The organism is Psychrobacter sp. BI730 (assembly GCF_013414195.1).
Lineage (GTDB): Bacteria > Pseudomonadota > Gammaproteobacteria > Pseudomonadales > Moraxellaceae > Psychrobacter.
Genome location: NZ_JAATTV010000003.1, coordinates 230,687 through 277,816, shown reverse-complemented (window position 1 = coordinate 277,816; position 47,130 = coordinate 230,687). Strand labels below are relative to the sequence as shown.

Annotated in this window: 37 protein-coding genes (1 of these 37 running past the window's edge); 18 read left to right on the top strand and 19 right to left on the bottom strand. The window is 42.0% G+C overall.

Annotated elements, in window-relative coordinates; translation table 11 throughout:
* Positions 1–426: 426 nt before the first annotated feature.
* The 3 genes from glyA to HCZ91_RS03540 all read right to left on the bottom strand — a co-directional run bounded on the left by glyA (position 427) and on the right by HCZ91_RS03540 (position 4,143).
* Positions 427–1,683 (bottom strand): serine hydroxymethyltransferase, encoded by a 1,257-nt coding sequence (gene glyA, locus HCZ91_RS03550; RefSeq protein ID WP_057758295.1) that lies wholly within the window; start codon positions 1,681–1,683, stop codon positions 427–429.
* A 447-nt stretch (positions 1,684–2,130) separates the two neighbouring features.
* The gene (locus HCZ91_RS03545) at positions 2,131–2,631 is read right to left on the bottom strand and encodes a chorismate lyase (protein WP_179798200.1); all 501 of its coding nucleotides are present in this window, start codon (positions 2,629–2,631) and stop codon (positions 2,131–2,133) included.
* 99 nt (positions 2,632–2,730) lie between these two features.
* Entirely contained in the window at positions 2,731–4,143 is a 1,413-nt protein-coding gene (locus HCZ91_RS03540; protein ID WP_179798198.1) for a peptidogalycan biosysnthesis protein, read from the bottom strand.
* Positions 4,144–4,750: 607 nt separating this feature from the next.
* Between HCZ91_RS03540 and HCZ91_RS03535 the strand changes: the two genes are divergently transcribed.
* Positions 4,751–6,970, top strand: a complete 2,220-nt coding sequence (locus tag HCZ91_RS03535) for an NADP-dependent isocitrate dehydrogenase (protein WP_179798196.1) — start codon at positions 4,751–4,753, stop codon at positions 6,968–6,970.
* A 234-nt stretch (positions 6,971–7,204) separates the two neighbouring features.
* Here the strand turns inward: HCZ91_RS03535 and icd are convergent, their stop codons facing one another.
* Positions 7,205–8,464, bottom strand: coding sequence for an NADP-dependent isocitrate dehydrogenase (gene icd, locus HCZ91_RS03530; protein ID WP_179798194.1), 1,260 nt, complete (start codon positions 8,462–8,464; stop codon positions 7,205–7,207).
* 459 nt (positions 8,465–8,923) lie between these two features.
* On the opposite strand from icd, the gene HCZ91_RS03525 reads away from it, so the two are divergent.
* Positions 8,924–9,538 carry a pseudouridine synthase gene (locus HCZ91_RS03525; protein ID WP_179798192.1) on the top strand — a complete coding sequence of 205 codons (615 nt, stop codon included), beginning with the start codon at positions 8,924–8,926 and terminating at the stop codon, positions 9,536–9,538.
* Positions 9,539–9,751: 213 nt separating this feature from the next.
* Positions 9,752–10,615, top strand: coding sequence for a DUF305 domain-containing protein (locus HCZ91_RS03520; RefSeq protein WP_179798190.1), 864 nt, complete (start codon positions 9,752–9,754; stop codon positions 10,613–10,615).
* A gap of 168 nt (positions 10,616–10,783) precedes the next feature.
* On the opposite strand, the gene HCZ91_RS03515 is transcribed toward HCZ91_RS03520, so the two are convergent.
* Entirely contained in the window at positions 10,784–12,736 is a 1,953-nt protein-coding gene (locus tag HCZ91_RS03515; RefSeq protein ID WP_179798236.1) for a PDZ domain-containing protein, read from the bottom strand.
* 402 nt (positions 12,737–13,138) lie between these two features.
* On the opposite strand from HCZ91_RS03515, the gene HCZ91_RS03510 reads away from it, so the two are divergent.
* Positions 13,139–13,624 (top strand): peptidylprolyl isomerase, encoded by a 486-nt coding sequence (locus tag HCZ91_RS03510; RefSeq protein ID WP_057758283.1) that lies wholly within the window; start codon positions 13,139–13,141, stop codon positions 13,622–13,624.
* A 505-nt stretch (positions 13,625–14,129) separates the two neighbouring features.
* Here HCZ91_RS03510 and HCZ91_RS03505 read toward each other — a convergent pair.
* Entirely contained in the window at positions 14,130–16,340 is a 2,211-nt protein-coding gene (locus tag HCZ91_RS03505; RefSeq protein ID WP_102078101.1) for a carboxy terminal-processing peptidase, read from the bottom strand.
* A gap of 464 nt (positions 16,341–16,804) precedes the next feature.
* On the opposite strand from HCZ91_RS03505, the gene nagZ reads away from it, so the two are divergent.
* Positions 16,805–17,881, top strand: a complete 1,077-nt coding sequence (gene nagZ / locus HCZ91_RS03500) for a beta-N-acetylhexosaminidase (RefSeq protein ID WP_179798188.1) — start codon at positions 16,805–16,807, stop codon at positions 17,879–17,881.
* Positions 17,882–17,993: 112 nt separating this feature from the next.
* On the opposite strand, the gene HCZ91_RS03495 is transcribed toward nagZ, so the two are convergent.
* Together HCZ91_RS03495 and HCZ91_RS03490 are read right to left on the bottom strand one after the other, a co-directional pair.
* Positions 17,994–19,592, bottom strand: coding sequence for an OmpA family protein (locus HCZ91_RS03495; protein ID WP_179798186.1), 1,599 nt, complete (start codon positions 19,590–19,592; stop codon positions 17,994–17,996).
* Positions 19,593–19,886: 294 nt separating this feature from the next.
* Entirely contained in the window at positions 19,887–21,524 is a 1,638-nt protein-coding gene (locus HCZ91_RS03490; RefSeq protein WP_179798184.1) for a hypothetical protein, read from the bottom strand.
* A gap of 421 nt (positions 21,525–21,945) precedes the next feature.
* Between HCZ91_RS03490 and HCZ91_RS03485 the strand changes: the two genes are divergently transcribed.
* From HCZ91_RS03485 to HCZ91_RS03460, 6 genes are all read left to right on the top strand, one after another.
* Positions 21,946–22,554 (top strand): rhomboid family intramembrane serine protease, encoded by a 609-nt coding sequence (locus tag HCZ91_RS03485; RefSeq protein ID WP_165598370.1) that lies wholly within the window; start codon positions 21,946–21,948, stop codon positions 22,552–22,554.
* Between the two features lie 103 nt (positions 22,555–22,657).
* Positions 22,658–23,614 (top strand): metallophosphoesterase, encoded by a 957-nt coding sequence (locus HCZ91_RS03480; RefSeq protein WP_179798182.1) that lies wholly within the window; start codon positions 22,658–22,660, stop codon positions 23,612–23,614.
* A gap of 107 nt (positions 23,615–23,721) precedes the next feature.
* On the top strand, positions 23,722–24,273 hold the full coding sequence (gene purE, locus HCZ91_RS03475) for a 5-(carboxyamino)imidazole ribonucleotide mutase (RefSeq protein ID WP_165598368.1): 552 nt from the start codon (positions 23,722–23,724) through the stop codon (positions 24,271–24,273).
* A 197-nt stretch (positions 24,274–24,470) separates the two neighbouring features.
* Positions 24,471–25,847, top strand: a complete 1,377-nt coding sequence (locus HCZ91_RS03470; protein ID WP_179798180.1) for a 5-(carboxyamino)imidazole ribonucleotide synthase — start codon at positions 24,471–24,473, stop codon at positions 25,845–25,847.
* Positions 25,847–26,296: a DUF188 domain-containing protein gene (locus tag HCZ91_RS03465; RefSeq protein ID WP_102093310.1), complete on the top strand. Its 450-nt coding sequence runs from the start codon at positions 25,847–25,849 to the stop codon at positions 26,294–26,296. Before HCZ91_RS03470 ends, HCZ91_RS03465 begins: the two co-directional genes overlap by 1 nt.
* Positions 26,297–26,531: 235 nt before the next feature.
* Positions 26,532–27,173: an NAD(P)H-binding protein gene (locus HCZ91_RS03460; RefSeq protein WP_179798178.1), complete on the top strand. Its 642-nt coding sequence runs from the start codon at positions 26,532–26,534 to the stop codon at positions 27,171–27,173.
* Between the two features lie 158 nt (positions 27,174–27,331).
* Here the strand turns inward: HCZ91_RS03460 and epmA are convergent, their stop codons facing one another.
* The 3 genes from epmA to HCZ91_RS03445 all read right to left on the bottom strand — a co-directional run bounded on the left by epmA (position 27,332) and on the right by HCZ91_RS03445 (position 30,756).
* Positions 27,332–28,360, bottom strand: a complete 1,029-nt coding sequence (gene epmA / locus HCZ91_RS03455) for an EF-P lysine aminoacylase EpmA (RefSeq protein WP_179798176.1) — start codon at positions 28,358–28,360, stop codon at positions 27,332–27,334.
* Positions 28,361–28,410: 50 nt separating this feature from the next.
* The gene (locus tag HCZ91_RS03450; RefSeq protein ID WP_179798234.1) at positions 28,411–29,520 is read right to left on the bottom strand and encodes a 4-phosphoerythronate dehydrogenase; all 1,110 of its coding nucleotides are present in this window, start codon (positions 29,518–29,520) and stop codon (positions 28,411–28,413) included.
* 108 nt (positions 29,521–29,628) lie between these two features.
* Positions 29,629–30,756 (bottom strand): AI-2E family transporter, encoded by a 1,128-nt coding sequence (locus HCZ91_RS03445; protein ID WP_179798174.1) that lies wholly within the window; start codon positions 30,754–30,756, stop codon positions 29,629–29,631.
* A gap of 875 nt (positions 30,757–31,631) precedes the next feature.
* Here HCZ91_RS03445 and HCZ91_RS03440 point away from each other — a divergent pair.
* Positions 31,632–33,323, top strand: coding sequence for an NAD+ synthase (locus HCZ91_RS03440; protein WP_102078089.1), 1,692 nt, complete (start codon positions 31,632–31,634; stop codon positions 33,321–33,323).
* 212 nt (positions 33,324–33,535) lie between these two features.
* Positions 33,536–34,810 (top strand): hemolysin family protein, encoded by a 1,275-nt coding sequence (locus HCZ91_RS03435; protein WP_179798172.1) that lies wholly within the window; start codon positions 33,536–33,538, stop codon positions 34,808–34,810.
* A gap of 46 nt (positions 34,811–34,856) precedes the next feature.
* On the opposite strand, the gene HCZ91_RS03430 is transcribed toward HCZ91_RS03435, so the two are convergent.
* Positions 34,857–35,573, bottom strand: a complete 717-nt coding sequence (locus HCZ91_RS03430) for a YggS family pyridoxal phosphate-dependent enzyme (protein WP_179798232.1) — start codon at positions 35,571–35,573, stop codon at positions 34,857–34,859.
* Between the two features lie 376 nt (positions 35,574–35,949).
* Between HCZ91_RS03430 and HCZ91_RS03425 the strand changes: the two genes are divergently transcribed.
* Together HCZ91_RS03425 and HCZ91_RS03420 are read left to right on the top strand one after the other, a co-directional pair.
* Entirely contained in the window at positions 35,950–37,005 is a 1,056-nt protein-coding gene (locus HCZ91_RS03425) for a type IV pilus twitching motility protein PilT (RefSeq protein WP_179798169.1), read from the top strand.
* Positions 37,006–37,137: 132 nt separating this feature from the next.
* Positions 37,138–38,259, top strand: a complete 1,122-nt coding sequence (locus tag HCZ91_RS03420; RefSeq protein ID WP_179798167.1) for a PilT/PilU family type 4a pilus ATPase — start codon at positions 37,138–37,140, stop codon at positions 38,257–38,259.
* A 131-nt stretch (positions 38,260–38,390) separates the two neighbouring features.
* On the opposite strand, the gene fur is transcribed toward HCZ91_RS03420, so the two are convergent.
* Positions 38,391–38,825, bottom strand: coding sequence for a ferric iron uptake transcriptional regulator (gene fur / locus HCZ91_RS03415; RefSeq protein ID WP_179798166.1), 435 nt, complete (start codon positions 38,823–38,825; stop codon positions 38,391–38,393).
* Positions 38,826–39,142: 317 nt separating this feature from the next.
* Between fur and bamE the strand changes: the two genes are divergently transcribed.
* A complete protein-coding gene (bamE, locus tag HCZ91_RS03410; protein WP_102094721.1) occupies positions 39,143–39,562 on the top strand; it encodes an outer membrane protein assembly factor BamE in 420 nt (139 codons plus the stop codon).
* Positions 39,563–39,595: 33 nt separating this feature from the next.
* Here the strand turns inward: bamE and HCZ91_RS03405 are convergent, their stop codons facing one another.
* The 4 genes from HCZ91_RS03405 to HCZ91_RS03390 form a co-directional block, all read right to left on the bottom strand.
* Positions 39,596–39,967, bottom strand: coding sequence for an RnfH family protein (locus tag HCZ91_RS03405; protein ID WP_346342174.1), 372 nt, complete (start codon positions 39,965–39,967; stop codon positions 39,596–39,598).
* On the bottom strand, positions 39,955–41,088 hold the full coding sequence (locus tag HCZ91_RS03400) for a hypothetical protein (RefSeq protein ID WP_179798165.1): 1,134 nt from the start codon (positions 41,086–41,088) through the stop codon (positions 39,955–39,957). The genes HCZ91_RS03405 and HCZ91_RS03400 overlap by 13 nt, the downstream gene beginning before the upstream one ends.
* A gap of 354 nt (positions 41,089–41,442) precedes the next feature.
* Positions 41,443–42,111, bottom strand: a complete 669-nt coding sequence (locus HCZ91_RS03395) for a c-type cytochrome (RefSeq protein ID WP_179798164.1) — start codon at positions 42,109–42,111, stop codon at positions 41,443–41,445.
* A gap of 318 nt (positions 42,112–42,429) precedes the next feature.
* The gene (locus HCZ91_RS03390) at positions 42,430–42,765 is read right to left on the bottom strand and encodes a c-type cytochrome (protein WP_057758239.1); all 336 of its coding nucleotides are present in this window, start codon (positions 42,763–42,765) and stop codon (positions 42,430–42,432) included.
* Positions 42,766–43,169: 404 nt separating this feature from the next.
* Here HCZ91_RS03390 and yihA point away from each other — a divergent pair, with 404 nt between their 5' ends.
* Entirely contained in the window at positions 43,170–43,940 is a 771-nt protein-coding gene (gene yihA / locus HCZ91_RS03385) for a ribosome biogenesis GTP-binding protein YihA/YsxC (RefSeq protein ID WP_179798163.1), read from the top strand.
* A 123-nt stretch (positions 43,941–44,063) separates the two neighbouring features.
* Here yihA and HCZ91_RS03380 read toward each other — a convergent pair whose 3' ends face one another.
* Positions 44,064–44,771, bottom strand: coding sequence for an HAD-IA family hydrolase (locus HCZ91_RS03380; RefSeq protein WP_179798162.1), 708 nt, complete (start codon positions 44,769–44,771; stop codon positions 44,064–44,066).
* Between the two features lie 134 nt (positions 44,772–44,905).
* Positions 44,906–45,916 (bottom strand): RluA family pseudouridine synthase, encoded by a 1,011-nt coding sequence (locus HCZ91_RS03375; protein ID WP_179798161.1) that lies wholly within the window; start codon positions 45,914–45,916, stop codon positions 44,906–44,908.
* A gap of 1,189 nt (positions 45,917–47,105) precedes the next feature.
* Here HCZ91_RS03375 and HCZ91_RS03370 point away from each other — a divergent pair.
* A protein-coding gene (locus HCZ91_RS03370; protein ID WP_179798160.1) for an Rne/Rng family ribonuclease crosses the window boundary here: on the top strand, positions 47,106–47,130 show its 5' end (the start). It continues 4,139 nt past the right edge of the window; only the first 25 of its 4,164 coding nucleotides appear in the window; it begins with the start codon at positions 47,106–47,108; the stop codon falls past the right edge of the window.

Genomic DNA, 47,130 nt, shown 5'->3' with positions numbered 1-47,130 from the left:
AAGCAGAGTTATGAAAATACGGTCGCTCTTGCTTGTGCTTATATCTGGCTCAAATTATGAATGTTCAACACGCCCTAATACAAAGTGTAACTATTTATTATAATTTGTATTAGTATTATTACTAAATGTTCAATACTGACTATATACTAATAGTTTTGTATGAACAAAGAGATTTACATATTTTTCTTAATTAAACGTCAACTTAGCTCTTTAAAACTAATAGCGGAACTCAATCAAGCTCACTACACTTATCGAAAAATGTCGGTAGTAATTTTCAGGTTAAATAACGGACTTAAATATAATTAAAAGAGCTAAATAGCAATATCAACATAGGTTTGCGTTACATGACATAATATTCATAGAGAGCAATAACAAAAAAACCGCTAAGCAAAAGCTTAACGGTTTTTTTTATTACCTTTCTAAAGTTTACTGATTTTTAGCATAGACTGGTAATTCTGCACAAATCGCTTCTACTTTAGCGCGTACTTCAGTAGCAACCGCTTCATCACCGCGACTGTCTAGTACGTCACAGATCCAACCTGCCAACTCACCCGCTTGTGCTTCGTTAAAACCGCGAGTAGTAATCGCTGGCGTACCGATACGGATACCAGAAGTCACGAATGGTGATTTTGGATCGTTTGGTACAGCATTTTTGTTGACAGTGATGTGTGCTTCACCAAGCCATTTGTCCGCTTCTTTACCCGTCATTTCTTGCTTAACGAGACTGATCAGCATTAGATGGTTTTCAGTACCGCCAGAGATGACTTCATAGCCGCGCTCTTGAACTACTTTTGCCATTGCTTGCGCGTTTTTCACTACTTGCTGCTGATACGTTTTGAAGTTATCTTCTAACGCTTCTTTAAAGCAAACCGCTTTTGCCGCGATGACATGCATTAACGGGCCACCTTGGTTGCCTGGGAATACAGCTGAGTTTAGCTTTTTAGCCAATACTTCATCACGTGCCAAAATCATACCTGAGCGTGGGCCACGTAGAGTTTTGTGCGTCGTCGTTGTAACCACATCAGCGAAAGGTACTGGGTTTGGATAAACACCGCCAGCAACTAGACCAGCAACGTGAGCCATATCGACCAATAGATATGCACCTACTTCGTCCGCGATGTCACGGAAACGCTGCCAATCAACTACTTGTGAGTATGCTGAGAAACCCGCGATGATCATTTTTGGCTTATGCTCACGCGCCAAGCTCTCTACTTGATCATAATCAATAAGGCCAGTGCCATCTACCAATCCGTACTGTACGGCATTGTAGTTCAGACCTGAAAAGTTGATGTGTGCGCCATGGGTCAAGTGACCACCCGCATCTAGGCTCATGCCTAGTACAGTGTCATTTGCCTCTAACAATGCTAAAAATACGGCTGAGTTTGCTTGGCTACCAGAATGTGGCTGAACGTTCACATACTCTGCACCGAACAACTCTTTAGCACGGTCAATAGCCAATTGCTCAACTACGTCCACATGCTCACAACCACCATAGTAACGCTTGCCAGGATAGCCTTCTGCGTATTTGTTGGTAAGGTCAGTACCTTGTGCTTCCATCACTGCTTGTGAGCAGTAATTTTCAGAGGCGATAAGCTCGATATGGTTTTCTTGACGAACGCTTTCTGCGGCCATCGCTTCAGCAAGTACTGGATCAAAATCTTTGATAGAAATATCTTTAAACATAGTGATGTCCTAAGTAGTGACTGTCATTAAAAAACGTCATTGAAAAGAAGCTTATAGCCTGCCCACAATAAAACAACTACTGCGTCAACGTCGCTGAAGTACTATTAATACCCCTGCACGCTGTTTTTCTGCAGTCTGTTTTATGGTATGACCATTATTGTGAATGGAGTCTATTAGCAAAGATTGAAATAAGAATAAATACAGGCGACTCACCTGTTATTAACTTGACTGATTCGTCAATAAAATCGATGTACATTTGCATCGATATCATCGCGAAAGATTAAGTGTAACATGAAAATTTGTGCTGTGAGCGCAAAAAAACCTCACCTTAAGATGAGCGAATTAAATGACTATATAACACAGATAAATAGCCAATAAAATAAAGGATTTACCCGCTGAGAATTTTCACTTAACCGCTTTTTTGTATTAATAAAGGCATAAAAAAATTTACAGCTCGTTAGATGAAAATGCAGGTAAGAACGTTTCGCTAATCATGAGCGTGCGACCATGCCAGTCATAACGCGTTTGTCGTTGCCAACCGTCACTGGTATGACTGATAAAACGCTCATTTGGCAAGGTACGGCGACGCTTAAATAAAACGTAGCCGATAGGTGTGTTTTTCAGATGCTGAAGACGACGAGACTGACCTTTTAAACTGTTTAAAGGAAAGATGCTCTGTGCTTGCACCCATGGCATGTCATCATTGCCATATAGCTGCACTTCCCGTACCCATGCGAGTACTGGACGATTTAGCATCATGCCTCGTATACCCAGCTGCTTTTTTTGACCTAAAGTCAGCGAACGATAGCCTTCAAAGCTGCGTTTTACGCGCAGCGGCTGCCCTGCCTTCTCTTCTAATATCGCAGTGAGAGAACCTTCAGCAGTTAGCCAAGGTAAGAGTTCAGTAGGAGGTAGGTCATTGGTAGAACTAAAAGAATTGCTGGTCATAGTTTATGGCTAGTATTTTTTAAAGAGTGTTTAACATTTAAAAGGTACATACGAATAAAAGCAGAGTGAGTCACAGCTGATTACCGTTATGAACCAATGCTATGAGTCACTATCATCAAATTCAGGCATATTGTCAGCATTAAAAGGCAGAGCTTCAAAAGCCTGCTGACGATACTGCGCCATATGCTCACGATCTCTAGCACAAAAATCGCCAATCGCCGGTACAAAACGCGGATCATAGATACGGTGGATAGAATGTGTCGTCGTTGGGATAAAACCACGTACTAGCTTATGCTCGCCTTGCGTACCAGGATCAAAAGATATCAATCCTTGCTCAATAGCAAACTCAATACCTTGGTAGTAGCACAGCTCAAAATGCAAGCTGTCATATTCACCGAGCGCACCCCAGTAACGACCATATAAGGTGGCATTATTATCGCCACCAACATTGTCACCACCAACATTGTCACCACCAACATTGTCACCATCAGCCTTGTCGCTATCAGGTCTGTCATATAAGAACAAACTACTCGCGATAATCTCACCACTGGCGTCGAGTGCTTGTGCAAGCATTATATGCTCAGGCATGCTCACTGCCAATGCCATAAAAAAATCTATCGTCAAATAAGGCTGCTGTCCGCGTACTGCATAGGTCATCACATAACAATGATAAAAAGCCTTCCAGTCTGCGTCGCTAATAGCATCGCTGCACTTGCGCTGGCAACTAATGCCCTGCTCGGCAACTTTACGGCGCTCAGCCCGAATGGTTTTACGCTTTTTAGCTTTTAAGGTCATCAAAAACGCATCAAAATCTGCAAATGGCTTACTGTCATTAAGTAAGTCTTTATTTTGCCATAAGAACTGGCAGCCTTGACGCTCAAATATCGGTAGCTCAATAGCAGCTGATTCTACGCCGCTTTCTTGAGCCGCTATCGCATGCTCTACATCAATTTCAGTTGGCATAGATGTGGTGGCGATAGAGGCAAGCTCAGGTGTCACAAACAGTCCATGCCAGCTTGAGGCGCCCACTTGTTGAGCGATATCATCGATACCTGCGATGGCTGTTTTGAGGATATCTTCATTTAATACTTCACTTTTTGCCAACCAAATCCTTTGACCAGTAATCGGTGTATATGGTGCGCTAGTGACCAATCGCGGATAGTAATCAACGCCATAGCGCGCATAAGCTTCTGCCCATGCATGATCAAATACAAACTCACCACGATGATGACCTTTTATAAATACTGGCATGACAGCCACAGGTTGCAATGTATTTTTTGCTGTGCTATCTACTAAGGTATCGGTGCTCTCTTGACTATTGGCACTATTAATAGCGCCTGTGACACGATGTACCAAAATAAATATTGGTAGCCATCCCGCCTGCTCACCAATTGCTCCGGTGTCAGTCAACGCTTGCCAAAAAGCAAATGACATAAAAGGGGTATCTGGCGTCTGCCACTCTGTTTGGCTCTGCCAGCTGGTATCATTAATCAGCGCATACTCTAAACTCATATTCACCGTCACTATTATAATCGCGATATATTTATCGATAACCAATCTATTGATGACCTAGACTAGCAAATTTTTACGTCATTGCTGTCACAATTTGCAAAAACTTATCCGCACCCAATAGAAAACCACCAACGATAACGCGGGTGGTTTGTAAGAATGCGCTCATGGGCAGTAAGATCAATATAAAACGTCATGAAAAAACAGTAGTTGTATGGAAAAGATGATATCGAAGCCGATGACTGGTAGAATAAGGTTGTTATTAGCTTAGTATAATTCGAAACCATAGGATACGAGCTAAAACAGTATACTTAGTTCATGGTATACGATTGACATCCTATCGGATTTATAGTGGATTGATTATAATGTAGCGTCAGTGATTCACTTTTAGGCAGTTTTGCACCGACCGTTAACGTGTTGCCTTTAAATGCTTTTTTCATGAATATTATTAAAAGAAAATGTCTGACCTGTCTTAAAAATTTCTAAGAAGCTACATATGAAGTACTTGTTCTAACCATATCATGGATTATTGCATAGTATCATTGACGCATATTCAACACTATATTTGAGCTTTATTATTAACTACAGCCTAAAGGAAGATCTAACTAAAATGTCAAAAATTATTTATACAAAAACTGACGAAGCCCCAGCGCTGGCGACTCTGTCGTTCTTACCTATTGTCGAAGCATTCACTAAAACGGCAGGCGTTGAAGTTGAAACCAGCGACATCTCTGTTGCAGCGCGTATATTGGCCGAATTCCCTGAATACTTGACCGAAGAGCAACGTGTTCCTGACAACTTAGCTGAGCTAGGTCGTCTGACTCAAGATCCAAACACCAATATCATCAAACTGCCAAACATCAGTGCTTCTGTACAGCAGTTAAAAGCCGCTATCAAAGAGCTACAGAGCAAAGGCTATGCTATCCCTAACTTCCCAGAAGATCCACAAACTGACGAAGAAAAAGAGCTACGCAAGCGCTATGGCAAAAGCTTAGGCAGTTCAGTGAACCCAGTACTGCGTGAAGGTAACTCAGATCGCCGCGCTCCTAAAGCCGTCAAAAACTATGCACGCAAGCATCCACACTCTATGGGTGAGTGGAAGCAATGGTCAAGCACGCACGTATCACACATGCATGGCGGCGACTTCTACGATGGCGAGCAATCTATGACATTAGATAAAGCTCGTACAGTACGTATGGAGTTGTTACTTGATGACGGTACTCAAAAAGTATTAAAGCCTAAAATTGCTTTGCTTGATAAAGAAGTCATCGACCTGATGGTCATGAGCAAAAAAGCACTATTAGAGTTTTATGAGCGTGAAATGGAAGATTGCCGCGAAGCTGGTATCTTGTTCTCATTACACGTAAAAGCAACCATGATGAAGGTCTCGCATCCTATCGTCTTTGGTCATGCGGTTAGAATCTACTATAAAGAAGCCTTTGAAAAACATGGCGCTTTCTTTGATGAGCTAGGTATCAACGTCAACAACGGTATGGCAGATTTATACGACAAGATCTCAACGCTACCAGCTTCAAAGCGTGAAGAGATTGAGCGTGATTTACATGCGTGTCAAGAGCATCGCCCACGTCTGGCCATGGTTGACTCTTCAAAAGGTATCACCAACTTCCATTCTCCAAGTGATGTAATCGTTGATGCTTCTATGCCAGCGATGATTCGTTCAGGTGGTAAAATGTGGGGTGCTGATGGCAAAATGTATGACTGTAAAGCCGTCATGCCAGAGTCTACCTTTGCTCGTATTTACCAAGAAATGATCAACTTCTGCAAATGGCATGGTAACTTTGATCCAAAGACCATGGGTACCGTTCCTAACGTTGGCCTAATGGCTCAAAAAGCTGAAGAATATGGCTCGCACGACAAGACTTTTGAGTCTAGCGATGCTGGTATTGCACGTATCGTCGATATTGATACTGATGAAGTATTACTCGAAAAACGTGTTGAGAAAGGTGATATCTGGCGCATGTGTCAGGTTAAAGATGAGCCTATCCAAGACTGGGTAAAACTTGCCGTACGCCGTGCTCGTGAATCAAATACGCCTGTTATCTTCTGGTTAGACCCATACCGTCCACATGAGAACGAGCTAATCAAAAAAGTTAGAACGTATCTAAAAGATCACGATACTACTGGCTTACATATCGAGATTATGTCTCAGGTTCGTGCGATGCGTTATACCCTAGAGCGCGTTACTCGTGGTCTAGATACTATCTCTGCGACCGGTAACATCCTACGCGATTACCTAACTGACTTGTTCCCTATCCTAGAGCTAGGTACCAGTGCCAAGATGCTATCAGTTGTACCATTAATGAAAGGCGGCGGTTTGTTTGAAACTGGTGCTGGTGGTTCTGCACCGAAGCACGTTGAGCAGCTGACAGAAGAAAACCATCTACGTTGGGATTCACTTGGTGAGTTCTTGGCCTTGACGGTATCGTTGGAGCATCTAGCAAACAACGATAACAATGCTAAAGCTCAAATCTTGGCAGACACGCTAGATACAGCAACAGAAAAACTGCTACTAAACGATAAGTCGCCATCACGTAAAACTGGCGAGCTCGACAACCGTGGTAGCCATTTCTATCTAGCAATGTACTGGGCAGAAGAGCTTGCAGCGCAAGATAAAGATAGCGAGCTAAAAGCGCAATTTACACCATTCGCGCAAAAGCTAAAAGAGAACGAAGAAGCTATCGTTAAAGAACTTAACCAAGCTCAAGGCAAGCCAGTAGATATCAAAGGCTACTACTATGCTGATGAAGAATTGGCTAAGAAAGCAATGCGTCCAAGCGCTTTGTTTAACGAGACATTGGCATCGCTATAATTTTAAGCAACTGCTCTTAAACCATTAAGCCTAATCGCTTTTGGTTTTTATACCTAGCAGCGATTAAGCAAGTTTAAGTCTTAGTAAAAAACACCTCAACCGTCTTAGAACGTTGGGGTGTTTTTTTGTGTTTTCTAAAAGTTTTATAAAGAGTGAAATAAAAAAAGCCGCCTATATAAATAGGTGGCTTTTAATACATAGTAATAAAATAGAATGCTTAGAGTTTAAATAGTCTTAGGCTTCCATATGCTTAATAATCGCCTTACCAAACTCAGAAGTACTCAGTAAGGTAGCATCTGGCATCAGACGCTCAAAATCATATGTGACTGTTTTATTGGCAATCGCACCTTGGATACCGCTAATGACAAGATCAGCTGCTTCCGTCCAACCCATATCACGAAGCATCATCTCAGCAGACAATATCAATGAGCCTGGATTTACTTTATTCTGACCAGCGTACTTGGGCGCAGTACCGTGCGTCGCTTCATAAACAGCGATCGCGCCGCCTTTGTTTGCACCAGGCGCGATACCAATACCGCCTACTTCAGCCGCCAATGCATCAGAGATATAGTCACCATTCAGATTAAGCGTTGCTACTACAGAATAGTCTGCGGGACGCATCAAAATCTGCTGCAAAAACGCATCAGCGATGACGTCTTTAATAATAATATCATTACCTGTTTTTGGATTTTTCATAGTCATCCATGGACCGCCATCTAATAACTCTGCACCAAAACGCTCTGCCGCTAGCTCATAGCCCCAATCCTTGAATGCGCCTTCAGTAAACTTCATGATATTGCCTTTATGCACTAGAGTCACGTTTGGCAAATCATTATCGATGGCATGCTGAATCGCTTTGCGTACCAGACGTTGTGAGCCCTCTTTTGAGACAGGCTTGATACCGATGCCGCAGTCTTCAGGGAAGCGAATACTGGTCACACCCATCTCATCTCTTAAGAAATTGATAACTTTTTTGGCATCATCGCTGCCCGCTTTCCACTCGATACCTGTGTAGATATCTTCTGTGTTTTCACGGAAGATAACCATATTCGTCAGTTCTGGATGCTGTACTGGACTTGGTACGCCCTCAAACCAACGTACGGGGCGTTGACATACGTATAGGTCGAGGTTTTGGCGCACTGCGACGTTTAACGAACTAAAGCCACCACCCACTGGCGTGGTCAATGGACCCTTGATACTAATGACGTAGTCTTTTAGAATCTCTAGCGTCTCGCTTGGCAAATAATCGCCGTCATATACTTTCGCTGCCTTTTCACCAAGATACGTCTCCATCCAAATGATAGACTTCTTGCCGTGATACGCTTTATCAACCGCAGCATTGACTACTTTTATCATGACAGGCGTGATATCTACACCGATTCCATCACCTTCCACAAACGGAATGATCGGATGGTTGGGAACATTTAATGTTAAATCTGCGTTTACGGTCACTTTTTCGCCGTCTCTTGGCACGATAACCTTATCATATGACATCGATGATACTCCTTGGTTGTATGTTGGACGTCGCAAGCGAACTAGACACTTTGTTATGCTAACCGTTTTATTATAGTTGTAACGCTCTGGGCGCTTATCGGTTAAGCAAAGCTTTGATGAGTACGACACTTGCGGCATTGATTTAAACAATGTTAAAAATAGCTCGAAGCTAAAAAAATTAAAATAGAGACCCAAACAATGATTGCCGCTTGCAGATAGTAGATAGTAGATAGTAGATAGTAGATTTTTCTATATCAGAAATATAAATACCACTATTAGAATACGGATTTAGGATAACAGCAAATCTATACAAGCGCTGTCCTACTTTTGTAGCAGGTCATGTAGCATACAGCACATTAAATATATCGCCTTTAGTCTTGTCGCTTAATACTAGCTCTGCATCACAAAACATACGTTACAATGATTCATTGTCCATCAAAAACCAGGAAACACCTTTTTATGTCTACGTCTAGTCTCATTCTATTCAACAAGCCTTATGGCGTGCAAAGTCAGTTTAGAGATGACAGTAATAACGACCACGCCACCCTATCGCAATACTTTACCGATAAGGATTTGCGAGTTGCTGGTAGGCTAGATGCCACTTCAGAGGGCTTGCTGATTTTGACCGATAATGGTCGCGTTAATAAAGCAATTACTCATCCGCCAAAAGCCAATGCAGGGCGCAAACAAGGTAAAACTTACTTAGTGCAAGTAGAAGGAACGCCTACTGCTGAGCAAATCAATAAGCTTAAACGTGGCGTGGTTTTAAAAGATGGTAAAACGCTACCTTCCGAGGTCAAACACGTCAGTGAAAATGAGCTACCGATGGTACTCTGGCAACGTAATCCGCCAATACGTGAGCGTAAAAGCGTGCCGGACTCATGGCTAATGCTGACAATATATGAAGGTAAAAATCGCCAAGTCAGACGTATGACAGCGCATGTCGGTCTGCCTTGTCTGCGTTTGATACGTTGGTCAGTGGCAGGGTTTGAGCTAGGTGATTTAGCTGTTGGGGAGTTTGTACGCGTTCATCTAACTAGCGAACACTTTCGTCAGCTAGGCATTTCTAGTTAGTTTAGATGGTTTTAAGCTTAGATACTGTTGATTAATTCACACTGTTTGGCTATTTAGCCACGAATATAAAGCTCTGACACTAATATATTACGACCTGTTAAACATAGTGTCTCGAACGGGTAAGGTTTATCTGCTAACATTCAGCACCTAATTGATTATGTATAATAGGTATTATCCATTTATCGTTTGGTTTTTTCACAATAGGGATATGTCATGATTGCTTCTCGTCGTTTTCTTTCGTTGGTCACTAGCATTTCTGCAGCGCTTGTATTGAGTGCCTGTCAGCCAGCAGCAGAGAACAATCAATCAATGCCTGTAGAAGAAAGCACTCCTCCAGTGAATGATATGCCACATGCTGAGCATGACGATATGGCAGACGATACTCTAACAAATGACAGCGATAACAGTGTCAGTGATGAGTCTCAGATGACAGATATGCTAAGAGACTATACGAGATCGATGACTAGAATGCATGACGAGATGATGATTGGGATAGGGTATAACGATCCTGATACCGCTTTTGCTAAAGGCATGTTGGGACATCATCGCGGCGCGGTAGAGATGGCAAAAATAGAACTCAAGTATGGCACTGACGAAGCGATGCGCCAGCTTGCTCAAGACGTCATCACGGCACAGCAAGCTGAAATCGATGTCTTAAACAAGTGGCTGGCTAGCCATCCTGATGCTGCCAAACCTAAGCCAAATACTGTGGCGATGCAGCAAGCATATGCTAAAAGCATGGAAAATATGCATGGCGAAATGACTTTGGGTGTGGCTGATCCCGTGCCTGATATGGCGTTTGCACGCGGCATGCTACCGCATCATATTGCCGCTGTTGATATGGCAAAAGTTCAGCTCGAATATGGGACAGATGAAGAGATGCGTCAGTTAGCTCAAGACGTCATTGATAACCAGCAAACTGAAATTGATGTGATGAAAAACTGGATTGCTGCGCTTGAGGCTGCAAGTAGCAACGAAGACGATAGCTCTGTAGATGAAAATATTGAGCATGAAACTACCGATAATAAGAATCCAGATAACTCAGATAATCTAGATAACAGAGCTAAAGAGCAGTAAACGTATATCTCTCCAACCTCTGACCTATCGAGCATTTAAGTTGCTTGGATATATCTACAATATTAAAAGTAATTTAAAAAAACCCTCTTCTAAGCAGTATTACTCGGAAGAGGGTTTTTTATATGGAAGGGTTTTTCGTATGGAAAGGTATTTGATATAGCATCAAAGCTACCGCTTCATAACATTAAGCCATGTCTCCCAACCTGCCTCACTTTTTAATTGCTCATTATCATTCTCTAGAGTCTTATCTTCTTTTGCTAAGCGTAGGCTTACTTTATGAGGAGGTACTGCTCCAGTCATGCCAGTTGTCTCATCTCGTAGCTTAACTTTGGTTGTCGTTTCGGGTTGAACCTGAACACACATCAGCTCATCGCGACGGAATAAATAACATTCAACAGGATGCGCTGTATTAACCAAAGTGGTAAGTTGTTTCGTATCCGCTTTGATGCCGTCAATCGCGATAATAACGTCATGTGCTGAAATACCAGCTTTAGCCGCAATACTATCTCGCATCACACGATTGACTTTGAGCCCAGCTGGCGTTTCGTTACATCGCATACCCCAAGGCACATGCTTGTCTGCCGTTTCTTTAGTATTCGCCTGTATTTTGACACCATTTGCAATGAGCAACGCTTCAATTGGCAGCTCTTCTACCCCGTTGACATAACGGCGCTCAAAATCTTCCCATTCTGCTAGCGGCATAAACTGCTCAATGACGGAGCCCATGTCAGCACTACTGATGCCAATTCGCTTACTGTCGTTCTGCTTGGCCTGAGTATAAAAAGCTTTGACCACATCAAACAAACGATAACGACCGTCGCTATTTTTGAGTAAGATTAGGTCCAAACATAGAGCTACCAACGCGCCTTTATTATAGTAACTGATACCCGCATTGCCTGTATTTTCATCAGTACGATACAGCTTAATCCAAGCATCAAAGCTCGACTCTGCCACGCTTTGATTACCGCGCCCTGGGGTCTGATAGTAGCGATTGATTTGCTCGGCTAGCAGTCGCAGATAATTGGCTTTATCAATCACACCTGACGCTTGCAACATAAAATCATCGATATAAGACGTAAACCCTTCGAACACCCAAAGTAATGGTGTAAATGCCTCACGGCGCAAATCGACATCAATCATGACATCAGGTCGTACCGTCTTCACCCACCATGAATGAAAATACTCGTGACTACATAGTCCTAAAAACCGCTGATAATCTGTACTTGGTAGCTTTGGCTCATTGGCATTTGGCAAGTCATTGCGCGGGGTAATAAGACTAGTAGAGTTGATATGCTCAAGCCCACCATAATCTTGACCGCTAGCAAAGGTCATAAACGTATAATCATCAAATGGCGCATCGCCTAACCAATCTACGTAGGTCTGACAAATCTGAGTAATATCCTGCTGTAATCGACCTAGATTGGCATTCTGCTTACCTGACAGATAAAAGCTATGATGTAGCGTCTGATGCTCATTGTCATGAATAATAAAATCGAACTTTTCTTGTTCTGCGATTTCAAATGGATAATCAATCAGCTCGTGATAATTCGTTGCCTGTAACTTATAAATATGCTGATGGCTCGCTTGCTGACGGCCTTTTTGCTGCTGATCAATCTGCAGGTGCGTAGCGTCCAAACCACAGGCCAACAGTACTTTGCTACTTTCTTTGTCTGCAAAAAATGTCTCGGGCACAATCAAGCTAACGTGGACAGGCGCTTGCTCTTGCCCTTCGACGGCTAGCGCAAGCGAAGTAAAATTACCATAAAGTCGTTGCTGATCAACGTAGGCCGTACGCACAGACAAGTCATAGCAATAGACTTCGTACTCGACGATGACCGTCTGCCCTGCTTGCACCGCTGGCAGCTGCCATGTATTTTTGTCTATTTTTTGCGCGCGATAAGTCTCTGACTGCTCGTCACTATCCGCTGTTTGAGCCTCTACTACTTGATAATGTACCGCAGTGATGTTTCGGGCAAACTCACGCATTAGATAACTGCCTGGTATCCACGCTGGTAACCAAAGCTGCGGCGCATCGGATACTGCTGTAAAGCTCAGTGATACATCGACCAAATGCTCGTAAAAACGGGTAAAATCAAAATGATAGCTTATATCAGCTATCATTTTAGCCTTAGTATCATCATGATTGGTTGAAACATTGCTCGCTGGTTGTTTAGTAGTGGTATTAGCAAATGCAGTCATCGTGTCTCTCATCCTTATTTTTATAATTATGCTAGAAGTCCTGCTCTAAAAAAGCAACTCCTAAACCATGAATAGCCAATCGCTATGCATTAACTATAGAAAATAGCAGTTATTATTGTAAATTGTGGCATTAATTGGCATTTTTTATGTTTTTTGCCTTGAAAGTTATGTGGGCCATCTCAATTAAAGATGCTAACTGCTAAAGTTACTTTAATAAACTGATGATAATTGACTAATGACGTGGCCTTTTGGCTTGCAGATTGGCTTTTTTAGGTTTATTGCAACCGTATTTAATTTTTTACATAGATATATTTAGGATATTTTATGACTACTATCGCAAAAGACACTGCCGTCAAATTCAATTACACACTAAAAGACGACGAAGGCAATATCCTTGACCAGTCACCAGAAGGTCAGCCACTTGCTTATCTACATGGTCACAGCAACATTATCCCAGGCCTAGAAGCACAATTAGAAGGTAAGTCTGCTGGCGAAAAAGTTAATGCAGTCGTTGAACCTGCTGATGGCTACGGCGAATACCAAGAGCAAGCAGTACAGCACGTACCACGTGACAACTTCCAAGGCGTTGATGACATTCAGCCTGGTATGCAGTTCCAGTCAGAAGCTGGTGGCCAAGTAATGCTAGTTACTGTGACTGCTGTAAACGATCAAGAAGTTACTGTTGATGCAAACCATCCATTGGCTGGCAAGCGTTTGACATTCGATGTTGAAATCCAAGAAGTACGTGCAGCAACTGAAGATGAACTAAACCATGGTCATGTACATGGTGCAGGTGGCGTTGAGCACTAATCTCTTCTAGAGTATAGTGAAAATAGTTAGATGATAAATTATTAAATTTATTCTCTAATCTAAAAGGTCAGTAGCCGATCAGGTTACTGGCCTTTTTTATGCGTATTTCATGATAAGTTTCGAATTAATATAAATATGATCAACTTAAATACTATCTATTTAAAGAATACGCCATAAAAATTATTAATATCCAGACGTAACAAAGCCGCATAACGACAAGCGTCATGCGGCTTTTATTACCAACCATCCATGTTAGCGTTACGTGATACCTAATCCCGGGGCATCTCATAACTGACAGGCATCCAGCCTTATCATCCTTAATCAGCAAACTACTTATCCCTAGTGCGACCTTTAAGATACCAATCCCTAGTATCAATGAACCGTTTCGTTCAATCGTGCCGTACAGTTATAGTCGCAGATTGACCCTTCGTTGGTAAGAGGTCTAAACGTCAATCTATGTAAGCATATGCTTACATAGATTACGTAACGCTATAATAACTTCACATTATAGCTTCTCTTCAGGGCTAAGCATTGTCTTAGGTTCCGCGCTGAGCATAAGGTAAGCTGCCTCATTAATGAACGCTTCATCCTCTGGTAATTCTGGACGTTCAGCGGCTTTCATACGGCTACGTTCTTCAAACTTTGCGTCCATCGCTGCTTGATAAGTATTCCAGTTAGAGTATGGACGCTCACCAGTTGCGATAAGGCGTTTGTTTTCTGCTTCTAATGAGCGTTTCTCAATTAGTTGCATTTTAGCTCGGCGGCTATTGATATCTAAACGAACAGGTTTCTTTTCATCATCCATGTTACGAATATCATTTAGCGTCGACAGATAAGTAAATTGCGGGTCTTTCTGTTGGCGAATCTTAGACTGTTGATTGAGCGTCGCCAACGTATCACTGGTAAACTTCCCTTCAGGCTTATACGGCGCCGTTCTGATCGTATCCCAAGGTAATGCTTTTTTCTGAGCGCGCTCGCCAAAGGTTGCATCATCATAGATATTGACTAACTCAACGTCTGGTACGACACCTTTATTTTGCGTACTACCGCCAGTGACACGATAAAATTTACGCTGAGTTAAGGTGGCAGAGCCTAAAGCTAAGCTATCGAGCTGAATCTGCGCAGAGCCTTTACCAGTTGTCGTACTACCAACTACCAATCCGCGACCATAGTCTTGAATAGCAGCGGCAAAGATTTCACTGGCTGATGCCGATGCTAAGTTGGTAATGACCGACATTTTGCCATCATACAACTGCTCACCACCATCATTGTCGCGATACACTTGAATATTGCCGCGATTATCACGAATCTGTACTAATGGTCCACTCTTGATAAAGAAACCTAGCATCTTGGCAACTTCATCTAATGAGCCACCAGGGTTATTGCGCAAATCAACCACTAGGCCATCGATATTTTGTTTGTTCAACTCTTTTAGCGCTTTTTCAGTATCGATACTGACGCTACGATAGTCTTCACCATTGCGACGCGCACGATAGTTTAAGTAAAAGCTTGGTATCTCAAGTACGCCAATACGCTTTGGCGTCTTATCAATATTAGGACGCTGCACTTCTACCACTCGCTGAGTAACGCCTGATTCTTCTTGCTGAATAATGTCTCGTACCACTGTGACTGTACGGGCGCTAGCATCCGGCGTGTTAGGTTGACGTAATTTCAGTGTGACCGATGTACCGCGTTTACCACGAATCAAGCTGACAATTTCACGCGTTGACCAACCAACCACGTCCGTCATGGTTTCGCCATCTTTTGCGATACCAACGATCAAATCATTGGGCTTAATCTGACCCGACTTAGCGGCTGGACCACCATCGACCAAAGTCACAATACGAGTATAGTCCGGATTTTTGCGATCTGGACGAATAGAGACACCTATGCCTTCTAACTGAAGGCTCGACTGGATTTGCAGTTCAGTCGCTTGAATCGGTGCATAATAATTACTGTGTGGATCATAGGTCAGCATTGCCGTATTTAAGATGGTTTCCATGATTTCATCATCTTTGAGACGCTTAAACTGCTCTTGTTGACGCGACAAACGATTTTGCAAAATCTCATTTGGCGTACGCTCATCGTTACGTACCAAGTCTTGCCCACGAGTGATATCTGGATTGCTTAAAAACACTTTCTCTTTGGCTTTTTCGTCTTCTTGACCGAGGGTAATACTCATCAACTGGAACTTTAGCTGACGTTCCCAGTAATCACGCTGCTCTTTTTTGGTTTTAAAATGGCCGAGTTTTTCGCGATCAAGAATGATTGTGTCATTACCTGTCAAATCAATATCTGTTTTGAGCATTTTGGTGGCCATGGCAAAGTACTCGTTTGAGCGTTTGCGGTAACGATCAAACACCTCTACCCCTGCAGATAGATCACCTTGTTTTAGGCGAGCACCAAAGTCTTCAGCATGTTTTTTCTTCAGCTCATCAACATCGGATTGCAAAAACAACGTATGGTTTGGGTCAAGGCTATCAATATACATTGATAGGATTTCGCTACCAGTCTTACTATCTAAAGGCTGATTAAGATAATGACTGCGATCCAGCAAAGCGGCTACTTGACGGGTGGTGACCTTTTGCTCAGGGGTCTGAACGAAACTTCCCGTATTGGTCTCGGCGACTGCAGTACCGTAGCTTTGGGTTAAGATAATACCGGCGATGCCCACTGACGCTGCACTGAGTAACCACTGTGCTGGTTGTTTTTTCATCATATGTACCTAGTTATTTGAAGTTAATAGTATTGGGTAATTCATCAGAATTAGAAATGCTCGAATCTGTTATGACCTATAAATGCTGGGTTTTTTATTCTTATACTTTATGCATCATTAAATACTGATATATAGTCAAAAATCAATCAATATTATCATGCGCATAAATACTGAACTGTCTCAAACTGTATAAGCAATCTTACACTCTACCTCTGTACATACCAAACTTTCTATCACTTTTATCATACATAGTAATTGAGGGCTATCCACATCGATTTGATGACTGAATCTACTGGCTATTAGCAAATTGATTTGACCCCAATAATCTGCCACATTATGCTCAATTAATAATAACTGTCATAATAAGACATCTGAACAATGACTGATAAGCGATAAGACAGCCATAGATAGATAATCAGTCACTCTCATAATATAACCATATATAAAATAATAAGGAACATGCGATGTACGGCGTTTTAATGATAGATGTTGATAGTACCGCTTTGACCGCTGAAGATGTCAGCTTGATTAAACAAGCACAGGTCGGCGGAGTGATATTGTTTGGTCGTAACGTCACAGATGCGGCCCAAGTCAGAGCACTATGCGACGATATACGTTATCACAATCAAGACATACTTATCGGTGTGGACCAAGAAGGTGGACGAGTCGCGAGGCTACGTGAAGGATTCACGCCCCTACCTGCTATGGGTCGATTGGGTGAACTATTCAATCAAGACCCAAGCCAGGCACTTAGCTGCGCCTACGATTGCGGTTATTTAATGGCAGCTGAAGTGCTGGCTGTAGGAATCGATTTGAGCTTTGCACCCGTACTGGATAGAGATGGTATTAGCCAAGTCATTGGTGACCGCAGCTTTCATCATGAGCCACAAGCCATCACTGCGCTTGCAACACAGTTTATGCGCGGTATGAAGGCAGCTGGTATGGCAACCACTGGTAAACACTTCCCCGGTCATGGTGCCATCGCTCCTGACTCGCACGTATCAGAAGCCATCGACACGCGTAGCTTGGATGAAATCATTAATAGCGATATGCAACCTTTTGCTCAAACACTACATAGTCTGGACGCTCTTATGCCAGCACATGTGATATTTTCGCAAGTAGACGACAAGCCAGCAGGATTCTCCAAAATTTGGCTACAAGATATCATTCGAGATGAGCTTAAATTTGACGGGGTACTTTTCTCTGATGATTTATCGATGGCAGGTGCAAAGGCGGCTGGTGATGTCAGTGCTCGCGTAAAAGCGGCCATTGATGCTGGTTGTGATATTGCCCTCGTATGCAATGACCGTGTGGCTGCTCATGAGGCTGCTAAAGCTGCGCAGGATCTGCCTTACCCTAACCAGCAACGTATCAAAACCATGCGCGGCAACATCCCAACATGGCAAGGCGATCTTGAATCTACCTGCCAGCAATTTGAATACTGGCAGCAAGCCAAGCAAAATGTTACTCAGACTTTTTTTAATGGGCAAGCTGATGCTCAGACTGCCAAAGCATCAATAGATCCTACTCTATATAAATAATAGCTTATTAAATTGTCATCGAGTAGCATACAAAAAACCGCACCTTTATAAGATGCGGTTTTTGTTGTTTGGCTACTACAGTCTAACTATAATCAAAATAAGAACATGTAGATTAATTGGTTGGGTCTACCGCAGTACCTTGAGTAGCATCATCACCATCTGGTAACAAGTCATCATTATTACTATCTAATGGGTTCATATCTGGGTCTAGCGAATCACTGTTTATCATCATGCCATCATTTGCGCTGACCACTTCATCATTGACCATAAATTCAATACGGCGATTGCGGAAGCGACCTTGTTCGGTTGAATTGTCCGCGATTGGTTCTGATTCGCCCATGCCTTTGGTAGTTAGTTTACTGGCATCAACTCCCTTAGATACTAGATAAGCTTTCACTGACTCAGCACGCTCCTGAGACAGCTCCATATTATAGGTATCAGAGGCTTGACTGTCTGTATGACCGACAATCATCAGCTTCATATCAGGTACGTTATTGATGATTTCTGCAGCACGGTCTAATAGCGCTTTATTGACTTCAGGTATAACCGCTTCGTCTACTTGGAAGTTAATCACCTGAATACTTAAAGCACGAGCAACATCACGTGGATCTGGGTTTTCACCTAGATTGGTCATCGCCACATCTGCAGCAGCCAGACTATCGTCAATCTCGCCTTGTAGGTCTAATGGACCTTCAGCTTGCACGGTCATGGCAGGAGCAGCTGCTTGTAGGTCGGCAACCAACTTATCCAATACGGCTTTATCAGGAGCATTCACAGTAATATTATCGCCTTTGATAATCATGCTCGCATTCGGTACATTTTTGATAATTGGTAATATCGTTGCCAATTGAGCGGATGCTGGCATATCTACTGCAAAATTATCATCAACGTCAGCACGGCATTTATTGGCTTGGTCACCAAATGCACCAGTCAAAGCATTCATAACATTGGTTTGTAATGTCTCATCACCTACGCTCATACGACAAGCATACAGCTCGCTATTTTCACCAGTTGCGATGCTCAGTGATGCAGGCTCAATCGCGCCGGCAACCGCTAGTGCCTCATTACCTTGTGCCCCTTGCTGTACTGTGGCTGCTGGTGTTGCTACAGGCTCGGGGTTTTCTTGACATCCTCTGAGTAGTGCCCAAGCCAATGCACCCAAGATAATCAAACCAATAATAGGTAGCAGTGCTTTCATAAAGCTCTCTTTTGGCTCTTCTTCTTTTTGTAGTGGCGCTGTACTGGTAGTATCAGAAATTGGTGTGCCAGCCGTAGTAGAAGTGGCAGCGACTGCACTAGCAGGCAAAACAGTACCCGCCCATGCAGGGATATGATGCTGGTAACTGTTCAGGTTGTCATTCAAAAATTGCGGAACAGGCGTAGTACCAGCCAAGCTTTTGATTTCATGAAAAGCCAATGGCGCTGCCATCGCAATCAAACCACGTGAGGCCGTTGCATCGACATTATGTTTGCCTGCCAGTTCACGAGAAATTTGGTCGCGATGTGCTCCTTCTGTCCATACACGGTCATAAAAAGCATTGTCGTCACGGGCAATGTTTTCATTAGCAAAGCGGCTAAAAGTATCATTGTCTGCAAGACGAGCAGCAAAAATGGCATAAAACTGTTCTAGTAGATTTTTCTTAGCTGGGCTACGGTCATCTTCCAATACGGCTGGGCTGACGGTGCGTGTCAAGTGGCTAATAATATCCATAATATGGCTCTCCCCTTAATTTTTATTTATATGATTCGTTTGCTCAAAAAGCAGCTATTTCATTCTTTTGTATTCAATCGTCATAGTAGTCATGGTGGCAATAAATCCATCAAACTACTTTATTTGGTTTTGATTATTATAAAATTCTTAAGCTGCTATTCACAGTCTGTACGTTGTTGTGCAAATGATACAGTAAGTAATGTTTCGGATGGCACACGTAACTATAGCCAAGCTACATGAAAAGATAGGCCATAGAAAAAGACACGCCCTATAAAACAGCGTGCCTTATAAAAACTACCTAACTTGAGCTGGTTCAGCAACGATGACTGTGTTTGCCATCTCATCCACTTCTGAAGGTGAAAAAGGTCCTGGCGGTCTGGTCGTTTGATTATTCGAAGGAAAGTTGTTGGGAATATTACTCGCGCCATTGGTAGGCAGATTGTTGGGCGCATTATTAAAACTGTTATTATTGTTAGGCAAAGGAGTTGGTATCACACGATCTCCAGTATCATCATCTGATGCTTGGTATTCGCCAGAGTTACTATTTACCCCATTATTATTGTATTGATTATTAATCCCCGCCCCATCATCTACAAACTGGTTATTTGCGTTTGCCATGTTGTTCGTAGCATCACCAATATTGCTATTATCAGGCAACGGTAATGGTGCTGTACTCTCGACCACCATCGCTGGTGCTAAGTTGCGTACTTCTGTAACCAGTTTTTGCAGCAGCATATTGTCTGGCGCCTCCAGTGTGAGACGATCATTTTGCACATGCAAACGTGCAAATGGTGTTGATCTAAGCATCGTCAAGACATTGGACAGTATTTCGGCAGGCATATTAGCGATTGTAGTTGCTACCCCATCCTGTATGTTTAATTCACAAATACTTGCCTGCTCACCAAAGCTTGTATTGAGTGCCTGTTGCAACGTGCTTTGCAGTGCAGCATCGCCAACGGTCGCGCTACAAGTGTACAAGTTACCGCCGTTGTCTACACCGACAATAAGCTCAACAGGAGTCGTTGTTGGTACAGGAGGCACGGGTGCTGGCTGTGGTTCAACAGGTACTGTGGCCGCAGGTTCTACTGGTATTTCATTATTGGGTTTCACTAATAATGCCCATGCTGCTAGTGCAAGCGCAGCTAGAGCTACTATTAATAAAAATACACGTATTAGTAGATCGTTTCGTTGATTGCGAGTGCGTACTTGTGCATGCTTTAAATTACTATTTTCTGCCAAATGGTAGGCTGCTGGATTGGCATGAATAGCATCGCTATTGGCCATCGTATCGTTATCTAACGCTTCAGTGTTTGCACGCTCAGCAGTTGATATTTGCTCTATACTTTCTGCATCATTATTCGTTGTTGGTGTGTCTATGCCAGTAGCTAAAGTAGCGTCCTCAATTCTATTCGATATGTCGTCACTTACTGGCATATGTACTGGCACATTATTATCATCTGAACCAAAGCTTTTTTGTACTTGCTGATTTACACCTTGAGTAGCCGTAATCACAGCTGCTGCCCAGATAGGTAAATATGGACGTAAAGCAGCCTGCTTCTCTTGTAAAAATGCTGGCAAAAACTGCCCATTGGCCAATACTTTTAGCTCACGATATGCCAATGGTGCGGCACTAATTAGTAGTTGCTCAGTTGTCTGCTCATCAATGTGGTGGGTGGCTGACAATTCTTGGACGATAATTTCTTGCAGGCTTTTATCTTGCCATATTTGTTCAAATAAAGGGCTTTCATTATTGCTGCTAGTCATTACTTGATCAGTACGCAGCAATTGTGAGTAAACCTGTGGCACAGCTAAACGCGCGGCCAAAACAGCATAAAATTGCTCAAGTAGACTGACATAGGCGACATTATTGCTGTCATCATTACCCATTACAGCTGGGGTTACCGTTTGTTCTAGCTGGTCAATAATGTTCATATTCCACTGCCTCTATCAGCCTTATTTGAATGTGCAAAATTGAGCACTTATTTTGTTTTTATGTACATCATTTGGAAATGTTACTTTTTAACTAAGGCCGTACTCGTAACTAGTCTGAGCATTACCTTAGTTATTGGTGTCTTCATTACCATCGCTCTAAAAGTTTCACTTATGTTGCATGGTACACTGCTACATTATTCACTATAACCGCATAAAAAAGCATCGTTTTGTCACACAATAGGTATTCGCGTTATCGCAACTGCTGTTAGTATTAGTCTATTGCTAATGGTTAGTACTTAATACGGATCAGACGTCAAACTTACTTTTTAATCAGCCGTAACGCTTAGGCTTTGAATATTGTCATTTGTAGCTTGTCATTTGTAACATTGTCACATATCAGGCACGGCCTAAGGATTTTCCTTTGTTAAACCATACGACGCTTATTATCATTATTACCGTTATTGTCAGCTTATTGGCTTGGCAAAACAAGACGCTATTTAATCGATTGATTTTTTACCCGCCAGCAGTCAACAATGGGCAATGGGATCGCTTTGTGACCCACGGCTTTATTCATGCTGATAGTATGCATTTGCTCTTTAATATGTTTACTTTGTATTTTTTTGGGCGTGCTATCGAAGGACTATATCAGCCGTTTTTATTCGGCTACGGTTTTGTGGTTTTTTATGTGTTGGCAATTATCGTTGCCATGATTCCAAGTTACGTGAAAAATAAGAACAACGCCAGTTATTTGAGTTTAGGCGCATCAGGCGGCGTATCAGCTGTGCTGTTTGCTTTTATTCTGTTAGCACCATGGGAGAGAATTTACCTCTTTGCCGTGATTCCTATTCCTGCGATACTATTTGCTGTGGCTTATATATTTTATAGTATCTATGCGGATCGACGCGGTGGCTCAAATATCAATCACATGGCTCATATGTGGGGCGGCGCATTTGGCGTTATCGCTACGATTGTTTTGGAACCAAAAGTACTACCGCATTTTATCAATGCGTTACTATCACCAGGATTTTAGACATTTTTACGTATATTAAAGCTAGCATTTTAAAGGCAGCTGTACTTTATAAATACTATTTTGCGCACATTATATTTCTACATTTGAGATTTAGTAATACATTATGATTATAGATATTATCGGTGATATACATGGTTATGCAGACAAACTGGTCGGTCTGCTGCATCAGTTGGGCTATGAGCATAACGGTCAGCATTTCGTGCCACCAATAGGTCACAGGGCGTTGTTCATCGGCGATTTGATCGATCGTGGTTCGCAGCAATTAGCCACGTTAGAGATTGTCTTTGCAATGCTAGATGCCGATGTAGCCGATGCAGTGATGGGCAACCATGAATATAATGCATTGGCATATGCCACGCGCGATCCCGATAATACTAGCCAGTATTTACGCTCGCACAACGACATCCACAGACGCCAACACGAGGCGTTTTTAGCAGAGATACCATTCGGCTCAGAGCAACATGAGTACTGGTTGCAGCGTTTATACGAAACTCCATTATGGATTGAGACCGACTACGCCTGTTTTGTACATGCTTGCTGGGATACAGATAGCATGGCAATACTAAAACCCCTTCTGACTGACGATAACTGTTTAACTCCAGCAGGTTTAATCGCGACGGCTAAAGAAGATACCATCGCCTTTGACGCTTTAGAGCGAGTACTAAAAGGGGTTGAAACAAGCTTACCTGATGGTATTGTGATGGTAGATAAAGAAGGTACTGAGCGTACACGAGTGCGAGTACGTTGGTGGCTAGATGAGCTTAATACACGCACACTTCGTGAAGTGTCTCGTGCTCCATCGTCCGCATTGGCACAAATACCGCCTGATGCGCTGGCTGAAAATATTGACTTTGAATTAAAAACTCATAAACCTGTGTTTGTCGGGCACTATTGGCTCACTGGCACACCTGAGCCACTCAGTCCACAAGTTGCCTGTACCGACTACTCTGCAGCAGTAGATAGCGGCTATCTAACATGCTATCAACTCGATACCGAACAACCATTACCATTGACAGCCCATCACTTTGTTCAGCATTATCACGATGAAAAACATATATAAAATCGTGATATCACTGCAATTAGTGCCAGACAAGTATTAAAAGTCAAACTTGGCTTTACGAGTGTAGCAAAATTTTTGTATGATGGTCTTTTTGAGGATATCCAATCATGAGCACCACGAATACTGCTGCTAACCAGAACGGTCCAATCACCTCCCCTGCTGGTCAGCCAAAAGTCGGCATTATCATGGGTTCACAGTCTGACTGGGCAACTATGAGTGCTGCTGCGCAATTGCTTGCAGACTTTGACATTGCTTTTGATTGTGAAGTTGTCTCTGCACACCGTACGCCTGATAGATTATTTGATTATGCCAAAAGCGCAAAAGACAATGGTCTACAAGTGATCATTGCTGGTGCAGGCGGTGCCGCTCATCTGCCGGGTATGTGTGCCAGCCAAACGCCGCTACCTGTCTTTGGTGTCCCCGTAAAGTCATCTATGCTGAGTGGTTGGGATAGTCTACTGTCTATCGTACAAATGCCAAAAGGCGTCGCTGTTGGCACTTTGGCGATTGGTGCTGCTGGTGCTTATAACGCCGCCCTACTTGCAATTCAAGTACTGGCATTGCATGATGTTACGATTGCTACTAAGCTCGATCAGATGCGCCAGTCTCAGACTGAGACTATTCTTGCTAGCCCAACACCAGGTATTATCAATCCTTAGGTAGATATAAGTCGATCGACTTTTATAGCAGCGTCTTTTATATTTATAGCTTACCGATTGAAGCTATCACTGTATATTTTTAAGCAATTCCGAGTAGAGATAAGGTGCATACAGTGCACCTTTTCCTATTTTCACCCATTGAGTTTTAGATTTTAATAGCCCAAACACCTTATTCACTTTTATCCAAAGAGCCTGCCATGACTACAGCAAACGCTTATCCTATTACCCAAACCATTCGTACCATCGGTATTTTAGGCGGTGGTCAGCTTGGTATGATGCTTGCCGAAGCCGCCATGCCACTGGGTTACCAATGTGTATTCTTAGAAGACAATCCAGAATGCCCTGCCAGCTTATACGGTCGTGTCTTTCATAGCGATCAATTAGAAGACTTTATCGCAGCAGCGGATGTCTTTACGTTAGAGTTTGAAAACACGCCAACATCTACAGTCGAGCAGCTGGTTAGCTTGTCAAAGTCTGGCAGCAAGCAAGGCATGTTCCCACCGCTGATTGCGCTTGATATCGCTCAAGATCGTCTAAAAGAAAAACAGATGTTCAACACACTTGATATCGCAACCGTGCCATTTATGGAAGTAAATTCTGAAGCTGAGCTCAAGCACGCTTGTAAAGAGTTAGGACTGCCTATCGTTCTAAAAACCAGCCGAGGTGGTTACGATGGCAAAGGTCAGTTCGTTATCAAGCAAGACAGTGATATTAAAGCTGCTTGGCTAGATTTAAAGGACGCTGTCAGTGGTAAAGGCTCACTTACGCCAACACCTGCGCCGTTAATTGCTGAAGGTTTTATTAACTTTAGTCGTGAAGTCTCTATCATTGCAGCAAGAGCGCAAAACGGTCAGGTACGCTGTTACGATTTGGTCGAAAATCATCATTACAACGGTATTTTGGCCAAAACTCAAGCACCTGCTGTTGGCACGAGTCACCTGTTTCAACAAGCAACAGACGCTATCACCAAAATCATGAACCATTTGGATTATGTTGGCGTTATGGCGCTTGAATTATTCGTCACCAAAGATGCTCGCGGTCATAATGCGATATTGGCGAATGAGATCGCACCACGGGTCCACAACTCTGGACACTGGAGTATCGAAGGCGCTATTACCAGCCAGTTTGAGAACCATATCCGTGCCGTGGTTAATTTGCCATTAGGTGATACAGATAACGTGCATCCTGCGATTATGGTGAATGTACTGGGTCAATATCCCGATATCAGTGCAGTGCTAAATATCGATGGCGCTCATTATCATAGCTATCATAAGGCTGAGCGTGACGATCGCAAGATTGCTCATATCACCTTGATGCCTAATGATGTGACTGATTTAGAACCTGCTATGGCAAAATTGGTTGCTATCTTGCCAAACAAGGTTGGTCTAGATAAAGAATATGCAAATGTAGATACTCAGCCTAGTAAAGTAGACGTCGATACTAAGAGTAATGCTAAAAACAGTGTTCAGAACAGTATTCAAAATGATGCCACAGCTGATGAACTAGACCATAAAGACAGCCAAGCAGGCAGCCTGACTACTACTACATCAAAATCTGAGAAGGCCAATAAATAATGCAGATTTGGGTGGACGCAGACTCGGTACCATTGATTGCCAAAGATTTGATTATTAAAACGGCTGAACGTACCAAGACCATGGCCATATTTGTGGCCAATCAGCCGATCAAGTTACGCAAGTCGCCCCTACTTGTTATGACTGTCGTGCCATCAGGGTTCGACAAAGCTGATGATTATATCGTTGAGCAGATACAGGCTGGTGACTTGGCTATCACTAGCGATATCCCCTTGGCCAATGACATTTTGGACAAAGGTGGCATGGTATTGACGACGCGCGGCGTGGTCTACGATAAGAACAACATCAAGCAGAAGCTCAATATGCGCGACTTTATGGATACTATGCGCGGTACTGGTGTCCTAGAGTTGCAGGAAATGAGCGGGCAAAAACCTTACGGCGATCGGGATAAAAAAGCCTTTGCCGACGGTCTCAATCGCTTGGTTCGTTAATGCCTTTTATCGTTCTATCTGACGCCTACCCATCCTGTCTTCTATTAAGTAACATTATTTAGCCAACGTTTGCTTCCTTGCAAACTGTATACACTCTATAACCAAACACTATTCAATCAGCACGCTTTATAACGAAGCGTGCTACCTATCTTTGTTACTCTATATTCAGTTTTTAAGATAAATAAACTTACTGAATAATTCAAAAAATAGCATTTAAATAAGAATAGGAATGATTATGAAAATTTTAGTCGTTGGTGCAAGTGGTCGAGTGGGCGGTGATTTGGTTAAGCAGTTATTGGCTGATGATCATCAAGTTATTGGTACGACTCGTCAGAAAGAAAAACTATTTAATAATGACAATTATACCCAGCTAGATTTAGACCTTACAGCCAGTAAAGACTCTATTGAAAAACAACTAGATCAGGACATTGAAGCTGTTTACTTTGTTGCAGGGTCTGGTGGTAAAAACGTCTTAGAAGTTGATTTGCATGGTGCTGTAAAAACGATGCAGGCTTCACAAGATAAAGGCATTAAACGTTATATTATGCTGAGCTCAGTCTTTTCATTAGAAACTGAAAAATGGGATGAAAACCCAGGTATTGCAGACCTAAAAGAATACTACATCTCTAAACACTACGCAGATCACTGGTTAGTGAATAACAGCTCGCTGGATTACACTATCGTACAGCCAGGCGCACTAAAAGAACGCGCAGGCACTGGTAAAATTACTATTAATGATACCAGTTCTGGTGAGAATGCCATCGAAGATGTAGCGACAACGTTAGCAGCAGTATTAACCGCAGATAACACCATAGGCAAAGTCTTCAATCTACACAATGGTGATATCGATATCAATGAAGCAGTCGCTACGGTATAAATAAATTTAGTATTAGCAAAATTGGTTGTAGACGCTAGATTTTAAAAGCAGCCAATACAAAAGGTCGTTATCGATTCGCCAATATCTAATTGGTAAATCGACAACGACCTTTTTATTATGTATTTAGATTACAGCTAATCTAAAAGAAGCTCATTCAATTATGCTTGCCCACTGGGAAAAGGAATGACTTCTTCCAAGCTGCTTGCACCTATCAACACCATTAGCAATCTATCCATACCGACTGCAATACCGCTACATGGCATCAAATCATTGGAGGCAGCTAATAGATGCTCATCGATTGGCATTTGAGGTAAGTTATGACGCGCACGTGATTGATTGTCCTGTTCAAAACGGTCACGCAATGCTTGACCATCTGCTAATTCATCATAAGCGTTGGCGATCTCAACGCCATTAATATACAGCTCAAAACGTTTCGCAATTTTATTACCGTCTTTGTCCATAGCGGTTTTCGCTAGTGCAGCGGTCGCAGGTGGATACTCTATAATCAATGTCGGCAAATCATGACCTAGGTTTGGCTCTACGGCATGACTGAATAACAAATCTAACCAGCTCTGACGACGGTTTTCTTCGCTATCACCAGCATTATTAAAATCAAATCCTATCAAACCCATATCTTCTGCTACAGCTTGCAATGCACTTAAACTCGCTGTCAACGGATGTATGCCCACAAAGTCCATAAAGGCATCGACATAGCGATAATGACTCATCACAACAGAATGACCATAAAGCGCTTCTAACAACTCATTAAGTTCAGTTGCCATCTCGTCCAGACTATAATTCGGTTGATACCATTCAAGCATCGTAAATTCAATATTATGACGCGTGCCTATTTCATTATCACGAAAGACAGGACAAATCTGATAAATAGGCACTTGCCAGCTGGCTAATAAACGCTTCATCGCAAACTCAGGCGAGGTATGCAAATAATAAGTGCGCGGACGGTCTTGATAGGTCACATGAGCTGCTACAGACTGCAAAAAAGTGTCTGTATTGCCTGCTTGAGATAATAGCGGTGTCTGCACCTCTAGCACTTGTCGACTGGTAAAAAACTGCCGAATATTGCTGACGAATTGCGCGCGTTGTTGCGCCATCGCAAGTGTTATGGTTGGTGCGTAGCTAGGCTTAGAAGTAATAAGCTGCGAAGAAATATTATTTGCTTGAGTCATTGGGCTCTACTGCGACTGATGAATGATTGGTTGCTCAGTATCTTGTTTAATTAAAACTGCCACTCACGGCGCAAGTGGTAATCACGTCTCAAACCGTCGAAGTCAGCACCATTTACTTGCCCATCAACTGCTTTATTTCGCAATGGGGTATCATCTTGCATGATGTCATAAAACTTTGCCAATCTGTCTGGATGTGATTTTAGTTCAGACCATAAGAACATATTTAGCGGTAGCAGATTGGACATAGATTGAGCTGGATGTATCGATAATTTTTCACACAAGGCATCATAAATGATTTGTGTGCCACGTAGCTTACCTTCTAGCGTATAGCCAGCGATATGCGGTGTGGCAATAGTAAGTTTGGATAGTAAACTTACTGCGACTTCTGGCTCATGCTCAAACACGTCTAGCACCACTTGACGTCCAGTACGCTCAATGTCGGCTTCAAGCGCGCTTTCCTCAATCACAGGCCCGCGCGCACTATTAATCAATATCGTATCCGCAGGCATCATTGCCAATGCAGCTGCATTAATCAGATGACGTGTTGGGTAATCACTACCTTTAGGATTCGTCGCATTCTTCTCATTGGTTAAAGGCACATGCAGACTAACCACGTCACTTTGGCTAAGTACCTGCTCCAAGCTAGCATTATTAGTTTTAGAGGTTGGTAACAAGGGATCATAACCTAGCACCTGCCAACCCAAATCATAGGCATACTGAGCAAGCGTGCCGCCGATATTGCCAAGACCAATGATGCCTAATGTTAATGACGCCGACTGCTGCCAATACTGCGGACGCAAAGTGAAAATAGCCGTCAATACATATTGAGCCACAGAATGCTTGCTACAACCAGCTGCATTGGCGAAAGTGATATTGCGAGACGCTAGATAATCTTGATCTACATGGTCGGTCCCAATAGTCGCAGACCCAACAAACTGCACACTGTTATTATCAACCAGTAAAGTCTTACCTACTTTTGTCACCGAGCGTATTAGCAGTACATCTGGCTGTACTTCGGTAAGTAGCGCTGCATTGATATCTCGACCAGCGACAGTAATGATATCAACCGTATGCTCAGTCAGCTGACTAAGCATAGCGTCATTAAAAAAATCATTTAGACTGGTGATGTTGCTGTCCGCTAAAATAGTGATATTTTTAATTGTACTTAATTTATCGATCTTATTATTCGTCGAATCTGCCATATTCTCATTTGTCATTATTCATCATCTCTATCGATAATTTTTTACATCGTATTTGCTAGCGACTTGTTATTCTGGTTCGTGCACAGGATCTATCGCACGAGAGTCAGAAAGCATCACCTCTTGCTGAGCAAATATCTCATTCTTATGCTGCGATATCCACTCGCGCCATACTGCAAGCCCGATAGCCAACACGACAGGCCCAATAAACAAACCGACAAAGCCAAACGCTGTTAGACCACCTAATACACCAATAAAAATAATGATAAAAGGGATTTTGGTCGCGCCGCTAATGACGATAGGACGAATCAAATTATCCACCCAGCTAATTACCAGTACACCCCATAGTGCCAATCCAATACCCTCTGCAGTATGTCCTTGGCTCAACAGCCAAATCGATACCCCGCCCCAAACGAATGGCGTGCCAAACGGAATCAAGGCAATAATAAAAGTAACAATGGTCAATAAAATAGGACTTGGTGCACCAGCGAAGTAATAGCCGATACCAGCCAATAATGCCTGAGCCAATGCCGTCAGCCCGATGCCGTATACCACAGCGCGCGTAGTTGTACCCACAGAATCGATGTAACCGTCGATACGATTGCCGATGATGTTACGCAGCGCTTGACGAATCTGCCGAACCAGACTAGTGCCATCACGATAAAAAAAGAAGAGCGTCATTAACGCCATACCGAGTTTGGCCAAACTACTGAACACCACATCAAAGGCTATTTTGCCATAATATAAATGCGACTGAACCCAAATGCGAAAAGCTTCTAGCGTTCCTTCTGGGTTTTTATTGATACGCCACAGTACGTCTTTGACTTGCTGACCGATGATAGGCAAATCTTTGAGGGAGTCAGGCACATCTAAGTAACCTACCTTGATACGGTAAATCAAATTACTGATTAAACTTAAAGCTTCTTGCTGCAAGATAAACACACCGATAACCACTGGCACACCAATTATCAGTGAAATATTCACCGTCATAATAGCGGCGCTAAAGTCTGGGCTTAGCTTTACCTTTTCATGGAAGAAATTATAGATAGGAAAAGTTACATAGGCCAAAATCGCTGCCCACAGCGCCGGTACAATAAAAAACTGTACCACTTGAAAACACAATACGAACAGCACCACTAGCAACGTAATTGCTAATAAGCGCTGAATAATAAATTCTTTTGTCCAGTTTTCAATCATAGCGTATAAACCAAAAGCGGACAGCAAACGATAGTTTTGCTGGCGAGTTTATAAATGTGTGATGAATATTAGCTCTTAGACACTGTCTGTAAGCCATATCCATTAGCGAGAGTTGCGAATCATACAAAAAAGCATTGCGTCGGACTTATATTGCTACAGACTTATAAGTTCACATGAAGATTAAGTAATATAACAGTTAAATAGTATGACTGTGTTCAGTTCCATAGCGTGAATTCATAGCAATTTATTATCATAGATAACACAATAAAAATGCAGCTAGCACACTTTATTATGCAATAAAGCGTGTGAATTATATAACGCGTTGTTGTAATCTTTACTTACAACTTTGTCTATGCAAGCTTACTAGATGACGACGATAATGACTAGCGCATAATGCATGAATTTAGTGTGTAAAAATGATGTATTGAAAACTGTTTTTATGTTCAGCTTTTAAACTGTTATCTTATAAGGGAATCCACTGGTGCGTTCTATTTGTCGCGACAATTGATGTTATACTAAAGCAATTATTTTAAGCTTTTCAGTGTAGTTAAGTTTATTTGCACATGTTTATTTACATCGTCGTACAGACATTGAATCCTTTGAGCCAGATTTCAACACCTGCTTATATCGTCTTCTTTTAGACTATCATAAGTTCTCATTTTAGGGTGTCGCTATCACTTAGAGTGAGTTACTTGAGCAAAATCATAAGTCTTTTATAAAGGCTTATACGAAATTTAGACTCAGCATATCAGCTCAATATTTGAGCTTGATATGCCAGAGCGCAGTTTTGAGTTAATTTCGGATTTACTTTGATTTTATTTGAAATCAATACAGACACACCAAATTTTAATAATATATCGATAGGAACAATAACAATGTCAAAAGACACTGATAACCCCAACTCTAACACCTCAAACGAAGCCAGTAAGACCAATAAACCACAAGATACTGTCACTTTTGCCTTAGCTCAATCACATTTTTTGGTCGGCGATATCTCAACCAACGTCGAAAAAATGCGTACCCTAGCATTACAAGCACGCGAACAGGGTGCTGACGTAATCGTATTCCCAGAGTTAGCGCTACTAGGCTACCCTCCACAAGATTTATTGCTACGCCCAAGCTTATCAGGCCGTGTGAAAAGCGCTTTATCTACTTTGAGTGATATTGATGATATCGTCATGATCGTCGGCTATCCGCATGTCGACCATCACGGTACTTTTAACTCTGCTGCCATCCTGCATAATGGTCATCAAAAAGGCTTTTATCATAAGCAAATTTTGCCAAATTATGGCGTGTTTGATGAGCGTCGCTACTTCGATAAAGGTCGTAATCAAGTTTTATTTGACTATAAAGGCATTACTATTGGTCTGCTTATCTGTGAAGATTTGTGGGAAAAAGGGCCTATCTCTGAGCTTAAAAAGCAAGGTGCTGATCTAATCGTAAGCTTAAATGCCTCACCTTTTGAGATTGAAAAGCAAGACAATCGCAAAACCATGCTTGCCAAGCGTAGCCGTGAAAACAAACTACCTATCGTCTATGTCAACGCAGTGGGCGGGCAAGACGATCTAGTGTTTGATGGTGGCTCTATGGCTGTACAAGCTGACGGTAGCATTGCTCATGAAGCGCCGCGCTTTATGAACCAGTTGCTACTGGCTACGTTAGACGTCAAAACTGCTAAATTCAACGAGCAGACCAAAGCGCCTCTAACCTTGAGCCGTGAATCTGAAATGTATCAAGCGTTAGTCGTCGGTCTACGCGACTATGTTAACCATTCAGGGTTCTCTGGCATTATTGTCGGGTTGTCAGGTGGTATTGACTCGGCATTGACGCTTTGTATTGCTGTTGACGCTCTAGGCGCTGATAAGGTATATGCGGTCATGATGCCATACGAGTATACCTCTCAAATCAGTCTAGAAGATGCTCAAGCACAGGCGCGCCGCTTAAATGTTTCTTACACCGTCTGCCCTATTTTTGACGCTGTCGAAGGCATCCGTCATACGCTAGCGCCGTTATTCAATAAGTCGCCAGCGGATACGACAGAAGAAAACATCCAAGCGCGCGCTCGCGGTGTGATTTTGATGGCATTGTCCAATAAATTCGGTCATTTAGTTATCACGACTGGTAACAAGTCAGAATTGGCTGTTGGTTACTCAACGCTATATGGCGACATGGCTGGCGGCTTTGACGTACTAAAAGACGTATATAAGTCTCAAGTCTATAAATTGGCGAGCTATCGTAACCGTTTAGAAGATACGCCGGTTATTCCTGAGCGCGTTATTACTCGTCCGCCATCGGCTGAACTACGTCCAGATCAAAAAGATCAAGACAGCTTGCCAGACTACGATGTGTTAGATGGTATCTTGACGTCATATATCGATGAAGATATGGGCTATCAAGAGATTATTGATAAAGGCTTTGATGCTGAGATGGTCGCCAAAGTCATCAAGATGGTAGACAACAGCGAATACAAACGCTTGCAATCTCCTATCGGTACTAAGATTAGCCACAAAGCTTTTGGACGTGAGCGCCGTTATCCATTAGTCAATAAGTGGTCAATCAAAGGTTAATTACTACACACCTCTCAACTTCTGCTATCTATAAGTTGAGAGGTACTAGTTCACCAGTTTTACAAGATATCGAATTTTTTACTATTAGCTGGGTGCTTGCCCAGCTTTTTTGGTTTTTACCCACCAAAAATATCTACACCTAGCCATATTCTTTTCCACACAGTTTCACCAACTATTTGCCTCAATTATCTTTATTTTTTTTCGAGTACGTCATGAGTTTGCTAACCGCTAGTGTTTTTCTTCTTTTACTGCTTGCCTTAAGTACCTTTGTCTCTGCTGCTGAGATTGCCATTGCTGCAGGCCGCAAAATCAAGCTCCAAATTATGGCAAAAGAAGGCGATGTTCGCGCACTTGATGTGCTCAATATGCAAGAGCATCCTGGTAGCTTTATCACCGTAGTACAAATAGTGCTAAATGCGGTCGCTATTTCAGCTGGTGCCGTGGGTGAGTCGGCCATTAGTCCTTATCTCGAGCAGTTATTGAATAGTGAAACGATAGCATCAGTCATATCGTTTGTACTTATTACGAGTTTGTTTTCACTACTTGCTGATCTAATGCCTAGGCGTTTGGCCATGTCAAATGCAGAGACGATAGCGGTACGGCTTGTGCGCCCGATGATGCTATTAATATTTATACTAAAGCCCATTATATGGGTGTTCGATGGGGCTGCAAATATCCTGTTTAAGCTTTTTGGCATCTCAACCATCCGTCAAGATGATATGACACCAGAAGATATTTATGCAGTGATGGATGCTGGTGCTGAAGCAGGTGTATTAAAGAAGCAAGAGCATCACTTGATCGAAAATATCTTTGATATGCAAGAGCGTACCGTCACCTCAGTGATGAATCCTCGAGAAAATATCGTTTATTTTGATACCAAGACAAGTACCGAAGAAGTCGTGAATATCATGATTGAGCAGCCACACAATAAGTTCTTGGTCTGCCATGATGACGATTTAGAACATATCATTGGTTATGTGGAATCTCGTAGCTTTTTAGCTTTGGTTTTGAACCAACAAGAAGTTAGCTTAACGAACAAGACTCTATTGAAACCAGCACTTTTCGTGCCTGATACGTTGTCTTTGTTTGAGGTATTAGAGATGTTTAAATCTACTGGCGCTGATTTTGCGGTTATTGTGAATGAATATGCCCTAGTCGTTGGTGTTATCACCTTAAAGGACGTGATGAGCATTGTGATGGGCGAGCTGGTAACGCTAGAGGAACAGCCGATTGTCCAGCGCACTGACAACTCCTGGTTAATCGATGGCATGACCCCTATCGAAGATGTAATTCGTGCATTAGATATCGTCGACCTACCACGCAGTCAAAATTACGAGACTATCAGTGGATTTATGATGTATATGCTCCGAAAAATTCCTAAGAAGACCGATACGATTGAGTATGCCAATTATCGATTTGAGATTATTGCGACTGATAATCTTAAAATCACACAGATGCTAGTCACCAAATTAGAAGATGTCATTTAATTTACTGGCTAGTTAAAGAATGCTTAACTAGCCTATTCACATTGTTTTAAGCACGTTGACCAAAGATAGCGGTGCCGACACGTACCATCGTTGTGCCGTTTTCTATCGCTTCTGCCATATCGCCACTCATACCCATACTAAGCGTATCCCAATTATTTAATTCTGGACAATCGGCTTTGACCTCTTCAAACAACTGCTTAGTTCGAGCAAAGGCATCCGTATTTGCTTTAGCAGGAATAATCATCAAACCTCGTAGCTGTAAACGCTCATACTCTTTGATCGCTGTTATCAGTTCTGGCAACTGGGCTGGCAGGCATCCTGACTTGCTATCTTCATTATCGATATTTAATTGGATCAACACATTCAATGGCGGCAGGTCAGCTGGTCGTTGGTCATTCAATCGTTTGGCGATGATATCGCGCTCAACCGTTTGCACCCAATCAAAGTGCTCTGCAATGTCACGTGTCTTATTACGTTGAATACTACCGATATAATGCCAAACGATACTTTTGCCTACAGGCTGAGCTTTAAGTTCAGTAATTTTTTCGATGGCTTCTTGTAGATAGTTTTCACCAAAATCACGCTGTCCCTGCTTTGCTAAAGTTGCGATCATATCGGCAGGTTTCGTTTTCGAAACAGCCAGCAGCATAACATTATCAGCCTGTCTGTCAGCATGATCACACGCTTGCTTCATCTGCTTACTAACTTGTTGCCAATTATCGATAAGTGTCACTTCATCAATATTGCCATTCATTTCCTTCATATTGCCATTCATTTCCTTCATGCTCTGCCCTTATTGCTTGATTAATTTTTTGAGATTTTTTTCTGCAATTTTTATTATAAAAAAAATATAACTATCCGATTTTTAAAAGTAAATTAGAAATAACTCCTATAAGAATTATTTTAAAACGATCCAGTTTTGGTTTTTCTTAATTTAGTAGATGGTTAAATACTCATAGTCTTGTTATGATATTGTTACATGCTTTAACATATGCTGCTGAATATGCTAGTGATGGTAAAGACCTGTACTGGTGAACTTCTTATCATCTCTTATTATACTAAGGCTATCGATAAATAGTTTACCACGTACTTTTATAGTGTTTTGTCTTACCTAGACTAAGTGATAGGAATATCAAATTATGGCTGAAAAAAATAATCTTAATATCGAAGACTTGCTGCGCTTTACGGTTAAGCATAAGGCGTCAGATTTACATATTTCAGCGGGTATGCCGGCAATGATACGTGTTGATGGTGAAATGACACGTATTAATATGCCAGAGATGACCCATCAAGTTGTGCATCAGCTTATTTATGACATCATGAATGATAAGCAACGTGCCGACTTTGAAGAGTTTTTTGAAACGGATTTTTCTTTTGAAATTCCTAATCTAGCACGTTTTCGTGTCAACGCTTTTAATCAAAATCGCGGTGCAGGCGCTGTATTTCGTACCATTCCTTCCAAAGTATTAACGATGGAAGACTTAGGTATGGGCGATGTCTTTAGACGCGTTTCAGACTTTAAGCGTGGTGTGGTATTGGTCACAGGCCCAACAGGCTCAGGTAAATCAACAACACTTGCGGCGATGATTGACTATATTAACGAAAGCCGTAAAGAGCATATTTTAACTATCGAAGACCCGATTGAATTTGTGCATCAGTCTAAAAAAAGCTTGATTAACCAGCGTGAAGTACACCGTGATACTTTGGGTTTTGAGCCAGCATTGCGCTCTGCCCTACGTGAGGATCCCGATGTTATCTTAGTTGGTGAGCTACGTGATCTTGAGACTATCCGCTTAGCGTTGACCGCAGCAGAAACTGGTCACTTAGTGTTCGGTACCTTGCATACCAGCTCAGCGGCTAAAACGATTGACCGTGTTATTGATGTATTCCCTGCTGCTGAAAAAGACATGATCCGCGCGATGCTGTCAGAATCATTGCAAGCTGTTATTTCACAGACGTTATTACGTCGTCAAGTAGGTGGACGTATAGCCGCCCATGAAATTATGATAGGTACCCCTGCTATCCGTAACTTAATACGTGAGAACAAAATTGCCCAAATGTACTCTGCTATCCAAACAGGTGCAGGCGATGGCATGATTACCCTTGATCAGACGTTAAAGAACTTGGTAAGTAAAGGAACTATTAGTAAGGATGTTGCACGTCCTTATGCCAAGCAGCCTGAGGCATTTTTATAGTACTGACAGACAGTATTGACAGATACCATCAAAAATAACAAACAACTCATGGTCTCTGTAATTACTTTCTTACTTTTTATTGACGTTTTTAAAATATGATTTTAATTGGCTTACATCTGGTACAAGTGCGATATGGACATTGATAAACTATTACAGTTAATGATCAGCAAAAATGGCTCTGACCTTTTTATTACTGCTGACGTAGCACCTTCCATGAAAGTGAATGGAAAAATTTTACCTGTCGGTAGAACACCTTTAAGTGCTGAGCAGACCATGAGATTGGTCAAAGGTGTGATGACGCCAAGCCAACGAAAAGAGTTTGAAGAAACCAATGAATGTCAATTTGCCATCTCTGATGAAGCACAGCAAGCTCGCTTTCGAGTCAGTGCATTTGTACAACGCGATATGGCAGGGATGATTTTACGGAAAATTGAAAATAATATTCCAACGGTTGAAGAGTTACGTTTACCGCCAGCGCTAAAAGAATTGGCCATGAAAAAACGCGGTATTATTCTATTAGTTGGCGCAACAGGTACAGGTAAATCTACTACCCTTGCAGCAATGATAGGACATCGCAATCAAAACTCTCATGGTCATATCATTACGATAGAAGACCCTATTGAGTTTGTTCATAAACATCGCGGCTGTATTATTACCCAACGTGAAGTTGGTATCGATACTCATTCATTTGAAGCAGGCCTAAAAAACACGCTACGCCAAGCACCCGATGTCATCTTAATCGGTGAGATTCGTAACCGTGAAGTCATGAACTACGCTATCCAGTACGCTGAGACAGGTCATCTAGTGTTTGCAACGTTGCACGCAAACAATGCTAACCAAGCAATTGATCGTATCATTCACTTCTTTGAAACCAATCGCCATAATCAGTTATTTATGGATTTGTCGTTGAACTTGCAGGCCATTATCGCTCAGCAGCTCATTCCAACCCCTGATGGCAAAGGACGCCGTGCTGCTATTGAGATTTTATTAAACTCACAGCTAATTAGCGACTATATCCGTAAAGGTGAGGTGCATGAAATCAAAGACGTCATGACACGCTCTCGAGACAGCGGTATGCAAACCTTTGATCAGGCACTTTTTGATTTGTATGAGCAAGGAGAGATAACGTATAAAGAAGCGATTCTACATGCCGACTCTCCTAACGATTTGCGCCTCAAAATTAAGCTTAGTAGCAAAAACGGTAAGGCGAATTTAGATGAAGGTGCTGATAGTTTATCGTTAGATGTTAGCTAAATTATTGCGCTTTCTACGCATAATAGACATATATAAAGAAGCCCTCGTTATTTATAACGAGGGCTTCTTTTATTGTTCGATATCGTAGTAGTACTGATAGAAATAAGCGTTTCTACTTATACTCTAGATAATTACTTCGCGCTATCTCTACAGGCTTGATCCGCACAAATGCCGTATAGCACAAGAGAATGCCCAGACAGTTTAAAGCCATGTTTCTCTGCTACTTTCAGCTGCTCTTCTTCGATGACTTCATTATGAAACTCTATAATCTTGCCACACACATCACAAACTAGGTGATCGTGATGCTCTTCTTGGGTAATCTCAAATACAGATAGATTGTTTTCGAAGTTATGACGCTCAACAATACCTGCTTGTTCAAACTGTGTTAGGACACGATAGACAGTGGCAAGACCTACATCTTCACCTTGCTCGATAAGTGCCTTATATATTTCCTCTGCACTCATATGATGCAGCTCTGCGCTTTCTAATAACTCTAAAATTTTGATACGAGGTAACGTGACCTTGAGTCCTGCTCTACGTAAATCTTGATTGGTAAAAGAAGCCATAATATCCCTTTTGACTGTAACAGCCTTAACAAATAGAAAATATGAGATAAATAATCAGCAAAGATTATTTTTATTTAATATAAAGTAAATGATCAATAATAAACTGATGAAACTTATGCAGACATCTCTCTTATTATTTTCTAAATATCGAGATGCAAGCCTATGAATTTAAAATATAATTAATCTAACCATTCAGATTGTGTTTGGTAAATAATGTCGTAAGTGGTAGGCAATTGCAAGTAAATGACGTATCATTTGTCCAAGATTGTCGGTCAGACTGGTACGACCTAACGCTGGCCACACCTAATTCATTTCTTATGAGTCATCTTACCATGATAAAGACATTAAATTTCCGTCCGTTAAGCCACACCAGCGCATTACGTAAGATCGTTATCACCAGTATGCTTAGCGCTACTGTTGCTATGTCTGGCTGCTCATTATTGAGTGTTTATAAGATTGATTTGCCACAAGGCACAGCGATTACTCAAAACCAAGCCCAGAAGCTACAAGTGGGTATGAATCAAAACCAAGTTCTTTATACTCTTGGCAGCCCTGCGATTCGAGATACTCTTGAGCCTAAACGCTGGGATTATATCTATGACTACAAAGCAGGCACTGAAGGTAGCCGTAAAGGCATCGCAGATGTCAAAAACGCTAGCCAGCATTTAGTTGTTTACTTTGATGATAATGGTTTGGTCACGCGCATCGAAGGTATTGAGAGTCTGCCAGCATCATAGTCAGCGAAACCTATTAGCTTAGATAGTTAACGGTTAGCTACGAGATTTATTTTTGCGCTGAGACATAGGATCAGCGCTTAAACTGCGATATACCTCGATACGGTCAAAAGGCTGTAGCAAATAGCTTAATGGCTGTTTCTGTGCATAAATTCCCACATGCCAACGTTTCGCAGTTGGCGTGGTGATATCTATTACTTGCTCACACCACTTCGCCAGTTCTGCAAATTTCTCAAGCCACCCTGCTTGCGCCAATGCTTCATATAAACTAGTACCTTGTTTAACCTGCAAAGCTAGATAATGCTGGCGCTGCTCATCTTCAGCATACGCCAGATATACTGTCATTAGATTGGCTTGCGTAGACTGTGGCACACTGCTGTCACGACCTTCGACTGTTAGCTCAACCACTGCATCACCCAACCTATCAATGCTAGCAGCAATGCTAATGGTACGACTAAACGTATCGCCACTCGCCACAAGTTATAAACTGCTTCATTGCTAAAATTTAGTGATTTACGTAAATGACTGATTTTCATCTGCCAACCCGCAAATACTGATAATAATAGTACAGCAATGCTACTAATAATGACCAAGATGCCAACTAACCATGCTGTTGGTATCGCAACCACTAATAATAACGCTACAGCAAAAGTGATTATCAAACTAACCAGTAATCCAAACTTATGCGTTAACTGTTGTGTGCTGTAATGCAGCAAGTAACTGGCTACAAATAACACCCCGCCCCAATATAACAGCTGTCCAATTGGTGGTAGCGACATACCACTAGTAAATAAAACCACTACTCCTATCAGCAGTTGCAACACCCAAATCGGTAACACTAACTTGGTTGCACGGTACTCACGAGTAGCCGCTCTGTTTTTTGCTTGCTGATTGTTTGCTTCTACTGCTGTGACTGTTTGCTTACTCACCAAGTTCTGACCGAACCAGTATAATCCTGTACCTGCACCAACACTGACTAATGCTAACGCGACTGCACGAGCCCATTCCGTCAAACTGACATCCGTCATGGCAAAACCAGCACTTGGCACACCGTTTGCGAACCCTAGTAGCAACCCTATTACCATCAATCCCAAACCAATAGGTAGAGGCGCAACACCTAGCAAGCTTAAGAGTAACGCAATGACCATCAGGCCTGCAGCAACTGCGAAGCTCGGTACATCGGGTACGCTATTTAGCTCAGTTAACGCAGACAATATACCTGTACTTGCGCCAGATATAACCAACGCTGCAATCAGAATAGAGACTAATGCCGCTAACCAACCAAAGCTGCGCCATATTGGACTGACATCTGCTTCACGAGTGAGCTTTTGCATACCCGCTAGAGGTCCTTCGACACTGCGATAGGCCAACGCTATTTCAGCGTAGACAACTGGCAGTGCAACCAATACCATGGCTAATAACCATAGTAACCAAAAATCAATCTCACCAATTGACGCAGGTGCAAACCAACGAAATAGCAATAACGGTAGTAGCGCCGCGATAAAATAAGAAGCATAACGGATCATCATAATTTCAATCCAAACGATCTAATACCATTCACAAAAACTAGAGTAGCAAATAAAACAAGTGCAAGTACCACGCATGGTAGACCGAACATGTTTGACAAGGCTAATCGTATTTTGAAAATCGGTATAAAGTGAATAACGATAATTTATAATTATACAGAGCAACGACTGGCCTCTGTAAATGAATTCATCTAAATACTGTCTTAATATAAGGGACAAACAGTTATAAAAAAACCCCGAAATCGGGGTTTAGTCGTTCAGATATAATCAATATGCGATTCAGTACTCAGTGGCTTCATTCAATGGCCTTCTATGCAAAGCAAAGTATGTATCAGATATCGCATCAGTGCGACTCAATTAGTGAATAGCACTTACATAATCTGACAAGATACGAATGTCACGATCTGATAGTTTCGATGCAACCGTTTGCATCATACCCATCTCGCCTTCTTTGGCTGCATCATTGACTCGTTTTTGATCATCGCTATCGATATCATCAACACGTCCAGCGGCACGGAATAGTTTTAGCTGAGTAGCAATATACTGAGCATGCTGTCCACCTAGTTTTGGAAATGCAGCCCAAGTGTTACCTGCGGCGTCTGGACCATGACAGCCGGCACAACCAATAACACCGCGCGACTTGTCGCCGCCCAAGAATAGCTTAGTCGCTTCTTGGTTGGTTGCAGGGTTGCCGTAGCCAACGCCCCAAGGCGCTTGACTGGCGTAATAACCTGCTACGTTGGCTAGGTCTTGTTGAGACAGATTAGCAACTTGTGATTGCATGATACCGTTTTTGCGATAGCCTGCTTTAAAGTTGATTAGCTGTTTATATAGGTACTTTACGTTTTGGCCGCCAAGGTTTGGCTGTGCAGGAACAATGCTGACGCCATTAAGACCATGACAAGCGGCACAAACGGTTTCTGCAACTTTTTGACCTGCATTGACGTCATATTCAGGAACAATAATAGCAGCTTGTACGCTGAAACTTGCAACGCATAAGCTGGCAGCAGCGATTAACTTTTTCATTGATACAAATCCTACTAGCTCGGCGTAAGCATTATTTAGAGTGATTGCACTGGTAAGATACCTGATATAGCCGCCTCTTTAATCATGAGAATGGCGTATATTTTGAGGTCTTGGACACAAGCAGTCTGAAAGTACTTACTAACATCAGGGTTTATTTTCGATTATTATAGCAAGACTTTGTATCATTTGCCTACTTAATCATAGTATCCATCAGTTTTCTGGCAACACAATATACAATATGACGCAAAAACAAAAAGCGCAGATAGGTTATTAGCCCAGCGCTTTATTTTATATGTTCAAATTATATTTATAAGTCGATTATTTGCTCATATATTCGATAAGTTTACGATAGTCGTCATCACTACATTTGTCGCAAAGACCACCTGCTGGCATCTGTGGCATACCACCTTTGACGGACTTGATAAGCGTCGGCATACTTTTTTGTTTAATCAGCTGTTGCCATTTGGCACTATCACCTTTTTTGATGGCATTTAGCGCCCCACTATCGTGACAGGCTGCACATGAGTTATTATAGGTAGTGGCGATATCCGCCGCACCTGCGCTGCTAATCATAATGCCACTTAATAATAGTGCAGCACTGCTAGCCGTTATAGCGCGATAACTCGTGCTAAGAAGTTTACTGATTGAAAACATAGAGCACCTCCTCGTGATATTTCACGTGTCTCATCAATCGTTCTATTAAACGTCTCTCGTTAAACATTGTAACAATATATGTCATATAAACATAGATAATTTGGATATGGCTTTGTTAAAGCTGAGAACTTGTCTTAATGACAGGCCAACTTTAATGTTATCCTACTATTTATATGATGCTAATCGCAGTTATTTCAATAAGTAAGACGCGGAATAGTATAGAATAGCCAGTAATATTAAATAGCTACTTTTATGATTCACACATAATTGCATCGATGAAAAATAGCCTTTTACCTTGATTTACCTATTGCTTGACCAATTACTTGACCGCACCGATGACTTGAATCATCAGCTGACTAAAATTTTATAATCGCATCCAATTTTTTAAGATTAATGAGCCATTTATGAGTACCCCGTTTAACGATGTCGCCGCTGAACATGCTTTGTTCAATACCAAATCTCGTCAGAAAATTCAGCAAACTGAGTTTATGATGTCAGCACCTACCTTTCGTCTCTGTCCGCCTGATATGGGATTGGAAGTCGCTTTTGCAGGTCGCTCAAACGCTGGCAAATCATCAGCCATCAACGCCTTAACCAATCAGCGTCAATTGGCTCGCTCGTCTAAGACACCTGGACGCACGCAGATGATTAACTTTTTTAGTATCGGTGATACTGACAGACGTTTGGTCGATTTGCCTGGTTACGGCTATGCCGCTGTTCCGCTAGAGATGAAAAAAGAATGGCAGGTTGAGCTAGAAGAATACTTGGTATCACGTTCAAGCCTTGCAGGTCTGGTATTGATGACAGATATCCGCCATCCGCTTAAGTTTTTTGATGAGCAAATGCTGCACTGGGCAAACGATGGTGAGCTACCAGTACATATTCTGCTGACCAAAGCAGATAAACTGAAGTACGGTGCTTCTAAGAACGCCCTCCTTGAGACTCGTAAAAGACTGAAAAAACTGGGCTTAAACTGTACCATTCAGTTGTTTTCGGCTCTCAGAAAAGAAGGTCTCGATGAGTTGGCTGGGATAATGGGCAACTGGTATGAGTATCAGCTTGATGCAGACAAAATTATCGAGTCTTCTTTTGCGTTACTAGAAGGCGATGAGTTAGAAGATGCTATTGAAAAAGAAAGCGGTGAAAAAGAGAGCGTTGATAAAGAAAACAAATAAACATCGTTGTCTTTAATAAAAAGGGTTTATCGCTATTACGATAAACCCTTTTTTATTGCCTGTTTATTCACTCATTATTATTATCGTTATGTTATAAAAACAATAAGAATTGTAAAAGTAGCTCTACCCGCATAGCAAAGCCGCTAGCGCTTGTGGAGTATCAACCTGATAGGTTGGATTTTGCGCAGCAAGCTCTGCACTCGTTGCCGTACCATAGTTCACCGCTATACTGGTCATGCCCAATGCTGTTGCCATCTGAATGTCATATATACTGTCACCGATAAACACAGCATCAGAAACCTGCTGCTGCGTGTATTCCAAAATATCGGTCAACATCTGTGGATCAGGTTTGGAGCCTGACTCATCAGCACAACGCGTAATCGCAAAATAATCATGGCTATCTGAGGCATCTAATACACGATCTAGCCCTTTTCTTTTTTTACCAGTTGCTACGGCGAGCGTTTTGCCCTGCTGCTGCAAAGTTTGCAACATATGCTCTATCGGTTCAAATAGCGGCGTACTATGACTATTGGCAATATAGTACTCTGCATAGGTTTGCTGAATCTCACGCAACTGCGCATCGTTTGCCTGCGGATATAAAATTTTAATCCCATTCATCAAGCTCAGACCAATAATATCTTTTACAGCTTTATCAGTCGTCTCAAACCCATGTGCTTCGCCAGCCACATGCATAGACTCAACAATCAGGCCGATTGAATCCATTAGGGTGCCGTCCCAATCAAAAATAATTAACGTTTTGTCAGACAGATTGTGTTCTACCGATAGTTGAGCATTTATAACACACTCTGAAGTTGTAGCTGGTTTGGTCATGGACTTACCTTAATGAATAACAGTAATAAATAGCAGATACTAAAACGTCACGGTGGCTTATTCGTAAAAATAAGATATCGTGACGTTTAGGAAAATAAAAAAAATAGTTTGGCTTAAGAGTTAATTTTGAAAAACTATTCAGGCAATTTCGTTGTTTCTGGTAGCCAATCTGCCATATCGTCTGGCAATGGCGCAGTAATGGTCTTGTAGCCTGGAATGTCTAAGCGCCATGCATGTAAACACAGACGATGGACGCCTGATTTGTCATGAACGTTATATTTGTCATCACCTAAAATGGCATGACCGATATGCGCTAAATGTACGCGGATTTGATGCGTGCGACCCGTCAATGGCTTAGCTTCAATTAAGCTGACTGGTTGACTATTAATCGTAAAGCGATCATGAATAATAATATCAGTCTGGCTTTCTTTCGCTTGAGGGTCTTGGCTATCTACTTTCACTCGGCGCTCACCACTAGCAAGTGTATAACGTAGCAACGGCGCATTGATACGTTGCTCATTAAGCGCAGGTTGTCCTTTGGCAAGACACAGATAGTGCTTCTGAATGGTCTTGTCTACCAAATGCTGCTGCAACACTTTGAGCGTTGAGCGTTTCTTGGAAATCATCAGTAACCCTGATGTGTCTTTATCAATGCGATGGATTAGCTCTAGGTATTTTTTACCCGTCACTTCACGCATGGCTTCGATAACACCAAAGTCCAAGCCGCTACCGCCATGAACAGCGATACCAGAGGGCTTATTTAGCACTATCAAACCGTCATCTTCGTAAACCACTCGCGCCAGCAAACTTTTGGCGAACTCGGTACTAATAATTGGTTTTTCGCGTGTTGCTAGCTCTACAGGGGCAATACGTACCACATCTTCACGCTGCACTCTATCGTGTGCTTTGCAGCGCTTATTATTGACGCGTATCTCATCTGAGCGAATCATTTTGTAGATATGTGATTTTGGCAAACCTTTTAAACGGTTTAACAAAAAATTATCCAAACGTTGATCGTGTTGATGGCGCGTTACTTCGAGGTAGTTCACCTTACCGAAGTTGCTAATCTCATCGTCAGCGCTTTGTGGGCGTGTTTTGCTATTAAAAATAGCAGGGGCTTCATGGGTAGTAGCGTCGTCAGTCATTTTTGAGTTTGTCATTTTTAGTTAGGTATTTACACAAAGATTTGCTATAGTTTAGCATGTTGAGCGACAATTAAGCAGAGGCGACAGCAATAATCATTGTTGTTACAAATAGTTGACCACCCTTTTATTGCCTGTTAGTTTTCTACTACTTGCCAGTAAAGAGGTTGACACTATTTATGCTGCTGACCTGACACGTTTCATCTGATTTTAGGGCGCGTTATTTATTTAGAGGTATTACTTACCAAATATAGCCCTACAAATTAAAAATACTGTACTGAATGTTATTCGGTACCATAAAATAAATAGTGACACTAAATACCATCGCGTTAATCACGCTGATAATAAATCAGCTTATTAACCGATTACAACACAACACTGACTCACTAATTGCATGACAACGACCGTACTCGATAACCAATCATTATTTAATGACTATTTATCTGATGGTTCTTTATGCCAGCATAGTTGAGCAAGTATGGGTAGTTTAGCGTTAGGATCGAAAAGTATATCGATAGCTGCCTAAGTATTGGTGGTCAAACAGATGACGATAACAATGTAAATACGATACCACGCTGACAAGCTGGTCCATTACTCTGTTTGCCAAGTACGCCCCGCTGATAACAAAAGCTGCGACACCTAACCTTGAGACACCCAAGATATTATTGACGTTATACAAAGAACGATAAACAAAGAGTAACCAATTGCTTCACCTGAAAAACAACCGCTGAATGACGCCACTATATAGTAGCAATCATGACCGCGATATTATTGTTAGACTTTGATGGATGAATGGCAACAGCGCCACGCCTTTTTAATATCAGTATTTTTTAGAACTGTAACTGACCCTCGCCCACGCTTACAACGTGCGCTGAAATCACTACCAATAGAACGTACTGAGAATAAGAGCGCTTTGACTCGCTGACCCAATCATATATGTACCAAGTTTACTGATGATAAAATATAAGTACCATAGCCTTACACCCTATATTACTGATATTAACGTGAGCACCGCTCATTACTTCAGGTAAAAAAAGAAGCCATTGAAAAAGCCCATGTGCTTTATGAAACCCACGATTTACGTTCTACCGTTAATGAACATCTACACACGCTAATCACAATATTAGCCACACTTGCCACTATGTCCTAAAGACTGTCTTATCGTTGTCATGCGTACTCATAGGATACAAATATGAAACGCATTTTGATCAACGCTA

Bases quoted from the DNA above. Each gene is read 5' to 3' on its own strand.
- glyA (WP_057758295.1), bottom strand. From the start codon at position 1,683: ATGTTTAAAGATATTTCTATCAAAGATTTTGATCCAGTACTTGCTGAA.
- HCZ91_RS03545 (WP_179798200.1), bottom strand. From the start codon at position 2,631: ATGACCAGCAATTCTTTTAGTTCTACCAATGACCTACCTCCTACTGAA.
- HCZ91_RS03540 (WP_179798198.1), bottom strand. From the start codon at position 4,143: ATGAGTTTAGAGTATGCGCTGATTAATGATACCAGCTGGCAGAGCCAA.
- HCZ91_RS03535 (WP_179798196.1), top strand. From the start codon at position 4,751: ATGTCAAAAATTATTTATACAAAAACTGACGAAGCCCCAGCGCTGGCG.
- icd (WP_179798194.1), bottom strand. From the start codon at position 8,464: ATGTCATATGATAAGGTTATCGTGCCAAGAGACGGCGAAAAAGTGACC.
- HCZ91_RS03525 (WP_179798192.1), top strand. From the start codon at position 8,924: ATGTCTACGTCTAGTCTCATTCTATTCAACAAGCCTTATGGCGTGCAA.
- HCZ91_RS03520 (WP_179798190.1), top strand. From the start codon at position 9,752: ATGATTGCTTCTCGTCGTTTTCTTTCGTTGGTCACTAGCATTTCTGCA.
- HCZ91_RS03515 (WP_179798236.1), bottom strand. From the start codon at position 12,736: ATGATAGCTGATATAAGCTATCATTTTGATTTTACCCGTTTTTACGAG.
- HCZ91_RS03510 (WP_057758283.1), top strand. From the start codon at position 13,139: ATGACTACTATCGCAAAAGACACTGCCGTCAAATTCAATTACACACTA.
- HCZ91_RS03505 (WP_102078101.1), bottom strand. From the start codon at position 16,340: ATGAAAAAACAACCAGCACAGTGGTTACTCAGTGCAGCGTCAGTGGGC.
- nagZ (WP_179798188.1), top strand. From the start codon at position 16,805: ATGTACGGCGTTTTAATGATAGATGTTGATAGTACCGCTTTGACCGCT.
- HCZ91_RS03495 (WP_179798186.1), bottom strand. From the start codon at position 19,592: ATGGATATTATTAGCCACTTGACACGCACCGTCAGCCCAGCCGTATTG.
- HCZ91_RS03490 (WP_179798184.1), bottom strand. From the start codon at position 21,524: ATGAACATTATTGACCAGCTAGAACAAACGGTAACCCCAGCTGTAATG.
- HCZ91_RS03480 (WP_179798182.1), top strand. From the start codon at position 22,658: ATGATTATAGATATTATCGGTGATATACATGGTTATGCAGACAAACTG.
- purE (WP_165598368.1), top strand. From the start codon at position 23,722: ATGAGCACCACGAATACTGCTGCTAACCAGAACGGTCCAATCACCTCC.
- HCZ91_RS03470 (WP_179798180.1), top strand. From the start codon at position 24,471: ATGACTACAGCAAACGCTTATCCTATTACCCAAACCATTCGTACCATC.
- HCZ91_RS03465 (WP_102093310.1), top strand. From the start codon at position 25,847: ATGCAGATTTGGGTGGACGCAGACTCGGTACCATTGATTGCCAAAGAT.
- HCZ91_RS03460 (WP_179798178.1), top strand. From the start codon at position 26,532: ATGAAAATTTTAGTCGTTGGTGCAAGTGGTCGAGTGGGCGGTGATTTG.
- epmA (WP_179798176.1), bottom strand. From the start codon at position 28,360: ATGACTCAAGCAAATAATATTTCTTCGCAGCTTATTACTTCTAAGCCT.
- HCZ91_RS03445 (WP_179798174.1), bottom strand. From the start codon at position 30,756: ATGATTGAAAACTGGACAAAAGAATTTATTATTCAGCGCTTATTAGCA.
- HCZ91_RS03440 (WP_102078089.1), top strand. From the start codon at position 31,632: ATGTCAAAAGACACTGATAACCCCAACTCTAACACCTCAAACGAAGCC.
- HCZ91_RS03435 (WP_179798172.1), top strand. From the start codon at position 33,536: ATGAGTTTGCTAACCGCTAGTGTTTTTCTTCTTTTACTGCTTGCCTTA.
- HCZ91_RS03430 (WP_179798232.1), bottom strand. From the start codon at position 35,573: ATGAAGGAAATGAATGGCAATATTGATGAAGTGACACTTATCGATAAT.
- HCZ91_RS03425 (WP_179798169.1), top strand. From the start codon at position 35,950: ATGGCTGAAAAAAATAATCTTAATATCGAAGACTTGCTGCGCTTTACG.
- HCZ91_RS03420 (WP_179798167.1), top strand. From the start codon at position 37,138: ATGGACATTGATAAACTATTACAGTTAATGATCAGCAAAAATGGCTCT.
- fur (WP_179798166.1), bottom strand. From the start codon at position 38,825: ATGGCTTCTTTTACCAATCAAGATTTACGTAGAGCAGGACTCAAGGTC.
- bamE (WP_102094721.1), top strand. From the start codon at position 39,143: ATGAGTCATCTTACCATGATAAAGACATTAAATTTCCGTCCGTTAAGC.
- HCZ91_RS03400 (WP_179798165.1), bottom strand. From the start codon at position 41,088: ATGATGATCCGTTATGCTTCTTATTTTATCGCGGCGCTACTACCGTTA.
- HCZ91_RS03395 (WP_179798164.1), bottom strand. From the start codon at position 42,111: ATGAAAAAGTTAATCGCTGCTGCCAGCTTATGCGTTGCAAGTTTCAGC.
- HCZ91_RS03390 (WP_057758239.1), bottom strand. From the start codon at position 42,765: ATGTTTTCAATCAGTAAACTTCTTAGCACGAGTTATCGCGCTATAACG.
- yihA (WP_179798163.1), top strand. From the start codon at position 43,170: ATGAGTACCCCGTTTAACGATGTCGCCGCTGAACATGCTTTGTTCAAT.
- HCZ91_RS03380 (WP_179798162.1), bottom strand. From the start codon at position 44,771: ATGACCAAACCAGCTACAACTTCAGAGTGTGTTATAAATGCTCAACTA.
- HCZ91_RS03375 (WP_179798161.1), bottom strand. From the start codon at position 45,916: ATGACTGACGACGCTACTACCCATGAAGCCCCTGCTATTTTTAATAGC.